The organism is Lederbergia ruris, from assembly GCF_018332955.1.
GTDB classification, from domain to species: Bacteria; Bacillota; Bacilli; order Bacillales; family Bacillaceae_C; genus Lederbergia; species Lederbergia ruris.
In genome coordinates, this window is sequence record NZ_BORB01000001.1 from 1 (window position 1) to 57,671 (window position 57,671).

The window sequence follows — 57,671 nt, forward strand, 5'->3', positions numbered from 1 at the left end:
GAGTTACTTTGTCACAGGGCTTCAACCTTAGGATTTCTCCACCAGTTGCCTGTCAGCTACTGAGCGTCTTGGCACTTACTCAGGTTGGACTTCCACCAACTAGCAATTAACGGCTTGCTGGGCACGCAGACATAAAAAAAACTGCTGATATATCAACAGTTTTTTGTCGTCTATTCTGTTTGCTCTTTAAAGGATGAAAAAAATAAATCCGCTTCATCTTCCTCAGCAGGGCTATCATTCGAGATTTCCTCAAGTTCAGGTAATTCTTGAAGGTCCTTTAGTCCAAAATAATCTAGAAACTCACTGGTTGTTCCGTATAATTTAGCCCTTCCTGTTCCTTCTGCTCTCCCCACTTCCTTTATCAGTCCCTTAGAAACTAACGTTTGAATTGGCCTTTCCGTTTTCACTCCGCGAATCACTTCGATTTCAACCCTTGTAATAGGTTGTTTATAGGCAATGATCGCCAATGTTTCAAGACCTGCTTGAGAGAGAGAAGAGCTACTAGGACTTTCAACAAGTTTTTTTAGGTAATCAGAGAACTCCTTTTTGGTCGCGAGTTGGTATGTTTCTGCAAAGGCAACAATGGTCACTCCTCTTGCCACATCTTCCTCATACCTATTCTTAAGAATTTCCAATAATTGGAGAGCCTTTTCCTCTGATATCCCCATGGCTTCCCCAATCTGTTTGACCGACAATCCTTCATCCCCCGCGGCAAACAACAGGCTTTCTATGATTCCCAACTGTTTATCTTCCTCCACTAGCGACAAGCTCCTTTCGCAAGGATAGAAAAATATCACCGAACATATTTGTTTGTTCCACAATAATTTCATTGCGCTTCATTAATTCCAACATGGCCAGGAAAGTAATCACCACATGCTCTTTATCTTCATATGGGAAAAACTCGTAAAAACTAATGCGATTCGCTTGCGTTGATAATTGTTGTAAAACTTCAGTCATTCTATCCTCAATCGATATTTCCTGATAACTAATTTTCGTTTGCAGTGGCTTTTGCAATTTTTTTCTACGTATCAATTTATGATACGCACCAAGCATATCTGCTAAAGTCACATCCCCCAGGATCGGTTCTGTACCTACCTCACCCGTATATTCCGATAAGTCACAAGGTGGCTTTGTATACATAAGGCTTCGATCAGCTTCCTTGTTTTTTAATGTAACAGATGCCTCTTTAAACTTCTTATATTCGATTAGCTGTTCCACTAATTCATCACGTGGGTCTTCATCTTCGTATATGTAATCTTCTTCAGGTTGATCATGATTGGGCAAAAGCATATTACTCTTAATCGAAAGCATCGTTGCCGCCATCACTAAATACTCACTAGCGTCATCTAATTCCAATTCCTGCATAGTGTGTACATATGCTAGGTATTGTTCAGTAATTTCGGCCATAGGAATATCATAAATGTCTATTTCCAATCGATTAATTAAATGTAAAAGAAGGTCAAGCGGCCCCTCAAACTTCTCTAATTTTACTTGATACTCCATTCTATCACCAAATTTAGTCACATTTTTTCTTGATTTTCTTTCTTATCATATAACAGTGATAGTGGAAAAAACAAGATTCTCTACTTTTGTTTTTCTCCCAATGTTAAACTATATTTAAAAGCAATTATTCATTATTATTATAAAACACGTCATATAATCGAAAGGGGACGATCGTTTTGGACTTTCCTTTATCCTATATAAAATATCTGTACCATTTCCATGCAGATCGAGATTATTTTGAATGTCATGAAGTTCTAGAGGAGTACTGGAAGGATCACGGAATGGAGCGAAGTTCAATTTGGGTCGGCTTCATTCAGGTAGCTGTTAGTTATTACCATTATCGGTACGGGAATAGAAAGGGTGCTGTTAAATTAATGAATAAAGCCATCCGTTTATTAAAAGACAAACAAGTAGAGATCGACCAACTAGGCATTCACTATCCAGAGTTCATCAAAATATTAATTGAGAGCAATAAAATAATGAGTAAACAGTGTCCCTACAAGGCGATAAATTTCCCCATTAAAGATAAAAAATTATTTACTTTGTGCCAATCCTATTGCCGAAAACAGGGAATGAGCTGGGGAAATGCCGATATAAACACACCTGTACAAATTTTAAAGAAGCATAATTGGCGGAGATCTCGAAACAAAATAAAGGTAGATATAGTTTCTTTCTAAAAATATTCCTTTTAAGCAAAAATCAACGGCAGGGACATTTTCCCCTGACGTTGACAGTCGTATGGTAATTTAGTTTTTAGATAATACGCTTTTCGCGTTTCCTTCGGCTTTATCTTGCATCTCTCGAATAATTGTATTAATATCTTTTCCTTCAAAGATCCCCTCTCGATAATCGACTCCTTCCATAATCTCACTTTCATATTGAGAAATCCGCGGTAGAGGGGCGGGGTTTGCATCCGTAATGGCTGCTAAGTTTTTATCCTTTAATATATCTTCATAATGTTCATGCCCTTTCATGAATGCCTCACGTACCTCAGGTGTTACGACTGAGGGAAGATCCCCATTTTCAGACTTGATCATTTGATATTCATCACTTAATAAGTACTCTATTACACGGAAGGCTTCTCTAGGATGTTTTGAGGTTGTCGTTGCCACAATTCCATTCCCGGGTTCATTCGGTCCATAATCACCAAACTCTCCTCCCCAGCGCGGATACGTGACAAAGTCAAAATTCAATCCATTCTCGACAGCTGCCCCTACATAAGCACCTGCAAATGCTCGGTCTGCCGCCATGGCAAGTTGTCCTTTTCTCATTAGGTCCACGCCTCTAACATCTTTCATGTCTTCCACGGAATCAAAAGAATTACCTGGGATGCTATATATTTCTTCTAACCGTTGTAAATATATTTTGAATGCATCATTTTTATCAATAATCGGTTCATGAGTATCTGGATCCACTAGTTTTGGAGTTTCAGTTTGTCTCATCATAAAGTCAAAGTTACCTGGATGTAGTCCACGATAGTGCACGCCGCCCATATCCCCTGTTACTTTACGAGCAAGCTCAATTACCTCATCCCAAGTCATATCATTTGTTGGATAGTCAACCCCAAATAAATCAAATATATCAGGGTTATAAACAAGCGCATACTCTGGACGGATAAGTGGAAGCCCATTTAATTCTCCTTCATTTGATTGATCCTTTAAATAGTTTAAGATACTTGGTTCTAGTCGATCTAAATCAAAGTTGGTTTCTTCAATATATGGTGTAAGATCAAGTAATAAATCCATCTCTAGATATTCGGCACTTACACTCGTCATAATTAAATCAGGATAAAGCTGCTTAGCAAACACATTCTCCTCAATTTCATCCCAGCGTGATTGCACATGTTCTAATGTAATGTGATCAAATTTGGCCTCTACAGGTTCTTTAAAGTACGTCTCAAATTGCTCATCTCCCCAGTGTGTCATCATGAGTAGAATGACTGGTTCTAATTCGTCCGCTTTTTCTTCCTGTTGATCTTGTCCTTGATCACTACTAGTAGATTGGTCGGAAGGTACCGACTCTTTGCTGCTTCCTGAAGATGAACAACCAACAACTAAAAATAGAGAAAAAAGTATTGACAGCAAGATAAATCCATTTTTTGTCCAACTTTTCATTCATTGACCACCCCTTCATTCTCATAAAGCGCTTACAAACAGTATAATAAAAGGAGCTTCACATTGCTCCACATTATTTGTTCAAAATAAATCATTCAATAAATATTGCCCTTCTTTTTCTATTCCTTTGCTTTTTAACATTCTTTTAGAATTTATACTGAATGCAATATCAAAACTTCTGCTTTACTTAACTTAATATCCAAACAATTAGAATCTATCACTCTAATATTGGCATGGAGATTCTCGAAATTATACTGACAAAATTCAGGTAATACGATTCTTATTGCTGTTTCCCTTTGCGCCACTATCTTTCCCAAAAATTGTTTTGCCTCTACGTCCCAAGAGAATGATATTTTCCCCGTTGTAAAACAAAGATTCTCGACTTTACCTTGTTTCCATTTTGATGGAAGAGCGGGTAACAATTTTACGAGCGAAGAAGAAACATAAATGAGCATTTCCTGTACTGCATTAATCCATCCTAAATTCGCGTCCAATTGAACCGGAGCCGTTTGCGAGTTCATACAAATGCCCATATCTCGCCAATCATTATGCAAGGTAAAGAAATTATTCATTAGACAGGATTGTGCTAAAATATTTAAGCATTCAAGGGCTTTATCCCCATCTCCCATTCGTGCGTATATAGAGGACATATGGACAAGCGACCATCCTGTTTGCGCACCAATTAATCGCTGTTTAACAGCCGTTTCAAAAGCCGTAAACAAGGTAGGGTTATCCTCCCGCGTGAATTCTTGACCTGGAAAAATCGGATAAATATGAGACAAATGACGATGTTCATAACGATCAGCAAAATCTGGGTGCATCCATTCACGAATCGCTCCATCTTCATTTACTTGATAATCAGGAATTTTTGCTAACATTGCTTCCCACTGGTCAATTTTATCTAATGCTTTCCCGCCAACTATTCTACTCCCTTCAATGAGATGGGATAATAACTCCTTTATGATCGCAAAATCAGCAGTAGCATTAATCGTTGTTGGCATTGGATGTGCCAGTGGTTGACCGTCTTTTGGCATATGATTTTCCGGTGTGTTTTCTGGTGAAACTGATGGATAGATCTTATAAAATCCATCATCACCAAGCACAAGAAAATCCTCATAAAACAGGGCCGCTTCTCGCATAAAGGGCAAGGCCTTCTCTTTTAAAAAGACTTGGTCACCGCTAAATAAAAAATAGTCATAGAAATGCTTTGCTAGCCACCCCGCTGCACCTGTCCAATTCATAATAACGGGTACCACCTGATTGGGAACCCCAATACCGGGGGTCGTTCCAGCTGGAATAAAAATTCCACGGCAACCATATAAATGACGAGCATTTCTTCTAAAATCTTCCATCATCCGATCATAATAATCGAATAAAGCAGGTGTAAATTCGATTAAGCCACCAACATTACTGTGCCAGTACATCATTTGAATGTTTTCATTCGCCATATGATGGCCCCACATTAATCGGTAATCCCCAAACCACAGACCATATAAGCCAAATGGCTGACCTTTTGGTCTAGTTCCTGAAATAAATAAATATCTTCCATATGCCCACATTTTTTCAATTAAAGTAGTCGGCGCTTCCCCACTATAAGCTTCGAGAAGAAGCTCTTCATTTGATCGCGGATTATCATGAGCCGTTAATTCAATTTTTGCAGATTGGAATAGAGGACGATGAAGTTCTACATGTCGAGTAAGTAGTTTATGATAATTAGACTCGATATTAGCTAACTCCTCTGTCAATCTTTTCCAATCCTTTTGGCGCTCCCCTTTGACGAATACTTTTACCAAAATGAGAATTTTCCCTGTATTTATAAGTTGAAGGCAGCCTTGTCCTTCTTTCATTTGACCGTTAGTTGGAATGACACGCAGAACAGCCCCAAGATCAGTTCCGTCCTCATTTTTGGTTGCATAGTAATAATATGGAGCTTTTACTTTCCCCTCAGCACTCTCAACAAGTAATGGGACTCGGTCTGAAAGTTTCCCCCCCTCACTCTCATGAAGAGCTAAATAAACATCCGCCCGAATCGATGCGCGATTGGATGTAATTTCATAAGCAATGAGATCGTCTGCTCTGGAGACAAATAATTTTCTCTCATATATTTTCTGGCCATCCCTCCATTTGACCGATACCTCACCTGTTTCCATATTAAGTACTCTTCCGTAATTTTTAAAGGCATGTTCACATGGCATTGTTACCTTCAATGCGCCAAGTGGTAACCTAGAAGCTAAACGCGTCTTATACCCTTTTTCCTTTAAGGCATTCGTTAAATTCCAACTAGCAGTCATATACTTCCCCTGAGACATCCATTTTCTTGTTTCTGCAAGGGTATGTCTGACATCAGGAACTTCATCTTTTTTTCCTAAATGCCATAATTCCTCATGATTGATTAGGATCGTTTCGTCTTTAATTCCACCATAAACAGCTGCACCGATCTTACCGTTTCCAGAAGGCAGAGCCTCTCTCCACATATTTTTCCACCATGAAGCCGGATAGTTTAGTTTTAGCCTGTATTGATCCTTTCCTTCATTCATTATTTTCTATCACTTCCACTTTAGGTGGGTGGATAAAGTCTTGATAGCGATTAGCAACTAACGCTTCTTGTGTGTTTCCTTCATGAAAATAAATCCGGTAGTGATAAGTAAGTGATTCGCCTTTTCTTAATAGTTGACCACCTCGAAAATAGAGATTATTCGGGGCGATTAGCCCATAATTTCGGATATGCCAGTACGTAGGGAATTCAGTTGTTTGCGGGTCTTCAAACGTAGCAATTCCGAGAGTTTCTCCCCCCACTTTTCCATAATAATCACACCATGGTGCACTTTTTCCCCAACACTCTTCTTCATTTATAGAACCATAAGCATTGACAATCGTTCCACCATGATCAACACTCATCGTTTCAGCAACACGGATCCCAAGCGGTCCTGCTTCTTTTGTTGCTCCCAGTTCAACCCTTCCATAATCTGCACTAAGCGTAAACGATAGATCTATAATACGAGCGGAGGCTGGCGTATTGTAAATGGTAATTGTTCGATGGTCATGCATAAGGGAGCGTCCTTTAAAATTTGTCCATTCCACTTCGGTTGAGATTCTTGCAAAGACTGGCCCAGCATATTTTTCTTGGATATGATTAATCTTTTGCTTTCCATAGTCTGGTCGTTCATTCCAAGCATCTACGCCATTTACATCACCAATTCCAAGCCAGATCGACCGATGGTGCGGATGCTCAGTCGTCTCAAAGTCAAGCCGAGTATAACTCTGTCCGTTTGGTCCAATAACCGGACCAAGATAAGGTTTAGCAAGCTCCGGGTCCATGACATAAGAGGTTGCGAGCTCACTATCTATCAAAATATCAAACTGATTTTCCCTTTCGAATATTTCAACATTCTTTAACTGATCTTTTTGATTTCCCTCACTAAAATCAACGGTATAAATCATTGTTTCCTGTGCAGCCAATTCTTCGATTAACCAATATAATACAATGGAATCTTTTGTTTCCTCACACTGTACAGCAATTGCTTTACCACTCTTATCATACATTCGAACATTGGCCAAAATTAATTCGGATAATGGTAATGATGTTTTTAATAATTGAAACGAAACGGGACAATATTTTCTATCATGGTTTCCCGCTGTTACTTTTAATTCAATTTGATTGGACATTCGCTAGACCTCCCTCAACGCTCGACCAAGTATTTTTTACAAACTGCAAGGATAAGGCGCTTACATCTACGAGAGAAGCCGCATTACATTCTGCTGAAATCAAGCCTTTGTATTTTGCCTCTTGTAAAACACGAAAAAGCTTAGAAAAATCCATTGCTTCTTCCCCGTTTATTTCCCCCGGAAATCGCCTGTCCCGATCGGAAATATGGACATGAGCAAGCCATTCATCCTTTATCGCTTGCTTTAGAATAGTGAAGGATTCTTTCTCTAAATCCATATGATAACTATCCGCCAACACCTTGATATGTGGTAAGTTCACTTCTTCTGCTAATGACATGGCCTCTTTTACTGTATTGATGATATTACTTTCTGTTTTATTTAGTGGTTCAATCGCGACGGTAATCCCATATTTTGCGCTATATGTTTCACAGCGACATAAAAACTGTTTAATTTGTTCGTATGCCTGCGTTTGGGAAAAGCCGTCTGGAATGGTCCTTGCTCCCCCACTTCCAAAAATAATTTGTTCTCCCCCAATTTCATGGACTCGCCTCATTGCCAAATCTAGATAATCATCTAAATCTGTAATGGATACATTCGGGCCGACAATTTTTAATTGTGGAGGAATAAAACTATTACAGACAGGGATATTTAGAGATGTTTGCTGGATTACCTGTTTCGCCTCATGAAACTCCTCCTCTGACAGTTGTGTAAGAAATTGAACAGTCAATTCTGCAAAATCATATCCATTTTCCTTTAACAACTGAAGGCCATCGCGTAGTTGCTCCACTTTCCCCATCTCTACACTTTCCCCACTCGATTGTGGAACAAATGATCCAAGAATAAGACAGCATCCAAATTTCGTTTTCATCCATTCCTCTCTCCTTTACCTGCTTTTTTCTTATGAAACTCTCTCTCTTTATTAGCTTAAAAGCAATCCGACGTACTCTGCTCAACATATTTTGCCGGGTTATAAAAACCTCAACATATTTTGTTCTGGATATATGTAAACGCATTCACGATAAAATTATTTATTATGAATTTTACGATAATAGGAAGGGGTATAACGTGTATGGTTTTTAAACACTCTACCAAAATGAGTTAAACTATTAAAGCCTACTTTCCCTGCAATATCAATTACTTTCATATGGGATTCTCGCAATAATCTTTGTGCTTCTTGAATCCGTACATGATTTAAATACTCACTATAGGTGAAGCCTGTCGCCTTTTTAAAAATTCTACTTAAATAATAAGAACTGATAAAAAACTCATTTGCTACAGAGTCAAGTGTGAGGTCTGGAGTGTGGTAATGTTTATTAATATAGTGGATGATATCCGTCATTTTATGATAAACACTTCCTGTAAATTCTTGGGTATCGGCCGTATTTCTATTTAAATAACGAACTGAAGAGATCAGTAGTTGAATTAACAACGTTTTCAAAAAAAGGTCAAAACCAGTTTCTCCTTTTTGCATTTCATGAATCATTTTAAATAATATATATTCAATCTCCTGTTGTTCATGACGATTAAGCTGAATAATTAAGGTTTGATTGAAAACTGATTGTAAAAGAGAAGAACAGGTATCTTTTTCACTTTCAAATAATTGACCAGTAAAATTAATTAATAGTCTTTCATGTTCATAGTCATCAACATGGAAAGTCCTATGAAGCACTCCTTTATTAATAAATACTAGATTTCCCGGGTTTACATAATATGTTTTATCGTTAATAAAATATTTCCGTTTTCCATTTATTAGATAATATACTTCATAATGATCAACATGGGTATGATATTCAGGCATAGCGTTTTTTGTGTCTCGTTTACGATGACTAATATGTAACGGATCGTCAGGTTTTTGATAGGAGAAATTAATATCCACTTTAACCCCCCGTATAATGAAAAATAAATACTTAACATTTCTTTATTAGTTTTTTAAAAGCTCGGTTTAGGACATGTCCGAGCTTTCTTCATCCGTATTTTCACATTTTTCAAAAAAACTGGCAGTATAATCAGTAGGAATAATTTTCTTATCCTGATAAATTTGCTTTAGCGATTTCACCATATTTGTACCAATGCCTTCATGTCGATGGGAAGGATTAACGGAAATATGTTGAATTTCAACTACATCATCCATTTGAACTACGCCTACTAAGCCAGTAATATCCTCATCTTTCCATAAAAACAATTGCCAATTGTCTGCCGTTTCATATGTTTTCATTGTATTTTGGAGCTTTTTCAGATCCTTCTCATTCGGCATAAAGGAAAGAAGGCCCATCGCGATCTTTTCATAGGCTTTCTTGTATCGAATTAACATAACAGATCCCTCATTTTCTTATTTCCTGCTGGCAAACTGCACAAAGCATTATAACTGAATCGGGAAAGTTTGTTCACTTATCATTTGGTAATCCGAACATTTGGTGCAATAAAGACCCAATATAGGATACCCCATACGGCAGCTACAATTAAGATCAAAATAAATAAAGTGATATTCCTTTTGCGCAAAGAATGCACACCCCTTAATCCTTTAACTTTACATTATGTCTTTATAACATGGTTTCATTGTACTGGCTATGGTTCGTTTAAGCAAATGATTCTAATCTTGAACTGTTAAAATTAGGTAGCAAACACTGTATTTCCCGAATTCATATCTTTTATACTTATATAGACGAAAATTTGACAAAAAAGTTTCACTTTATCAAAAAATATGCAATAGCCTGTATAAAAATGTATGGCTAAAAACAAGGCATCCTGCTCCAGTAGCAAGCTCTGTCATCGCTTCCACACTTTATAATGATGGTTTCGGATTTTGGTGAGCCTCTGTCTTTAAAGCTACGGACTATGCGCGAGTACTAACTCCAAAAATTTATGCCACTTTAAGAAAACCCGCAATCTGCGGGTTTACATTCGTGACTTTGCAACATAAGACAAATCTAATCGTAATAAATCCTCATATGATTCTCTTTTTACGACTAGTTGACTTAACCCATTTTCGACAAAAACAACTGGTGGTCTTGGGATGCGATTATAGTTGTTCGCCATGGAATACCCATAAGCACCTGTACAAAATACAGCAAGAATATCATTGGGAGAAGCTTCAGGTAAAGGTAAATCCCAAATGAGCATATCTCCAGATTCACAGCATTTTCCGGCAATCGATACTTTTTCCTTCGATTCCTCGTTTGCACGATTAGCCAAGATGGCTTCATATTTAGCATCATAAAGAGCAGGCCTTAAATTATCTGTCATGCCTCCATCTACAGCTAAATATTTTCGGATGTTTGGTACATCCTTTTGCGAACCGACTGAATATAAAGTTGTTCCTGCATCTCCTACCATCGAGCGACCTGGCTCAATCCAAATTTCTGGTAAATCCAATCCAAGCCTATCTGTTTCAGCTTTCACTTCATCAATCATCTCAGTAACATACGATTCAGGAGCTAATGGGCTATCTTCCTCTGTATAACGAATTCCGAAGCCCCCTCCCAAATTTAATACCGTTGCTTTAAAACGAAATGAGGTGTTCCATTCGGCTAATTTTTCTAGAATTTTTCTCGCGGCTAATTTAAATCCTGTTGTTTCAAAAATTTGCGACCCAATATGACAATGCAACCCAAGTACATCCAAGTAATGATTTTCTATAGCATACGTAAGAGCTTCTTCAGCCTGCCCATTTTGTAGATCAAACCCAAATTTGGAGTCCTCTTGCCCAGTTAAGATGTAATCATGAGTATGTGCTTCAATACCTGGCGTCACACGCAGTAGAATTTTCACTTGCTGTTGCCGGTGTTCACAAAGTTGGGCAAGTAGATACAATTCATGAAAATTATCAACCACAATGCAACCAACGCGATAATCTAAGGCCATTTTTAATTCAGACTCACTTTTGTTATTTCCATGAAAATGAATTCTTTCACTAGGAAATTCTGCTCTGATGGCTGTAAATAATTCCCCACCAGAAACTACATCTAAAGATAACCCCTCTTCTTCAACAAGTTGGATCATCGCCACCGTAGAAAAAGCTTTGCTTGCATAAGCCACTTGTGCTTTGACTCCCATATTTTCAAATGTCTTTTTAAAAGCTCTTGCTCTATTTCTAATAAGAGCAACATCATATACATAAAGAGGTGTACCGTATTTTTCGGCAAGTGTTACGGTATCTACCCCACCAATTTCTAAATGCCCCAGTCGATTAATAACAGCTGTTCCGTATAAATGCATTTTTCCCCCACCTTAAAAATAACCATAACGGTTGTATAAACGACGATCGTTTTTTCCTGATAAGTAGAATTACTTTATCATAATCTAAATATTTATGCAATGGCCCCAGTCAAGGCTTTGGCGGTTGACGGAATCGATCTTGCGGCCGAACAACGCTTGGACGAAGCACGGCGCCGGGAACAGGTCTTCTAAGCAAAATATTAAATAAACCTTTCGGATTAAACGGTAATAACGGCCATAAATATGGAGCACCTAACGGTTTGCTTTGGGCTAAAAAGATGATATAAAGAGTACAGCCAATAATGAAACCTGGTGCTTTAAAAAGAGCGACACATATTAATAAAAGCATTCTAACCATTTTATTGGCTACGCTAAGTTCATAACTTGGTGTGGAGAATGTCCCAATGGCAACAATTGAAACATAGAGAATCACTTCTGCCTGAAATAAACCGACATTCACTGCAATTTCCCCAATTAATACAGCAGCAATCAATCCCATCGCCGTTGATAGTGGTGTCGGAGTGTGAATAGCGGCAATCCGCATAAACTCTACCCCAAGATCGGCAATCAGTAATTGCAGAAGTAATGGAATATGTGATTGTTCATTTGGTCCGATAAAATCTAATTGATCTGGCAAAAGGGTAGGGTCCATTACAAATAGAAACCATAGTGGCAAAAGGAAAATGGATGCCCAAATTCCCAAGAATCGAGTCCATCTCACAAAGGTTCCGACTGCAGGTGATTGACGATACTCCTCGGCATGTTGAACATGATGGAATAAAGTTGTCGGCGTGATCATAATACTAGGTGATGTATCAATATAGATTAAAACATGACCCTCCAGCAAGTGAATGGAACCTACATCCGCCCTTTCCGTATAGCGAACAAGTGGATAAGGGTTATAGCCTTGTTTCATTAAATATTCCTCGATCGTTTTATCAGCCATTGTGATTCCATCAATATCAATAGCTTTTAATTCTTTTCGAATGGTATGAACAAGTCTTGGATTAGCAACTCCTTTAATATAGCCAATGGCAATATCTGTTTTAGACCTTTCTCCGGTCTGCATGATTTCAAATCTTAATCGTTCATCACGAATTCTTCTTCGCGTTAAGGCTGTGTTGACTACAATATTTTCAACATAGCCATCCCTTGAACCACGCACTACTTTTTCCGTGTCTGGTTCTTCAGGCTGTCTACCGGGATAATTACGTACATCGACAATTAAAGCCCTGTCCGCTCCTTCGACAACAACAGCCATAAGGCCTGATAATACTTGGTCAACCATCTCATCCATTGTTTTTGCGGGCTGAACAGATGAATTGCTTATTCTATTTTCAATTAACTCATACAGCTTCGATGTCGTTTTTTCGGTATCGTTAAGTTTTTGTAGTTCCTTCAGAATTTGAGTAATGATTATGGAGTCGCAAAGACCATTCACAGTATATAAATGAACTTTTTTCTTTAAAATGACTAATTTTCTTACATCAAGATCAAAGCTCGTTCCAAGACCTACTCTATCTTCAAAATACTTTTCGATTACATCAGGATTCTTATCAATCTTCATCATCTTTTCTTGGCTAAGTTTGCTCAAAATGAGACCCTCCTTCAAACCCTTATCCTGCTTCTTACGGATTGCCGATGCTTCCCTTCTTTCTAGCTTTTAGTATGTGGTAAAATTCAACTTTCATACAAAGTAACGGTATTAAAAAAAGAACATATGGGTGCCCCATTTTAGGCATCCATATGTTCTTTCATTTGATCTAATATTTTCTTTTCTAGACGTGAAACTTGAACTTGAGATATCCCTAGACGTGAAGCCACTTCCGATTGTGTTTGGTCTTTATAATACCGGAGATAAACAATTAATCTTTCACGTTCATCCAGTCCTCTGATCGCTTCCTCTAATGCAATTTTATCAAACCACTTGTGATCATTTTCATCAGAAATCTGATCCATTAAGATAATGGGATCCCCATCGTTTTCATAAACAGTCTCATGAATAGAGGTTGGGGATCTTCCAGCATCCTGAGCCATTAATACTTCCTCTTGAGAAACATCTAAATAAGTAGCAATATCGGAAATCGTTGGTACTTTTCCATCTCTTTTCGCCAACTCATCCCTTGCCTTTCTAATCTTGTTTCCTAGTTCCTTAATAGATCGGCTTACTTTCACAGCTCCGTCATCCCGAATGAAGCGTTGAATTTCACCAATAATCATTGGAACGGCATAAGTTGAAAATTTCACATCATAAGAAAGGTCAAACTTATCAATGGATTTTAACAAACCAATGCTACCGATTTGAAATAAATCATCCGGATCATAGCCTCGATTCAAAAATCGTTGAACGACAGACCAGACAAGTCGAACATTTTTTTCAACAAGAATGTCTCTTGCGTGTTGATCGCCTTCTTGGCTTTTCTTAATGAAATCCTTAACTTCCGAATCGCTCAAAAAGCCCTTTCTTGCCTCTTTTTTTAATTGCACGTCCATAGGCACGGCTCCTTAATTGCATAACGCTTTGTTTTTCGTTACATATTTTGTTAGACGGACCGTGGTGCCTGAACCTGGTTGTGATTCTACTTCTATCTTGTCCATAAAGTTTTCCATAATGGTAAAGCCCATACCTGATCTTTCTAATTCAGGTTTGGTTGTAAAAAGAGGTTGTCTTGCTTCATCAACATTATCAATGCCAATCCCATTATCTCGGATAACGAGATCAATCATTTCATCTTCAATGGCAGCTGAAATATAGACAATTCCTGCCGGATTTTGTTCATAACCATGAATAATAGCATTCGTGACAGCTTCAGAAACAACGGTCTTAATTTCTGTTAATTCATCCATCGTCGGATCTAGTTGGGCAATGAAGGCGGCCACAGTGACCCTAGCAAATGATTCATTTTGACTTAATGCACTAAATTGTAGTTGCATTTCATTCCTCATTTTATGCAACCCCCAATCTTTCTAAAGCCAATTGTTCCGAGGTTTCCAGGTTCATAATTTTAAATATGCCCGACATTTCAAACAACCTCTTCACTGAAGGCGAAATGGCGCATACCACCATTTCACCATTCTTTAGCTTAATTTGCTTATACCTTCCCAGAATGACGCCCAGTCCAGAACTGTCCATAAAAGTGAGATTCGCCAAATTCAACACAATATGGTGAATGTCATAGGCTTCAATTGTTTCACTAACTTTTCCTCTTAAATCTTCTGCTGTATGATGATCTAGTTCTCCTGATAGCCGCACACATAGTACGTCTTGTCTAACATCCAATTCAATATTTAAACTCAATTGCCTAATCCTCCTCGCATATAGAAGTATAATGAGTCATTTCTACTCTTATCCCTCTAATTCCTTCTTAATGACAAAACTAGAAGAAATTCGGCAATTTATTTAAGAAAAGCGCAAGGCATCCGCCTATCGGCGACAAGAATGTTCTTTGACAAAGAAAGGCGTTCTAACCTTTGATTGGCCCAGGTTATAAGCAGAACATCGGCTAAATTCTCGGTGTGTTGGAGTAAAAAGATATCTTGTCACTAATCTATTTTTGTGAACAATCCAAATGCTCGTTTATACAGATGCCACCAAGAAGCTTTTTTTACGTTTTCCTTTGCAACTAAAGGCACCTCAACTAGCTCTTTCCCATCTTTCTTTACTTTCAAAACGCCAATCTTTTCTCCTTTTTTAAGGGGGGCTTTAATCTGCTCATTCAATTCTATTTCTTCCGTGAGCTTATCTAACTTTTCTCCTTTTTTCGTTAGAACCGAAGCGTTTTCCCCTGTTACTGCTTCTATATATTTTTTATTGCCCTTGCTCACTTTCACTTTTTCTAACGTTTTTCCCTTTTCATATAAGGGATGAGTGGCATATTGAGAAAAAGAATAATCGAGCATTTTGGTTATTTGTGCATTTCTACTTTTCGATGTTGGTGCACCAAAGACTACAGCAATCACACGCATCCCATCTTTTTTTGCTGTAGCAGTTAGACAATACTTCGCTTCACTTGTAAATCCAGTTTTTAAGCCATCCACACCAGGATAAAATTTTACTAGTTTATTGGTGTTCACTAGCCAAAATTTATTATCGCTATCCTCTCTTAAATAGGCTTCATAATTTTTGGTGAAGTCTGTAATTTCTTCATGCTTCAACAGCTCTTTTGCCATGATCGCCATGTCATAGGCTGTACTGTAATGATCTTCTATTGGTAAACCTGTCGTGTTTTTAAAATGAGTATTTTTTAAGCCTAACTCCTTTGTGCGCTCATTCATCATATCGACAAACGCTTCTTCACTTCCTGCGATTTTCTCAGCTAATGCGACAGAGGCATCATTAGCCGAGGCAATTGCCATAGCTAATAAAAGCTCTTTAACCGTCATCTCTTCGCCAGGTTCGAGAAAAATTTGTGAACCACCCATTGAGGCTGCATACTCACTTGTTGTGACCTTCTCATCCATCTTTATTTTCCCAGAATCGATGGCTTCCATAATTAATAACATGGTCATAATTTTTGTCATGGAAGCAGGAGAGTATTTTTCGTCCCTATTTTTCTCATATAAAATCGTCCCAGTATCTCTTTCAATTAGGATTGCTGATTTCGAATCTTCCGCAAGCTCCGTTTTCTTTTCTTCAGCAAATGCAGCTCCTGAATATAATGAAAGAATTAAACATAATGCAACAAACATGGTTACAACTTTTTTCATATCAATCCCTCCACCGGAAATGTTTTCCATAAATCCATTCTCTCCCAGCTTGGATGGATTTATACAAAGACAAAAAGAAAAAGCCCGAAAATAACTTTTCGAGCTTTTCCCAACTTGGCAGGGATTTGTATCAATGTTATTCTATGTTTTGTAAATCCTCTAAAAAACTTGTCCCCTTCCCTTTCCAATTCACTTTAAAGTTCCTTGCAATGGTTGCCCCTACATCCGCAAAAGTTTTTCGGATTGGAAGCTCTTTCCCGTGGGATAATTTCTTTGAGTAGGCTAACATGGGTACAAATTCTCTTGTATGATCTGTCCCATGATGGGTTGGATCATTTCCATGATCTGCTGTTATGATTAATAGATCCTCTTCACCCATTTGATCGATTATTTCAGGAACTCTTTGATCAAATTCTTCCAGTGCTTGCCCATAACCTTTGGGATTTCTGCGGTGACCAAATTTCGCATCAAAATCAACTAAATTGATAAAATTTAGACCTGTGAAATTTTTTCCCATTGTTTGCAAGAGCTTATCAACTCCGTCCATATTGGACTCTGTTCTAATCGATTCTGTTATCCCTTCTCCGTCATAAATATCATGAATTTTCCCAAGCGCTATTACATCAAATCCAGCATCTTTCAATTCATTCATCACTGTTCGTGCAAAAGGTTTTAAGGCATAATCATGACGATTGGCGGTACGTTGAAAATTACCCGGTTCACCAACAAAAGGACGAGCAATGACACGACCAACCTTAAATTCTTCCTTTAAGGTTAACTGTCTCGTTTTTTCACAAATCTGATATAACTCTTCTAATGGAACGATCTCTTCATGAGCCGCAATTTGTAAAACTGAATCAGCAGAAGTATACACAATCAAAGCTCCTGTTTCCATATGCTCTTTCCCAAGTCTTTCGATAATTTCCGTTCCACTTGCTGGGATGTTTCCAATCACAGATCGTCCTGAGGCTTTCTCCATTTCCGTAATTAGCAGCTCAGGAAAACCGTTTGGAAAGACTTTAAAAGGGTGACTTGTCACGAGCCCCATTAATTCCCAATGCCCTGTCATCGTATCCTTTCCATTTGATGCCTCTTGCATCTTTGTATAAAACGCGAGTGGTTTGTCTACAGGATCTACTCCTTTAATTTTTCTTATATTCGCTAAACCAAAGCTTTGTAGATTCGGTAATGTCAAACCATCCATTTTTTCGGCAATATGGCCTAATGTATCTGCCCCCTCATCGTTAAAAACAGCTGCATCAGGTGCTTCCCCTATTCCAACAGAATCGAGTACAATTAAATGAATCTTTTTAAATGTTGTATAGTCCATGCCTATTCCTCCTACAAAAGTACATTTATACTTTTAACATACCCTTTTAAATCCAAAGTAAAAACCGCCTAGGCGGTTTTTTATGCTATCGTTTCTTAAGCCCGTGGATGATATTTTGTATAAACATCTTTCAACCTTGTTTTTGTTACATGTGTATAGATTTGTGTAGTTGAAATATCAGCATGTCCCAACATTTCTTGTACTGCCCTTAAGTCAGCCCCATTTTCTAGCAAATGGGTAGCAAAGGAATGTCTCAAAGTATGAGGAGTAAGATCCTTTTCAATATGAGCATCAATCGCTAACTTTTTAATGATTTTCCAAAAGCCTTGGCGTGTCAGTCGATTTCCATGATGATTCAGAAACAGAGCTTCTGTTTTATATTTTGTTTTTCTGAGTCGAGGTCGAGATTCTCGTAAATAGTATTCAACAGCATCTGAAGCCATTTGACCGAGAGGAATAATTCGCTCCTTATCCCCTTTACCGATACAACGAACAAACCCCATTGTTAAATGGACATTATCCAAATCTAAATTGATTAGCTCACTTACCCTGATCCCAGTAGCATAAAGTAATTCCATCATAGCTTTATCCCTTATACCATAAGAAGTTGTGAGATCAGGCGTATTCAGCAAATTTTCAACTTCTTGGAAACTTAATACTTGAGGTAATTTCCTTTCCATCTTGGGTGTTTCCAAATGGACAGATGGATCATGATCAACTACTCTATCCCTTAATAGAAATTGATGAAAAGCTCGAATGGATGCAATATGTCGAGCTAATGTCTTCGAGGACTTTCCTTCTTTCTTTAAAAAAGCCAAAAATTGAATAATATGGATACGAGTCACATCATTCAATGCCTTTAATTGCTCTACCTGCTGTAAATATTCCAAATAGCGTTTTAAATCTCGTTTATACGAAACAATCGTATTTTGGGACAATCCTTTTTCTACTGTCATAAAGTGGATAAAATCCTGCATCTCATCTTGCACAACCATTACTCTCCATTCTGGTAAAAAAGGATTAGGCGCGAAAACCAGGCATCACTTCTTTGACTTTCTGGTTGAAAGGCCTTTACCGCACTTCCTTCCGGCTCATCATAACGCCGATAATTTTCATATTCTTGATTTATCCACATAATACCATAATAGAAGAGAATCGTGCATCCAATAAGCAAGGCGAGTAATCGTAATGTTCCAAAAAGTGTTTTTAAAGTATTTCTCATAATTTTCATCCTTAACTTTAAAGTTTGTACGCAGCTGAACAGGCGTGAGGGGCTCGAGGTCAAATATCCCTAAATCTTGGAAGGGAAAAAACACCCTTCCAAGATTTAGGAACATTTGCTTGTCGCCCCTGGCAAACGCCTCCGCTTTTCTTATTACCATCATATGCCAAGGTTGTTTTCATTTATTCATTAAACCCATGGATGAAAGCAATTTTTTCGGTGAGCCGATTGAGAAGGGAAATTAGTGTCACGGTCACTCTCTTTTTTTTAATACTAAAAAAACCTTTTCCTAGACTTGGAAAAGGTTTAATCTGTTTTTTTATTAATATCGGTTTTTTCTTGACACTTCCAACAAATTCCGTGAAAAATGAGGCGATGGTCTTTTATTTTAAAGCGCCAATCTCTTTCTACAATTTTTTCCACATCTTCTAGTAAATCGTCTTGAATCTCTTCCACGGCTCCACATTCAATACAAATAAGATGATGATGAAAATGAGCAGCTCCTTCTTTTCTAAGATCGAAGCGTGACACACCGTCACCAAAATTAATCTTGTCCACGACTTTTAATTCCGTTAACAACTCTAATGTTCTATATACTGTTGCAAGCCCGATTTCGGGTGACTTTTCTTTGACTAGCAGATAGACATCTTCTGCACTTAAATGATCTTCCTCATGTTCAAGCAATACCCGAACCGTGGCTTCACGCTGGGGAGTGAGCTTGTAGCTTGCGGAATGTAATTGTTTCTTTATCCGTTCTATGCGACTTTCCATACCTCAATATCCTCCCTCGCGATTCTCCACTATAATTATATCAGATTGATGCTCATATTCAAACTAAAATAATTATAATGTGCGAAGGGTTTAGCTGATTGATAGAATGACAGACTTCATTAAAGCAGGAGAAATATAAGCTTCAATGCTAGCTGCAACTGTAATAACAGCAATCGCTCCTACATAAGCCATTACATATTTAGCAAAAACCGGAACAAACTGAAAATGAAATGTTGGTCTTATAAAGACCTTTTTGATAATTTTCATAGACAGAGCAATCGAACTGACCGATATAAAGATCAACACTGGAATCATGAATAAATTTTGTGGCAAAAGAGAGACAAAAGAAAGTAATAATCCTTGCCAACCCATTTGGCTCACTAAAAAACCAATGGAAAAACCAACGACAATTCCCTTTAAAAAAATTAATAAAAAGATTAATGGGAAGCCAATAATCGAGATGCCTAGTACCCATATTAATCCAGCTATCTTCACATTATGGAAAAAGCTTAATTTTAATAACTCTTCAGGTGGCACCATTTGGCCTTCTCCTACTTGGCCGAAAAATTGATTTAAATAATAAAACAGGTCTTCTTTTTGATGGTCAGATAAACTATTCACCATCACTGCACCAAATATAACACCCATTAAAAATAAAACAGTCATAAAGGTATAAAGAGACGAATGTTCTTGAAAATGACGAGTTATAATGTTTGTTGAAAGTCGATAGCGCATTGCATATTTCCTCCTGTCCCACGATTGTTACATCATATGTGGGACAGGCCGTTAATATGACAGACGCTAAAAATAATAACGTAATAAGAACTTAAGATTTTTTTACTTTACCGTATTTTCCGCCTCCCCCGGCGGCAATTTGTAATTTGCCTTCACGCGCTTGGATGATCATTTCTGCAAGTTGAATGTTGACAAGTTCTTTCAAGTCTTTTTCTTTTACCCGATGTAAAATATTCATCTCTGTTCCAAAATGATCTAGTAATTGTTGCATCGTTTTTGGCCCCAAGCCCGGAATAAATTCCAATGGTACTTGATGAACATAAGGAGGTCGTTTAGGCTTATCCCCTGCATTAGCCAGCTCAGAAATGCGTTCGGATACCCCTTTAGTAAACTTTTCAGAACCACAATGGGAACAAATCGCTTCCTTCATTGGCTCGGAACAAACGGCACATGTCGTCCGATAATATTTACCCAAACGGGGATTTAAACCATAATTGGCTTTTACCCGATTCCCGCCTTGATTCTTTAAGGCTTGAGAAAGGGCCGTGAAAGTAGGTGTCTCTAAATCAAATTTTTGATATTCCCGTGCAATTTTTTGAGTGGAATGCGCATCAGAATTTGTTAAAAAAGTATAAGCATGCAATTCGGTTATTTGATCAGCCATTTCGGTATCTGAACTTAGTCCAAGTTCGACGGCATCAATAAGGCTAGGATTCAAAATTTCAATTAAGGAGTGAGTTACTCCTTTTCCATATAAACTTTTAAAAGGAGTGAAGACATGCGCGGGGATAAACAATCCTCCTAAGCTTTTCACCTTTTCTTGTAAAACTCGGGCGTTTTCATATATTCTTTGTGTGCTTAATTGGATATTGGTCACTCGAGCTGAAAGCCAACTTGAAAAATCTTTTAAAGTCGTTAATGTTGGAAAATAAGCTAAAACATGAATCGGACCATGACAGTTCTCATCATAGACTTCTATCTCAGTTCCAGGTATAAGAGTTACTTCATCTTCATAGCGGAACCCCCCCTCTTGCATCTCCACTAATTTTTCTTCATGAATCAATTGCTCAATCTCTATGATCACTTCTGGCGAATGACAATCAATGACCCCGACCATGTCCAGACCTTTCGGGTATTTGGCGGCCTTTAGAATATTAGATAGTGTAAGATTCCTACTGCCTGTTATTTTAACGGCTTTTCCTGTATAGGTTCTTCCAATGTGAATATGTAAATCAGCAAACACATCACTCATGTTGGTCCAACACCTTTTTCATTTGGAGATAAAGAACAGCATACACTGTTTTGGCATCGTAAATACGTTTCTCGTCTACAAAGGTAGCAGCCGATTCTAAATCTACCTCTAACAAGTCAACAAATTCATCTTCATCACCTGGAAGAGGATTCTCTACCTTTTCCAAATTGGTTGCGATGTAAAGGTGAATTACTTCATCTGAAAAACCAGGAGCTGTATAGAAGGAAGTTAAATAATTCATTTGATTTGCCCGAAATCCTGTCTCCTCCTCCAATTCCCTCGCGGCTGTTACTTGTGGTTCTTCACCTTGTTCAAGCTTCCCAGCAGGGATTTCCAGCAAAGATCGTTCCAGCGGTTTGCGAAATTGCTCCACCATTAAAATTTTTCCGTCTTGTGTGATTGGAATAATACCAACAGCGCCCGGGTGCTTGACGATTTCACGTTTGGCCATTTTTCCATTTGGAAGCTCGACATCATCTACCCGCAATTGAATAATCTTACCATTAAAAATTTCTTGGCTCTGAATTGTTTTTTCTTCAAATTTATTCAAATAAATCCGCTCCTTACTTCTAACTGTTATTATCATACCATAGCCAGTAGAGAACATTAATTTTGTTTTCTTTACCAACTTTTAGGTAGAATGGAAGAAAAGCAGAAGACGCTTGGAGCTGGACAACTTCTACACTTAGTCCGAAGTGATTCCGAGGAAAACTTTCTTCTGAAATAAAGACTTGAAAGGACGGGATAGTATGGAAAAGAGGCAATTAGGAAATTCAGACTTGTGGGTTTCGAAGATGGGACTTGGCTGTATGTCTTTAGGGACGAACAGTGATCATGCTGAAAAGATTATTCAAGCTGCTTTAGACCAGGGGATTAATTATTTTGATACCGCAGACTTATATGACTATGGGGTGAATGAGGAAATCATTGGAAAAGTATTATCTCCAATTCGAGACCAGGTGATCATTGCCACAAAAGTTGGAAATCGTTGGAATGATCAAAAGGATGGTTGGCATTGGGATCCTTCAAAAGCCTATATTAAAAATGCCGTTAAGAATAGTTTAAAACGACTGCAAACAGATTATATTGATTTATACCAATTGCATGGCGGCACAATCGATGATCCGTCAGAGGAAACGATTGAAGCTTTTGAAGAATTACAGCAAGAAGGACTAATTCGTTACTATGGCATTTCCTCCATTAGGCCAAATGTCATTAAATTATTTGCCGAGAAATCTTCTATTGTAAGCAATATGATGCAATATAGTCTTTTGGATCGACGTCCCGAAGAATTATTTCCTTTCTTGGAAGAAGAAAAAATTAGTGTTGTGACAAGAGGATCTGTTGCAAAAGGCTTGCTTAGCGATAAAGTGCTAGAAAGGCTGGATTCGGAAGAATTAGAAGGATATTTAAATTATACAGCTGCGGAAGTAAGGGAACTAATCAAAAGTATCCAAGCTAAATTATTCTCAACAGGCCGAACGATGAATGAAATTGCCCTTCAATATAATCTTGCTCATGAAGCGGTAGCAGCTGTTGTAACAGGGGCAAGCTCAGTAGAGCAAGTGAAAGATAATGCCCGTGCCGTGAAAGCCACCCCTCTACATAAAGAGGAAATAGAATATTTAAAATGGATTACAAAAGAAACTCGATATGATCATCATCGCTAGGTTAAACGAACGTTTTGTCGCCGATCCTTAACAAGGCATAACTGATCCATATATCCAAGAAGTAACCTGAACCTTATTGATCTTGTGGGTTCAGGTTATTCCATATTTTTAATCCTTCAGTAAAATTCCAGCAAATTCCCCTAACATTCAAGCTTTTTATTCATCATCGATCCTTATAAAATTAGGCCAACCTGCCTTTATTTACACACCTCTCCATTAAGCGACATAACTCCCTCTCACAACCTATTTCATAAAGATTTATCGACATCGACATTTTTTTCAGGTTTGTGACTTTAGTAACGTCTATACTATTTCCTAGAATGTAGTCCTATTATAGATAGAAAAAGGCAAATCTGACGAAAGTTAGAGACGCAAAACCTCAGACCTAAGGTTATGAAAAAATAACTATGGTAGCTGGGTTACCTGATCATTGTTGGGTAATTAGGGGGTATAAACATGGATAAATTAACAAATGAAGCATTGGATCATGAATGGAGAGATTTAATTTTGAAAGCATTAGAAGCAGGAATGTCCGCAGATTCAATCCGGGATTTTTTCCGTAATTATATAAGTCCAGAAACACAAGTATCTGTTGAGCGAAAAACAAATGTCAAAGATTCCACCAATATAAAGTAAATTCTTATTTGCAGATGTAAAAAAATGTCAAAAAAATTTGTTCTAAATACGAAACAAGCCTTCGTTATATGATATAATATGGAATGTAAGGAAGGTGAAGACATCCGTGATTGGCGAACGAATACGTGAATATCGAAAACAAAACAATATGTCTTTATCGGAGTTGGCTGAAAAAGCCGGGATTGCAAAATCATATTTGAGCTCGATTGAGCGAAACATTCAATCAAATCCCTCCATTCAATTCTTGGAAAAGATTTCCTCTGTCTTGAATGTCTCCGTACAATCATTATTGCACGAAAATGCTGAACAACCATCCGATGGTCATTTGGATGAAGATTGGGAAGCGCTTGTTCGAGAAGCGATGGCTTCCGGTGTTTCAAAACAAGAATTTCGTGAATTCCTTGAATTTAATAAGTGGAAAATGGAGCATAAGTAAAAACGTACAGAGGCAAATGGTCTCTGTACGTTTTGCATTGTGGTATCTTTATGTTCCTATTTCTGTAACACTTACATTCCCTATTTTATCCTGGATCAATTGGCAGTAAGACTCACTGATTGAAATTTTATGTCATTTTTTTATTTTAGAATGGAGTGCTTTTAAAAGTTCTGTTTTTTCCTTATAATAGAATGAAGCAGCTGAAACTTTTTAGCGTCAAAAACGTATGTACACATAGGGAAAAGAATGAGACAGGAGTCGATGTAGCCTTGAAACCTATTCTTTTATTTTTATTAGGGATGTTCTCCGCTGCCGAAACATTCATGTTATGGATTATATTGTTTTTAGGTTTTGACTTGCCTTACTGGAGTGCTTCTTTAAGCTCACTTCTCGCTGGTGGTCTCACCTTTTTCGGTGTGAAATTGTTTTTCGAGCATAAATTTTTGAAAAAAAATAAATTGACTAGAAAAGAATATGCCTACATTCAAAAAAATATGCAAGATGCAAAATCAAAAATGGCTAGGCTCCAAAAGGCTTTTTTATCCGTACGTTCAATGGGTGCCTTTAAGCAATTATACGAACTCAATAAATTAACAAAGCGCATGTATCAAATCGTTCATAAAGAGCCGCGGCGTTTTTATCAATCTGAGCGCTTCTTTTTCTATCATTTAGATTCAATTGTCGAGCTTTCTGAGCGATACGCGATGTTAGCCTCACAGCCAGTTAAAAATGAACAGATGTATATCTCACTTAAAGAAACACAAAGTACACTCGATGATTTAAGTAAATCCGTTAAAAAAGATATTTATCATGTCCTATCTCGAGATGTGGAAGATCTAAATTTTGAACTAGATGTCGCGAAGCATTCCCTAAAAAAACTTGAATATAATCCCACGGACACCGATGAAAGGAGTACCAAACAATGAGTGAACAAAATAAAGAAGCTGAATTAAAATTTGACAGTTTAGATGATCTTTTAGCAAACCCTTTTGGAGAAGAAGAATTAGTCAAACCCGAACAGAGTCCACAACTTCAAGAAGCGAAACCCGTTAGACTTGTAGATAGTCTCCCAGAGGAAAATAAAAAGCGTGCTCTCGAGCTCGCCAATCAAATCGATCCAACCAATCATCAAGCTGTTATTGCCTACGGCACCAATGCACAATCACAATTACTAAATTTCTCAAGTTCGATGCTTGAACATGTTCAAAACAAGGACATTGGACCAATAGGAGATATTTTGAGTGAACTAATGGGAAAACTAAAGGATGTTAATCCAGATGAACTTACTCCCGAAAAGAAAAATTTCTTCTCAAAAATGTTTGGAAAAGTGTCAAACTCGATTCAGGAAGTAATGTCTAAATATCAGAAAACAGGTGCACAGATTGATCGAATTACAGTAAAGCTTAATCAGTCCAAAGAAATTTTACTTACAGATGTGAAAACGTTAGAACAATTATACGAAAAAAATAAGGATTATTTTCGTGCTCTAAATATTTATATCGCGGCAGGAGAATTAAAAATCGAGGAATTACGAACCAAAACCATTCCTGAACTGAAGAAAAAGGCGGAAACAACGAATGATCAAATGATGTATCAAGAAGTGAATGATATGGTACAATTCACCGATCGACTTGAGAAACGATTGTATGATCTAAAACTAAGTAGACAAATTACGATCCAAAGCGCTCCACAAATTCGCATGATCCAAAATACGAATCAAGCCTTGGCGGAAAAAATTCAGACATCCATTATGACGGCGATCCCTCTTTGGAAAAATCAAATCGCCATCGCCTTAACCTTGATTCGCCAGCGTCAGGCCGTGGAAGCACAAAAACAAGTCTCGCAGACAACCAATGATTTGCTATTAAAAAATGCGGAAATGTTGAAATCCAATACGATTGAAACGGCTCGTGAGAATGAACGAGGCCTTGTTGATATCGAAACATTGAAAAAGACGCAATCTAATTTAATTTCTACCTTAGAAGAAACCATTAAAATTCAGCAAGAAGGACGAACAAAACGTGCCCAAGCTGAACAGGAACTTATAGCTATGGAAAATGATTTAAAGGAAAAGCTTTTGAAACTGACGTAAGCTAGATCTTCATCACGTAGTTAGGATTATTTTTTGATAGATCCTTTATATACTTGAAGTACAGCTATAATCAAAACCGGACATCATAAATGGTGTCCGGTTTTATCTATTTATATGGTTATTCTATTTGGCAACTCATTCGCCCATTTAATATTTCGCTTGGACTGCTAAGTTGAAAGGTTTGTTTCTCTGGTAAAAAGCCAATTTTCATTTCGTCATCGAAAAAAACTATTTTTGCTTTTTCTATATAGACATCCATTGCATTGGTTGCGATCCTCATATACTCCTCTTCATTTAAGTTTTTTTGATTAATTAACTCCAAAGTCGGTATACCACTAACCGCACAACCACAGCCCTCTGTTTCGTATTTTAATGTTACAATGGAATGATCCGTATTCATTTTTTGCTCTATTTGTTTCGCTGCTTCTGGTGTAATAGATAACTTCATAAACTCCCCTCACCTTTCGTACCACTTTCCTTTTATTTTAACATGAACTTTATATTCTCACAGAAATTTAGTTTACATTTCTCTGTCATATTTTCAAGATTTTCATTCCCATGATTCGTCTTCCCTTCGTGATTGATAACGTTCTCTTTAACAATACTTGCACTTTTTTCCATTTACTCCTACTATGATAGTGAAGATGAAGGGGGGAAATAAGATGAGCAATGAAAAAGTACAAATTAAAGTGAATGACAATGGCTCGTATCGCGTGATGGGGGATGTAGAACTAATTGACGCAGATGGAAATGTCTTTGAAACGAAAAAAGTATTTTCCCTATGTCGCTGTGGGCTATCTAGTCGCAAACCATTTTGTGATGGTACCCATAAAGGCCAATTTGATTCCTGTGTTCGGGCTGAAAAAGTATTAAAAGATGAATAATAGTGTGACACTGGGGTCTTCCATAACTATGTTGTTCTGGAAGGCCCCCTTCTCTTTCGCGAACAACTTCCTTTTTTTTACAGTATTAAAAGAACATACTTTCGTATATAATAAATGCGAAAACACGTTCTTTATTTTATAACATGAAGATAGTTCACTGTTTTGGGAAGGGGAAGAGATATGAAGAAAAAAGTAATTTTTCTCGTTGACATGCAATCCTTTTATGCATCAATAGAAAAAGCGGCTCATCCCGAACTTGCTCACCAACCCGTTATTATTTCTGGAGATCCCGAACGGCGTAGTGGTGTGGTTCTTGCCGCTTGCCCACTAGCAAAGAAGTATGGTGTACAAAATGCATCCCGATTATGGGAAGCCCAGAAACAATGCCCACAGGCGGTCGTTCTCCGACCGCGCATGCAACTTTATGTTGATTTCTCAGTCCAGATTACTAATATTTTAAATCAGTTTACAGACCTGGTAGAAGTTTACTCGATCGACGAGCAATTCCTGGATGTCACAGCTAGCCAACGTTTATTTGGAGACCCGTTGACAATCGCTAAAAAAATTCAATCCACTATTATGAATGATATGGGGATAAGAGCACGTGTCGGAATCGGTCCCAACAAAATATTAGCTAAAATGGCTTGTGATCAATTCGCAAAGAAGAACGAAAATGGGATATTTCAACTGGACTTTGACAATATAGAAGGGAATATGTGGAAGCTCCCCATTGAAAAATTGTTTGGGGTCGGCAGTAAGATGGAACACCATTTAAAACGGATGGGTATTCGCACGATCGGTCATTTGGCCAACTTTCCTTTACATATTTTAAAGAAAAGATGGGGGATTAATGGAGAGGTGCTTTGGCAAACAGCCAATGGAATCGATTATTCCCCTGTCACTGTCAAAACCCATGACCAACGAAAGGCGATTGGCCATCATATGACATTACCAAGGGATTATGATCGCCTACAAGATATCAAAGTAGTCCTGCTTGAACTAAGTGAAGAAGTTGCCCGGCGTGCCCGTTTTAAAAATTATATGGGAAGCACTGTATCACTGGGTGTTCGTGGGGCAAGCTTTGAAACTCCTACGGGGTTTCATCGGCAGCTGAAATTAACTTCCCCTACTCATTTCGATATCGATATCTTTCATGCCGCTTGTCAACTTTTTCAGAAATATTGGGATGGCTTGCCGGTGCGTAGTATTGGCATAACCCTTTCCCAATTACAAACTGTTCATCATTATCAATTAAATCTATTTGACTCTGAGCTAAAAAAGGAAAAAATCAATCAAGCTCTAGATTTTATTTATATAAAATATGGACCAACCGCTTTAATTCGTGCTTCCTCTTTAAGTGAAGCCGGGCAGGCCTTTGATAGGGCCGGAAAAATAGGTGGCCATTACAAGTGAGCTGTTTCTAAAGGATGAACAAAGGATAAACGGCTAAAAGGACAACGTCCGCATATCTTCGCAGTTTTGACCAACATCCTATTGGCCTCCGTCCTGGCGGCAGGCTCAAAACGCAACGTCCTGTTGCTTCGCCTGCACTAGTATGTCCCTGTACGTCGTAACACCGTTCTGATCCACATCTTGTGGGCCTATTTTTTATGAAAAGCTTTTTTTCCTACCTTTTCAACCACTCTCGGCATTAGCGTATGAAGAATGGCCGCCAAATTCATCCACCATGGCAAATTAATTTCTCTTTTCGGTGTAAGCATCGCCTTAATTATTTGCTCTGCCACATAGTGAGGCTCTAATACGACCTTCCCTAATTGATCCAGATACTCCCCACCCGGGTCTGTATGTTCAAAAAAGTTTGTACGAATGGGGCCTGGATTCACAGCAGTCACAAAAATACGAGCGGCCGCCAATTCCATTCGCAAACTATCCGTGTAACCAAGTACCGCATGCTTTGTAGCTGCATAGGCGCTTGATTTAGGGGTGGCCAATTTTCCTGCCTGTGAGGCAATATTGATAATATGGGCACACTTACTAGATCGCATCAATGGAATTGCTTCTTTTGTACAGGCGATCAGCCCTAAAACGTTCACGGCAAACATTTTTTCTACCTCTTCTATATTTGTCGTCTCAGCCTTTGCAAAAATCCCATAGCCTGCATTATTAACTAATATATCAATCTTTCCAGCTTGCTTAAGAATAAGGTGGAACACACGCTGTATTTCGTCCCTATCTGCTACATCTAATTTGATTGCCGTACACTGTACCTGATAGGTTTCTCGGAGCTGATGGGCAAGCTTTACTAGCTGCTTTTCTCGACGTGCGAGTAAGAAAAGATCTGCTCCATTTTGAGCACACTGCTCCGCAAGTGCTCTCCCTAAACCTCCTGAAGCTCCGGTAATCACAATTGTTTTTCCTTGTATTCGGTTATTTTTCTTCATGAATATCTCTCCATTATCCATTCCTCGTAAAGTTTATCATCTATTCAATAGTATAGATGAAATCTCACTAATCGAATAGGTTTTAAGTTTTTTCATTACTTTCCCTTGACAAGCGCAAGGATGATTTGCATAATCAAAGATAACTTCAAGTCAAAAGAGCTCTTTCATCCTAACTTGGATGGAAGTTTTTTATTTTCAAAAGAAAAGAGTGAATAAAATGAAAATAGTCTTTATTGGGGCAGGATCCATGTCTGAAGCTATTTTAAAAGGAATCCTAGACAAGGAAGTTTGTTCTCCCCATAATCTTTGGGTGACAAATCATCATTCCAAAGCAAGATTAGAAAGTTTGCAGAATCAATATGGTGTACAAACAACTTACGATGTTCAGGCACTATTACAAAGCGCAGATATGGTAATTTTAGCTGTAAAGCCGAAGAATGCGGAAGAGGTTTTACAGCAACTGTCCCCTTATCTCGGAAGACAAACTTTCATTGTTTCGGTGATGGCAGGAATAGCGCTTGAAACCATTTCTACAAATCTTAAAAGTGACTATGCAGTCGCGCGCGTCATGCCTAATACTTCAGCTAGTGTCGGGAAATCCGCAACAGCCATCACCTTTAATTCATTTGTTTCCCAAGACCAACAACAATTAGCTCAAACCATTTTTACGGCGATTGGACAAACTTTTATTGTGGAAGAAAATCAGCTTGATGCTATTACAGCTCTTTCTGGAAGTGGTCCCGCCTACTTTTATTATATTGTCGAGGCGATGGAAAAAACAGCCGAGCAAATGGGGATTGAAAAAAGTATGGCTCGGCAACTCGTTATTCAAACGATGGCTGGTGCCGTTCACATGTTGCAAGATACAGGCAAAGAAGCAACGGAATTACGAGAAAACGTCACGAGCCCTGGAGGAACAACAGAAGCTGGACTTCACATTCTCCAAAAACATAAGGTTGCACAATCTTTTACCGATTGTATTTTAGCAGCTGAAAAGCAATCTAAGAAATTAGCCGCTGCATTTTGCCCATCAGTTAAGTAACTTTCTGATTGTTCATGAGCTTACCACTACCCCTTCTTTTCAACCATTGCTATAATGGTACACAGTCATATTTTAAAGGAGTAAAGGGAGTGTCTACATTGTCAATAAAACTATTTGAATCTTATCAGATGAAAAATGTGACATTTAAAAATAGAATTGTGATGTCCCCGATGTGCATGTATTCCTGTGAACAGGAAGATGGGATGGTGAACGATTGGCACGACACGCATTATACAAGTCGGGCTGTCGGGCAGGTAGGTTTAATCATGATAGAAGCAACAGCTGTTGCTCCCGAGGGGAGAATTAGTCCTCAAGATTTGGGAATCTGGAGCGATGAACATATTACCGGCTTGAAAAACTTAACATCACGGATAAAGAAACATGGAACAACCACTGGTATACAACTTGCTCACGCCGGAAGAAAAGCTGTCTTGGAGGGAGAGATTCTAGCTCCAAGTGCGCTTCCGTTCGATGACAATATGAAAACACCTAAAGAAATGACGAAAGCGGAAATCGAGAAAACCATTCAGGCTTTCGCACATGCGGCAGAACGGGCAAAAAAAGCCGATTTTGATGTGATTGAGCTTCATGCTGCTCATGGATATTTAATCAATGAATTCCTTTCTCCACTTACGAATAAGCGCACAGATGATTATGGCGGCACGCAAGAAAATCGTTATCGATTTTTACGTGAAACGATTGATGCCGTTCAACAAGTTTGGGATGGGCCACTATTCGTGCGGATATCTGCAAATGAATATCAAAATGGGGGACTTCAGGCGGAGGATTATATCCAAATAGGACAATGGATGAAAGAGCAAGGTGTAGAACTGATTGATGTAAGCTCAGGTGGAGTTGTTCCTGTTTCTCCCAATGCCTATCCTGGTTATCAAGTTCCGTTTGCCGAAAAAATCCGCCATGCTGTTAAAATCCCAACTGGCGCTGTTGGATTAATTACAAGCGGGATCCAAGCAGAAGAAATTTTACAAAATAACCGGGCGGATCTAGTCTTTATCGGACGAGCTTTGTTACGAAACCCTTACTGGGCGAAAGAAGCGGCAGGGGAACTAAAATACGCTCTTCAAGCTCCAGAGCAATATCGGAGAGGCTGGAGTTAATAATAAAAGCGTAAGTGCCCTTTTAGCGGTGGACAAACTTAAGGTAATAAGGTTGAACGGCTAAAGACGCGCCGTCCTGGCGGCAGGCTCAAAACGCAACGTCCTGTTGCTTCGCCTGCACTAGTACGTCCCTGTACGTCGCAACGCCGTTCTGACCAACATCCTGTTGGCCTAAACGATTGCCCTTTTACGATTTATGTGGGGCAATCGTCATTTGCGAAAAGTCGTTGGATAATCGCGTGTGCGGGAAAATGGTTCTTGCTTCTTTCACGAGCTGATCCCAATCTGCTTTTAAATATCGGGAACTAATATGATTCAGGATCAACTCTTGAACACTTGCTTGTTTGGCTAAATTGGCTGCCTGTGTAGTAGTAGAATGAAAATACTCAGCCGCCATTTCTTCATTACCAGCAGCAAAGGTGGCTTCATGGACGAGCACATCGGCTCTTCGTGCCAAATGAAGGGCGTTTTCACATGGCCGTGTGTCTCCAAGAATCGTGATAATCCGCCCTTTTATATCGGGTCCTAAAAAGTCCAATCCCGACACCGTTTCACCATGATCAAGTTCGACGGTTTCCCCCATTTTCAATTTTTTGTAGATGGGTCCCGGGGGAATCCCCTTGGCCTTAAGTCGTTCGGAATCAAGAGTTCCAGGTCGATCACGCTCTGTAATTCTAAAACCGAAACTTGGAATACCATGATCTAAAAGAGCTGTTTCGACGAGAAATTGCTCATCTTCAAATATACGCCCTTCTTCTATTTCAACAATAGATAAAGGATAGCGTAGTCGCGTTTGACTAACACTAAGGGAGATCTCAATGAAATCACGAATCCCTTTTGGGCCATAGACGGTTAACTCAGTCGTTCCGCCTTGAAAGGAACGACTACCTAGTAGCCCAGGCAGGCCATATATATGATCTCCATGCAAATGTGAGATGAAAATCTTTTCAATCTTTCCTGGTTTTAAAGAGGTATGTAAAATTTGGTGTTGGGTTGCTTCTCCACAATCGAAAAGCCATACAGCATTTCGCTCCTGGAGCAACATCAATGCAAGTGATGAGACATTGCGTTGTTTAGCGGGAACCCCAGCTCCCGTACCTAAAAATAAAAGTTCCATTCCGAACCTCCAAATGATCGTTTTCATATATTTTACCATTATGAGCTGAGGCGAGGGAAATTTGCAAATTTTTGATCCAATAGTCGAGTTTTTTCAGTAAAATTGATAAAATAAAATATATAGGTACCTATAAAAAAGTGAGGTTGACGAAATGATTCAATCAGAAACACCTGCGTCTTTGATTACAATATTCGGAGCAACAGGCGATTTAGCGAAGAGAAAACTCTATCCTTCTCTTTATCACCTTTTTACAAAAGGACAACTAGCTGAACATTTTGCTGTAATTGGTGTCGGAAGACGACCTTGGAACAATGATACATTACGAGCTCATGTAAAAGACTCGGTACTTTCTTCTATTCCAGAAGCCAAAAATGTCGAAGAATTTATTTCTCGTTTTTATTATCAGGCAAATGATGTATCGGACTCTTCATCATACATACAATTGAAAGAGTTAGCGAAAGATTTGGACGAAAAATATTCCTTACAAGGAAACCGGATTTTCTACCTAGCCATGGCGCCCGAATTTTTTGGAACGATTGCCGAACATCTAAAACAAGATGGCTTAACAGATACAACTGGCTTCCACAGACTTGTCATTGAAAAGCCTTTTGGACATGATTTGGAATCGGCCAAAGAATTAAATAAGCGAATTCGTAATGTGTTTGATGAAAATGACATTTACCGTATTGATCATTATCTTGGAAAAGAAATGGTGCAAAATATTGAAGTCATTCGCTTTGCCAATGCCATTTTCGAACCTCTCTGGAATAATCGCTTTATTTCTAATATCCAAGTGACTTCAAGCGAAGTCTTAGGTGTCGAGGAACGTGGTGGGTATTACGAAAATAGTGGTGCCCTGCGGGATATGGTGCAAAATCATATGCTACAAATGGTGGCCTTATTAGCCATGGAGCCCCCTATTCGCTTGACACCTCAAGAAATTCGTAGTGAAAAAGTCAAGGTTCTAAGAGCTTTAAAGCCAATGAAAGATGAAGAGGTTGAAAACTATTTTGTTCGAGGTCAATATGGCCCAAGTAACAATCCAGAGAAACCCGCCCTTGGTTACCGTGAAGAAACAAATGTCCAACCTGAATCTAATACAGCTACTTTTGTCGCTGGGAAACTCATGATCGATAATTTCCGCTGGGCAGGTGTTCCTTTTTACATTCGAACAGGCAAACGAATGTCAACAAAATCGACAAAAATCATTATTCAATTTAAAGATGTGCCAATGAATTTATACTATAATTCTGATGAAAAATTGGCTCCTAATCTGCTTGTCATTCATATTCAACCCGAAGAGGGAATCACCTTGCATTTAAATGCAAAGAACACGGGACATTCTATGGAGACGAAACCTGTTAAATTAAATTTCTCTACAAATGATATTGCTGGTTATAATACGCCGGAGGCATATGAAAAACTGCTTCATGATTGCTTACGTGGAGATGCAACCAACTTTACACACTGGGATGAAGTTGCTCTTTCTTGGAACTTCGTTGATAAAATTAGTCGTGTATGGGAAGAAAACAAGGCAGAATTCCCGAATTACCCTGCCGGTACAATGGGACCAGTGGAAGCTGACCAATTATTAGAGAAAGACGGATTCCATTGGTGGTCTGTCACAAACGATGAAAACTGATTGTTAATGTTGGAGGGGCCGCGAATCCATGCCCCTCCTCTTTCTCATTAACAGTCAAACATCATTATGAATATAGTATCGCGGAGGTGTTTGCCGTGGATCGAGCAAATATAGATGATTATCTTGAAAAGGGTATGTATGGAGAAAAACAAATAAAACCTGAAGAACGCAAAAAATACCTTGGAACCTTGCGGGAAAGAATTGTTGTAGCCCTAACGAAAGGTCAGGTCATGGAACAAGGTACCTATCCGGAAGTAGTCCAATTAATGAAGGAAAATCCGCAAGCAACTTTATTACTTAATGGAGATCTAGATTATAGTTATTTATCCGATTATATCGTCATAGCGAGAAAAAACCAGATTGCCTTTTCCATTATTAATAATCATACATCTGTCACCAATATTGGATTAGTGCTAACTTATAACCATGCGATCGATAAAGAAGAAATCTTTGTTTCCAAAAAAAAGGAGCAGCTGATGCAGCCGCCCGCGAAAGAAAAAAAGGGGATTTTTTCTGGATTAAAAGATTTATTAAAGAAATCATGATAAGTATTTAATCAAGATCCTTCCCTTTCTTAAAGATAGTACGGCCATATTTATCTCGAAGTTGGTTGACCACTTGATGAAGCGGCTCTAGTTTCGCCGCTTTCTCAAATGTAAAAAGATTAAGCTGTTCATAGGCTTGGTCTTCGTCGATAAGATCCATTCCTGTAATACCTAAAAGACGAACCGGGTCCCCATTCCAATGCTCAATAAATAAACTTTTAGCCTCTAAAAAGATCTCTTCAGACTGAAGCAAAGGATTGCTTAATTTTCTTCCCCTTGTGATTGTCTTTCTATCTTTATAGCGAATGGTAATCACCACATTCATGGTTAAATACCCTTTTTTCTTCATTCTCTCTGAAACACTTTTGGCTAATTTCTCAAGAACAGAAAGTAACTCAGCCTGGATGGCTAAATCTCTTGGTAAGGTCACAGAATTCCCGACACTTTTATTTTCCGCTGCGGCTTCTGGGTCCACGGGGCGAATGTCTTCCCCATTTGCTCGCTCCTTCAATTTTAACCCTCGAATTCCTAATGAAGCACGAAGCTGCATGTCATTTGCTTTCGCCAAATCACCAATCGTATGAATGTGTATAGCCGCCAATTTTATAGCTGTTTTTTCGCCGACTCCATGCATTTCTACTACAGGCAAGGGCCACAAAATATGAGGAACATCTCGCTTTCGCAAAATCGTGATGCCGAGCGGTTTTTTCATATCCGAAGCCATTTTCGCCAAAAACTTATTAGGAGCAATGCCAATACTACAAGGCAAATCCAATTGATTCAGTAAAAGCTGTTGAATTCGATTGGCAATTTCTAAGGGGCTCCCAAGTTCTTGACATGCCGAAATGTCTATGTAACCCTCGTCTATCGAAACAGGTTCCACTAAATCAGAGAATGTTCGTAACAATTCAAACATTGCCTGGGAAGCCTGACGATAGCGCTCAAAGTTAGGTCTTTTCACGAGTAAATTTGGGCAAAGCTTTTTCGCTTCCCAAAGGGGCATAGGCGTCTTGATCCCAAACTTTCGCGCCTCATAACTGCATGTCACAACAATTCCCTTTCTTTGTTTCTCATCTCCTGCAATGGCCAAAGGTTTCCCCTTCAAGGTTGGATCATAAGCCATTTCTACAGAAGCAAAGAAACTGTTCATATCTACATGTAGAATAACTCGACCTTTTTTAGGATAGAACTGTTGCACGTTAAATCATCCTCAGAAAAAAATAAGGAAAAGCGATTAGGCTTCTTGTTGTAACTCAGCCATATAATTCTTTATTTCCTTTATACCCTCTAAAACATCTAGTAATTCTTCTGGATCGATCATCGTGATCAAGCGATCTTGTAAATTAGCGATAGCAGAAAAATACTTGGTTTTATGATAAGCGACAAGTCCAACTTGCTGTAGTGTCTCAGAAGGAATTTCCAGAATCTCTTTAGCCTCATGAACCACTAAACCATATGAAAAATCCTTCGTATGAATGACAAGTAAACGTGTCTCTATATTCATCGGAGTTGCGCTTTCATATAAAATAGTTGCTAGATCTAAGACAGGAATTAGTTCGCCCCGAGATTTTACAACTCCTTTTACATAAGAAGGTAGATGGGGGATTGGATTGATTTCCTCCATGTTTTCAATCGAAACGATATACTGTACAGGAATGGCATATTCTTCATTCCCAGCATTAAAAACAACGGATGTCACGGACAATTTTCCGCACGCTCCTTTCCAAAAAAGGGTTAAAGAAACAGGGATTTCCCTGGTTCTCTACCGGTATTTTATATGATAAGAAAGAAAATTTGGCTAATGCCGGATCTAGCTCCAGCGCCCAGCGACTAGCAAACTTTCGGTGCCTGCTTGCGTAAGTCAACATCGGTTCGTCCTTCAATGTCTAGCTGCAGGCGGTAGGGGCTCGAGGTCAAATAACCTGGAATCCTGGAAGGATAAGAACGCCCTTCCAGGATTCAAAAACATTTGCTTGTCGCCCCTGAACAACCGCCTTCTGCTTTTCTTATTGGTTGGAAACTTCTTCAATAATAGCGACCGTCATTTCCGCTAATTTACATAGTTCTTCAACCGGCATTTTTTCATTTGTGGTATGAATTTCCTCATACCCGACAGCTAGATTTACTGTGGGGATATTAAAGCCTGCGAAAACATTGGCATCACTACCTCCACCACTTTTTAACAGTTTTGGTTCCCGCCCAATTTTTTCGGCTGCTTTTTTTGCGATCTCAACAACAAGATCACCATCGGAATATTTAAACCCAGGATACATAATGTCAATAACTGTATCGGCAGATCCACCCATTTCTTTAGCTGTTTCTTCAAAAGCCTTCTTCATCGCTTCTACTTGTGCTTCCATTTTTTCAGCGACGAGAGAGCGTGCTTCCGCTAATACAAATACCTCATCTGCTACAATATTGGTTGCCTTCCCACCTTCAAAACGCCCAATATTCGCTGTCGTTTCTTCATCAATTCGGCCAAGCGGCATCTTAGCAACAGCTTTAGCCGCAATTGTAATCGCTGAAACACCTTTTTCAGGTGCTACACCAGCATGTGCAGTTTTACCGTATATATGGGTGGTAATTTTCGCTTGAGTTGGGGCCGCAACAATGATATTTCCTACTTTTTCATCACTATCAAGGGCAAATCCATATTTTGCGTGCAGTAATGTTGGATCCAATGCTTTTGCTCCGACTAAACCCGACTCTTCTCCAACCGTAATCACGAATTGGATATCACCATGCTCGATATTTTCTTCTTGAATCACGCGAATCGCCTCTAATAAGGCAGAAATTCCCGCTTTATCATCCGCTCCTAAAATCGTTGTTCCATCCGTTACAATGTAACCATCCTTGATTGTTGGTTTAATCCCATTTCCCGGAACCACTGTATCCATATGACAGGTGAAATAAATCGGATCTACACCTTGTTTATTGCCCTTTAAAGTGCAAATTAAGTTGCCAGCGCCATGTCCTGTTTGTTCCTTTGTGTCATCTTCATAGACTTCAAGACCAAGGGATGAGAATTTTTCCTTTAATGCTTTTGCAATATTGGCTTCTTGAGTCGTTTCAGAATCAATTTGTACTAACTCTAAAAATTCATTTACGATTCGCTCTTGATTAATCATATACGTAAAACCTCCAGAAATTGTCATTCATAAATATTATTTATCTTACAATTTTAACACGATTTAAGTAGAAAACAACGATTTGAAAACTTACCCGGGATCTTACTTGATTCGGGATAAAAATAATCGATCTTTTTTATCTTTATTTTTTGGGGAAAGATAGGAACAATTTAAAGAATAGGCTTGTATCCTTTTCCTTTTCCATCTAAAATGGATATAAAGGATATCATGATGAGGTGCTTCAAAATGTCTAATAAAAAAATGCAAAAAATCGTCATTTATCTTATGATCTTTTCCATGATTGCAACCACGATTATAACAGGGCTATCTTTTTTGTAGGAAATGGAAAGGTGAGGGGCATTGTCTCTCACCTTTTATAATACTCCTTGTAAATAAGCAAGTTCTTCAAAAGATAACGGAGAACTGGTGATTAATATTTTTGTATTTATTGGAATTTGGTCATATAAAAGTTCCAAAGGTTCTTTACCTAAGCGAATACATCCCTGTGAGATAAACTTTCCAATTGAATCAGGCTGATTCGTACCATGCAAACCATACGTACGGCCATCTGTCCCCTTCGCGTCAAAGCCAATCCATCTTGAACCAAGTGGATTATTTGCGGCTCCTCCGGGAATATTTAATTTTCGATAATAGGGATTCTTGGCTTTTACTGTAATTGTAAAGAATCCTTCAGGTGTCCAATCCTTCATTTTCCCCGTCGCGACCCTTGTCCTAATTTTTATTCTACCTTCGTCAATCCAAGCAAGCTCATTCGTCTGTTTATTCACAATAACAAGCGAATCTCCTGGTAATAATGCCGCATCCATTGGCCAGAATGGTGTAGAAATAAAGAAAAATATCATCAGCCATATTTTCACTGTAAACACCCTTTTTTATCTATAGTTTGCACTAGAGACTTCTTCTCATGCATTCATAGGCATGTGAAGCTAGCGCAACTCCATAGACGGGAGCCAGCTAAAGGTAGTAGCCAATTGTATATTATAGACGTCAAAAAAACCCTAACAATTGTTAGGGATTTTCATCAAACCTCTTCACAATATTCATCAAAATATTGTTGAAGCTTATTCACTACAGACATAGGATCGTGTCCTTCGATCTCATGTCGCTCAACCATTGTACAGATTTTGCCATCTTTTAACAAAGCAAAGGATGGAGATGATGGAGGATATTCGGTAAAAAAGCTACGTGCCTTTGCTGTGGCTTCTTTGTCTTGACCAGCAAATACTGTCACAAGATGGTCTGGTCGTTTATCATAATGGACAGCATGCGCAGCCGCAGGACGAGCAATTCCGCCAGCACATCCACATACTGAATTGATCATCACAAGCGTTGTTCCTTCTTGTGTTAACTTCTCTTCTACTTCCTCAGGGGTTGTAAGCTGTGTATAGCCTGCTCTTTCCATATCTTCACGTGCCTGAGTCACTACATCATTCATATAAAGATTAAAGTCCATACTCAATTCATTTACACTCCTTTGCACAAGCATTCTTCTTTCCTATCATACCAGTATCTTGACCTTTTAGGCAAATGATCCGTTTTAGAACAAAAGGGCTGGAGCGAAGTCCAGACACTAGAAAAATTCCTTTTAACCATTTTAATAAAAAAGGTTTAATTATCCAAGAAATGGATATTCTAATAATACATCTAGATCCATACCCCTAAACTCCCTAGATGTTTTGGACAGCAAAATGGCTGTCCTTTTTTTAATTTTGAACAGAGCAGGTGGTTTTTCTCCACCTGCTCTGTTTAAAAAAATATATTGGGACGGATCTCTGCTTGTTAATACACCGACGTATTTTCTTTTGGTATATTTTCAAGAATTTCTTTAATCCGCTGCATAAAATGTCCGGAGATAAGCCCGTCCAATATTCTATGGTCTAATGAAAGACAAAGATTTACCATATCACGGATGGCAATCCCTTCATTCAGAACCACAGGGCGCTTAATAATCGATTCTACTTGTAGGATTGCGGCTTGAGGATAGTTGATGATCCCGATCGACTGAACAGACCCGAACGAACCCGTATTATTAATCGTAAAGGTTCCACCCTCCATGTCCTCATTAGTTAACTTCCCTGCTCTAGCTTTTTTGGCAAGATCAGCGATATCTCTTGCTATCCCTTTAATCGATTTTTCATCAGCATGTTTAATCACAGGCACAAATAATTCATCCCCTGATGCAACAGCAATGGAAATATTAATATCCTTTTTTTGAATAATTTTGTCGCCTGCCCACATGGAGTTCATCATCGGATATTCCTTAAGTGCTTGGGCAACAGCTTTAATAAAGAAAGCAAAATAGGTTAAATTAAAGCCTTCTTTTTGTTTAAACTCCTCTTTCAAGGAATCGCGATATTGAACAAGCTTTGTGACATCCACTTCAATCATCATCCAAGCATGAGGGATTTCTTCCTTACTGCGAACCATTTTAGTCGCAATCGCTTTGCGAACATTTGAAACGGGAATTTCAATATCTCCCATTCCTGTTTGGACCTTCAGCTTTGGTGAAGCAGACTTTTTCTGTAGTTTTTGTGTTACATTTGGTTGAGCCGCGCGCTCCTCAACTTGATTAGATTCCTCTTTACCAGAAGATCCTACACCAGATTCAATAAGTCTCTGTACGTCTTTTCTCGTTATTCGCCCACCACGGCCTGTCCCGTCCACTTGTGACAAATCAATTTGATGTTCTTGAGAGAGTTTAAGTACAGTCGGCGAAAACCTTAATTTTTGCGATTCTTCATTTTGTTCCTGCATATGCACTCGTTCCTCCCGCTTCGCACTTGCTTTGGCGGTAGTATCTGGTTGGTCTTGTGCGTAATCTTGGTTCTCTACCTCAATTGTACAAATTTTATTTCCTACCTCTAAGGTAATTCCTTCTTCTGCAATCAATTCTTGGATAACGCCCTTAAAAGAAGAGGGAATTTCGGCACTGACTTTATCTGTCATGACTTCTGCAATTGGATCATATTTTTCAACATGATCTCCCGGCTGTACAAGCCAGCGGCTGATCGTTCCTTCCGTGACACTCTCTCCTAGCTTGGGCATGGTGATGTATTCTGTTGCCAAGATGTTACCTCCTTACCTGCATTAAAATTCAGCTAGCTCGCGCATTGATTTTTCGACTTTGTCGGGATTAATCAAGAAGCTCTTTTCCAACGTTGGAGCGAAAGATGTTGCGGGAACATCTGGCCCAGCCAATCTCATGATAGGCGCGTCCAGTTCAAACAAGCAGTGTTCGGCAATAATCGCTGCAACTTCACTTATCACACTACCTTCCTTATTATCTTCAGTGATAAGTAATACTTTACCTGTCTTAGATGCTGCATCGATAATAGCTTGTTGATCAAGCGGATAAACCGTCCTTAAGTCAAGAATATGCGCCTCTATTCCCTCGGCTGCTAAACGATCAGCAGCTTGTAGAGCAAAATGGACACATAATCCATAGGTGATAATCGTAATATCATCACCTTCCCTTTTCACATCCGCTTTTCCAATCGGCAATACATAATCCTCTGTTGGCACCTCACCTTTAATCATTCGATAGGCCCTTTTATGTTCTAAAAACAGCACAGGATCTTCGTCACGAATGGCTGCTTTTAACAATCCTTTTATATCATAAGGGGTAGAAGGCATAACAACTTTCAAACCTGGCTGATTGGCAAAAATCGCTTCGATCGATTGAGAATGGTACAAGCCACCACCGACGCCTCCCCCATAGGGTGCCCGAATCACCATTGGACAACTCCAATCATTATTAGAACGGTAGCGGATCTTAGCCGCTTCTGAAATAATTTGATTGACGGCTGGCATAATAAAATCAGCAAACTGCATTTCGGCAATTGGTTTATACCCATACATTGCCGCGCCAATCCCTACTCCTGCGATGGCAGATTCAGCCAGTGGCGTGTCAATGACTCTCTTTTCACCAAATTGTTGATATAGGCCTTGGGTTGCCTTAAAGACACCGCCCTTTTTACCGACATCCTCCCCAAGAATAAAGACTTTTTCGTCTCGCTCCATCTCTTCCTTCATAGCTAGAGTGACAGCTTCAATATAAGATAGGACCGCCATTTGTTTTATTCCCCCTGTTTTTCCGCTGCATAAACGAAATTTAGAATCGTATCCGGTTTCGGATCTGGTGCACTTTCCGCGTATTCCGTTGCCTCGTTTACTTGCCTCATTACACGATCATTTATTTCTTTCTCTTTATCCTCATTTAAAACGCCAACTTCTGTTAAATAACGACTGAACAAGGAAATTGGATCTTTCTCTTGGATTTGAGATAACTCTTCCTCTGGACGATAATGACGATGGTCATCATCTGATGAGTGTGGCGTATTCCGCTGTGTCATCGTTTCAATTAATGTGGGGCCTTCTCCCCGTTTTGCCCGTTCAACGGCAATTTTCACTACCTCATATACAGCAAGCGGATCTTGTCCATCTACAGTAAATCCAGGCATTCCATATCCTTGTGCACGATCTGCAACTTGCTTACAAGCCAATTGTTTCTCAGCGGGGACTGAAATGGCATATTGGTTATTTTCGCACATGAAGATAACCGGCAATTTATGAACCCCTGCAAAATTAGCCCCTTCATGGAAATCGCCTTGATTGGATGACCCTTCACCAAAGGTAACAAAGGAGACAATATCCTCTCCCGCCATGCGAGCAGCCAAGGCAATTCCAACGGCATGGGGAACTTGTGTTGTAACAGGAGAAGAGCCTGTTACAATCCTATTTTTTTTATCACCAAAATGGCCCGGCATTTGTCTCCCGCCCGAGTTAGGGTCTTCTGCTTTGGCAAAGCTTGATAGCATGATATCCTTTGCTGTCATACCAAATGAGAGAACGACTCCAAGATCTCGATAATAAGGTAAAATATAATCCTTTGCCCGGTCAAGTGCAAAAGCTGCCCCTACCTGTGCAGCTTCTTGACCTTGACAAGAAACAACAAAGGGGATTTTTCCGGCACGATTTAAAAGCCATGTTCGCTCATCTAATCGCCTTGCCATCAGCATTGTTTCATATATTTCTAAGACATTTTCATCACTAAGCCCAAGCTCAGCATGACGGGTTTTTACCATGTAAATCCCTCCCTAATTTGAATATATACGGCATTATATGTGGATTGCTGTACGGTCCACAGCTAGTGCCGCTTCACCTATTGTTTCGCTTAACGACGGATGTGGATGAATCATCGTTCCCACTTCCCATGGAGTCGCATCTAAAACAAGAGCTAACCCTGTTTCAGAAATTAAATCTGTCACATTTGGACCAATCATATGAATTCCCAATAGATCATTTGTTTCCTGATCTGCTATGATTTTAACAAACCCAGTTGAATCTCCAAAAACAAGTGCTTTTCCATTTGCTAAAAAAGGAAAATTGCCTATTTTAACTTGAAACCCATTATTTAAGGCTTCTTTTTCTGTCATACCAATACTTGCGACCTCCGGATGACTATAAACACATCTTGGTACATTTTGATACTGAATAGGGCTTGGATTCAGTCCGGCAATATGTTCAACGGCTTGAATCCCTTCATGTGATGCAACATGAGCAAGTTGTAATCCACCAATGACATCCCCAATTGCGTAAATATGCGATTCTTGGGTTTGCATATTATGATTGACTTGAATAAAGTCCTTTTCAAGTCGAATATCTGTATTTTGTAAGCCGATTTGTGAAATGTTCGCCTCTCTTCCGACAGAAACAAGAATTTTTTCTGCAGAAAAGCTCTTTATTTCATCATGTTTTTCTATTTGAATTGTCGCTTCCCCGTTATCAATCCTAATGGTTTCTGCCAATACTTTGGCATTCGGGATGATCTGGACACCCTTTTTCATTAATTCTTTCGTAAGTTCTTGGGAAATGTCTTGATCTTCATTAGGAAGGATTCGATCCGCATATTCTAGGACCGTCACTTCCACCCCAAAATCTGATAGCATGGAAGCCCACTCGATCCCAATCGCTCCTCCACCGATAATTAAGATAGACCTAGGCAGTTGATTTAGTTCTAAAGCATGTTCAGACGTCAATACAGTCTCCCCATCAATTTTTAATCCCGGTAAAGTTCGCGGATTAGATCCAGTTGCAATGATTAAATTTTTCGGAATTAACAGTTCATTATCATCTTCTAGTTCCACAGATACCGTTCCAGGTAACGGTGAGAAAATGGAAGGACCTAAAATGGTGCCTACTCCATTATAAACGTCAATCTTTCCTTTTTGAATGAGTTGCTGAACACCTTTATATAATTGGTTTACGATTTTATGTTTTCGTTCTTGGACTTTTTCAATTTGTAACTGTACTTTGTCTGTGACCACACCAAATTCAATACTTCTGTTTGCAAGAGAAAAAACTTCAGCACTGCGGAGCATTGCTTTACTTGGTATACACCCCTTATGCAGGCATGTACCACCGAGTTTATCACTTTCTACGATCGCTGTCTTTAAACCAAGCTGAGAGGCACGAATAGCAGCAACATATCCACCAGTTCCGCCTCCTAAAATGACCAAATCATACTCAACAGCCATTCTATTTCCTCCCATCTATTTTCTACAATTTTGTTTCCACAGCTTAAATTCTATTAGCCAAAATATGCTTATCATTAAGGAGGAATTGGCTACGAGATTTTCTCATTTGTTCGATTCTTTCTTCTGCCATACGGTCTGCAGCTAAATACGTTGGAATATGATCCCGTTTCGAAATTTCGATTACCTTTGCAACATTTTGGTAAATCGTCTCTACTCTTTTTAAGGCTCTTTCACGATTATAACCGTATAATTCATCAGCTACATTGATTACGCCCCCAGCGTTAATGACATAATCGGGAGCATAGACAATGCCCATCTCATGAATAAGATCGCCATGCTGAGGATCTTGCAATTGATTATTGGCTGACCCAGCAATTACTTTTGCCTTTAATTGCGGGATTGTTTGGTCATTAATAATCGCTCCCAAAGCACATGGAGAAAAAATGTCTGCATCTACACTATAAATATCATCTGGATCCACTGCTTTTGCGTCAAAAGCCGTAACTGCACGATTAACAGAGTCTCTATTGATATCTGTCACAATTAATGATGCGCCTTCCTCATGCAAATAACGACATAGTTCAAACGAGACGTTTCCGACACCTTGAACGGCCACTACTTTCCCTTCAAGTGAATCGGATCCAAAAGCTTCTTTTGCAGCAGCTTTCATTCCTACATAACAACCATAAGCTGTCACAGGAGAAGGGTTTCCTGATGATCCCGAAGCTTGAGAAATCCCCGTTACAAAATTGGTTTCTTCATAAATCAGATCCATATCTTCTACGGTAGTACCGACATCTTCAGCTGTAATATAACGACCATTTAACCCTTGGATAAACCGACCAAAAGCTCTAAACATTGCTTCATTTTTATCTTTTTTCGGATCACCAATAATAACTGTTTTTCCTCCACCTAAGTTAAGACCGGCTGCCGCATTTTTATATGTCATCCCTTTTGCCAATCGCAAGGCATCTTCAATAGCCGCTTCTTCCGAATGATAAGTCCACATCCTTGTACCACCTAAAGCCGGGCCAAGTGTTGTATCGTGAAGAGCGATAATGGCTTTTAGACCTGATGCTTCATCTTGACAAAATAAAAGTTGTTCATAATCATATTTCTCCATATAATCGAATATTTTCATTTTTGAGCGCCTCCCGGAAGTGTCTCTCTATTATGACCTAATATTGATACCTAATCCTAATTCTCTACTTTATTATTGTAACGAAAAGCCCGTTGCTTGACAAATCTTTAAGGTGTACTATGATTTTTTTATACAGAAAAAGACAAAAGCTTGCTTTATTGTTGCAAATGAGGCGATTTTGTTAGCAGCTTACATTGTCAGTAATTCAAAATTGAAGGAGTATATATATGGGTAGAATCGTGGCACTAATTTTATTAGTCATCCCCGGTATCTTGGCAGGATATGGGATCAAATTAATGCGGGATATGCTATTTGGCATTTTGCAAAAGCCTTTTCCATTTCTCTGGTTACAATTTTTAAGTGGTGCCGTTTTTTTTGTAATCGGATTAGGGTTTATCGCAGGTTTTGTCCTTCACCGTGACCGCAAAAGAAATAAAGTACAAAAGCGTTTTAATAACAATGGGGTAAAATAATATTGGGATAAACGGCTAAATCGGGACTAGTCCTAAATAAAGACTGACTGAACAATAAGAAAGACGCAAACTGAAAGACATAATTCAGTTGCGTCTTTTTTTATTGGCTTAAATGACCTTTACGTTCTAACACTTTTTTTAATTTCACCGCTTTTTCGGGAAAATCGGTAATAATGGCTGAACAATTTAGTTGAAAAAGTCTCTTCATGTCTCTTCTCTTATTAATGGTATAAGGACGTACATGAATGCCAAATTCCATTGTTGTTTTAATCAAATCATTTGTTATTATTTTTAATTTTGGGTGGATACCACTTGCCTGTAAAGTTGAGGCATATTCCCAAGGCTTATATAAATAATGATTATACAATGGGGCTGTTTCAACTGCTGGGCAAATTTCTATCATTTTCTGAAGGGAAAGGTGATTAAAGGACGAAATAATAATACGTTTCTCATAAGAATATTTATAAATTAGAGCAGCCACTTTTTCCTCAAGTTCTTCGTAAGAAAAAATATTGTTTTTCAATTCTATATTACAGAGGCATTCATTTCCTTGCATCCAATCAAATACTTCTATTAGGGTTGGAATTTTACACGCCTTTTTAAAATAATGCTTAAAGTGATGATTCGCTTTTAAGTTTTGCAATGAAGATCTTGTAAAGTCTTTAACCAGCCCACTACCATTCGTTGTTCGATCAACAGTGGTATCATGAATCACCACAATTTCTCCATCTGAGGTTAATTGAACGTCCAGCTCTATCCCATCTGCTCCAGCTCGTTCTGCCGCTATAAACGCCTCCATTGTATTTTCTGGTTTTGTTCCCGAAGCACCCCGATGTGCTAATACTATGGTCATTTTTTCACCACCGTTGTCTAAACCACTCTTATGATGCTTTATGCTCTAACCTCAATTTATCCGCCACCATCGCGATAAACTCGCTATTCGTAGGTTTTGCTTTAGACATACTCACTGTGTAACCAAATAAAGAAGATATAGAATCGACATTTCCTCTACTCCATGCTACTTCAATGGCATGTCTGATTGCTCGTTCAACACGACTAGCTGTTGTATTAAATTTCTTGGCAATATCCGGATATAAAACCTTTGTGATCGAACCGAGCAATTCGATATCCTTATAAACCATTGATATCGCTTCTCTTAAATACAAATAGCCTTTTATATGAGCCGGAACCCCAATTTCATGTATGACAGAAGTGATGCTTGCTTCTAGGTTTTTTTCCGGTTTCGTTTCTTGGGAGTGATGTTTCACTTGATTTGTATTCCTCTTCAATCCACTTGCCTTTCCACTAACTTGGCGGATATGTGTAACTAAATGCTCCATATCAAAAGGTTTTAAAATGAAATAAGAAGCTCCTAATTCAACCGCTTTTGTTGTGACATCTTCTTGCCCAAAGGCTGTTAACATGATGACATTCGGAACCCGTTTATTGAGATCCCGTAATTTACCTAATACTCCTAATCCATCTAAATGAGGCATAATAATATCTAAAACCAGAACATCTGGTTCAACATCGTCTAAGAGATCTAAACACTCTTGCCCATTATGCGCTGTTCCAATCACTTCGATATCTTCCTGCGCAGAAAGATACTCATCTAATAATCCCACTAATTCTCGATTATCGTCCACAACACACACTTTAATTTTCTTCAAATTTTTTCCTCCTTAAGCCGTTGATTCCTTATTTTGACACTAATAGATAAATACGCCAAAGAAATTAAAAATCCTTTAAATTTATCGTTTTTTTTATAAAATCTTACACATGCTATGTTTTTCTCTCGTTTTCGCCCTTATTCGACTTTCTTTTTTTATATTTGTCGAATTTTCTTTATAAAAAAAGAGGGGACGCAGTTGCGAACCCTCAGCTAGCTTTTTCCATCTCATCCTTATATATATTAATACCTGCTTGATTTAACATCCATTCAACATGAACTCCATAGCCTGAAGTTGGGTCATTTACGAAAACATGGGTGACAGCTCCAATCATCTTCCCGTCTTGGATTATGGGACTTCCGCTCATCCCCTGTACAATCCCCCCCGTTTTCTCTAACAATTTGGGATCTACGACCTTTAAGACCATTCCCTTAGTGGCAGGATATTTTTGCGGAATCGTACTGACGATTTCGATATCAAAGGCCTCGACCTTATCGCCATCTGTCACCGTTAAAATTTGAGCTGGCCCTTCTTTTACTTGATTCGCTAACGTAATGGGAAGGGGCTTATCCATAATTCCATTGGCAATAGGTTTCTTTAAATTTCCAAAGATCCCAAACGGACTATTTGTTGTGATATCACCTATCACTTCCCGATTCGCTGAAAATCGAGCTAATTTCTCTCCTGGTGCGCCATTTTTCCCCTTCTCAATTGCTGTAACAGTTGATTTTACAATTTGTCCATTATCCACGACAATTGGCTGTTTGGTGTCCATATCTGAAATAACATGTCCCAAGGCACCATATTTATGGGATTTTGGTTCATAAAATGTCATCGTCCCAATTCCTGCTGCAGAATCGCGGATATACAAGCCTAATTTAAAAGATTTTTCTTTATCATCTTTTACAGGTTGAAGAGTCGCATTTAATGTCTCTTTTCCTCTTTGTAAAGAAATGTCCAATTCTTTTTGATTTTTTCCTGCCTCATCTACAAATGGAGCTACATCAGCCATGTTATTAATTTTTTTTCCATTTATCTTTGTAATAATGTCTCCAAGCTGGATTCCTGCTTCTTCACCAGGGGATACTTTTTTTCCATCAGCTAATACTAAATGATGCCCTACAACTAAAACTCCAAGGGTATTTAGCTTTACTCCCACTGATTGTCCGCCGGGATACACTTTCATATCCTTTAAAACATTCACATCGACCTTTTTGACCGGAATACCCGAAAATTCTAAAACGAATTCATCTGTGCCAGGACTCTTCCCTTCTAAAGAAATGGCTTGCTGACTTTCTTCCAAATCAACCTTCTCGGAAGATAGCGTGGAAACCGTCACAGCACTAGCTTTCGTAATGGATTGTTCTTGGCCTTCAAATAAGGTGATGTTACTTGGTATTTGAATGAATTGTTGAACAGGTTTACTGAAACTTAACATTAAAAGTGAAACAAGGAGAATTCCACCTATTGCTTTTCTTATCCAATCATGCATGTACTTTTTCACTCTCCTCGCTTTCTAGCCCACATCTTTAATTTAGCCCGGTTGCCCCTTATTTATAAGTGGAAGAAAGTAAAAAAGCTGTCCAAAATAGGATAGCTTTTCAAGTATTTTTTAAAGTACTCGCAATTTCTAATAATTCCTTAGCATGTTCCCTCGTTAATTCTGTCATTTCCGCACCCGAAATCATTCTGGCAATTTCGTTAATCTTTTGCTTTTTTTGTAAAATGGTTAATTGAGTCTTTGTTCTGCCAGATTCTTCCTTTTTAGAAATTAAAAAATGAGTATCAGACATCGCCGCTACTTGAGGTAAATGGGTAATACAAAGCACTTGAGAATGACGAGCGATATTCGATATTTTTTCGGCAATCGCTTGGGCGACCCTTCCACTTACACCAGTATCAACTTCATCAAAAATAATCGAGGTAATTCCTTGGTGTTTAGAAAAAATCGTTTTTAGCGCTAACATAATCCTCGATAACTCTCCACCAGAGGCTATTTTGGATAGTGGCTTTAATGGTTCGCCAGGATTTGTGGAAATATAAAACACGACCTCATCTATGCCATCTTTCTTAAAATCCAAATGATCTTTTTCATCCAATATAAAGACAGGTTTAAAAACAGCTTTATCCATATAAAGTTCTTTTAGTTCACGATGAATGTATGTGGATAATCTTTCTGCACTTTGTTTTCTTAATTTACTTAAATATTTTCCTTCAACAGCTAAGTCCTTCTTAATGGAATCCATTTTTTGCTCCAGCTGATCAATTCGGGCTTCACGATTTGTTAAAGTTTCCATTTCTTCTTCAATTTTAGCCCCGTATTCGAGAATTTCTTCAATTGTTCCCCCATATTTTCTTTTTAATTGGTTGATTTCATGGATTCGACTTTCGATTTCGTTTAATCGGTCAGGATCAAATTCCATATTCTCTAAACCTTCTCTTATTTGTGCCGAAACATCCTCTAATAAATAGTAGCTATTTGCAGTGGCTTCATATGCTTCAGAGTATTGCTCATCTAATTCCGCAGCACTTTCTAAATGACCCATAGCATGTCCAATATAATCTAATCCAGCTTTCTCCCCCTGAATTCCGTCATAACTGGCTTTTAATGACTCATAAATCTTTTCAAAGTTCGATAATTGCTTTCTTTCCGTAAATAACTGTTCGTCCTCATTCAGTTTTAAATCAGCATTTTGAATATCTTTAGCTTGAAATTGCAAAAGATCTAATCTCTGAGCGATTTGTTGTTCATTTAACTTAAGATCATTTATTTGTTTAAGTGTTTTTACATATGTTGAATAAATTTCTCTGTAATTCATTAATGCATTTGTGATTTTCTCCCCACCAAATTGATCGAGCAAAGCTAAATGGCGTGACTCGTCCATTAACTCTTGATGCTCATGTTGACCATGAATATCAACAAGAGTACTCCCTATTTCGCGCAAAATCGAAATGGTGACCAATTTTCCGTTGATCCGACAGACACTTTTCCCATTGTGAGAAATTTCACGTCGTAAAACCAACATCCCTTCTTCAATCTCAATTCCGAATTCACTAGAACGTGAATAGCATGGATGATCTGGGGCTAAATCAAATAATCCTTCAATTTCTGCTTTCTTTTCACCATGGCGAACAAATTCAGATGAACCTCGACCACCCATTAGTAAATGTAATGCATCAATAATAATCGATTTACCTGCACCCGTTTCCCCCGTCAAAACCGTAAGGCCTTTTTCAAAAGAGACGTATATTTCATCGATGATCGCAAAGTTTTTAATCGATAATTCCTGTAACACAGCAAATTCCCCTTTTTCAAACACATTTTAGAGCATATCAATGAATTTCTGATTCACAGAAGTAGCATCTTCCGACGTTCTACAAATAATTAAGCATGTGTCATCTCCACAAATACTTCCCATAATTTCGTCCCAATCTAACTGATCAATCAAAGCTCCCACAGCTTGAGCGTTCCCTGGTAAAGTTTTCATGACAATTAAATTTTGTGAGTAATCAATCCCGACGAATGAATCTGTCAGGGACCGTCTTAATTTTTGTAGAGGATTAAAGCGTTGATCTGCTGGTAAACTATATTTATAACGCCCATCCGCTAAGGGAACTTTTACAAGATGCAGTTCTTTAATATCACGAGAGACAGTAGCTTGGGTGACATTAAACCCTGCGTTCTCCAATTCTTCAACCAGATCATCTTGTGTTTCAATTTCCTTCTTCCCAATCAATTCACGTATCTTAATATGTCGTTGTCCTTTTGTCATTCTCTTACCGCCTTAAATTTTTATATGGTATGGATCTGTATAATTATACTGTATTATACAACAAAAAACGAAACAAGCAAAAGAGGGGTATCCCATTGGACATCCCTCTTCTTACTTTTTAAATTGGTTATGGGCTTGTTCTACAACTTCTACTGTGGAAATAACAGAAAAATCCTTTCCAGTTTCATCATGATTGCCTAAACCAGACCATGAAAGGTGGATAAGAAATTCAATATTTCCTTCTCCTCCTGTAATCGGAGAAAACGATACATTTTGTATGTCATATCCTTGTTGTAAAGAAAATAGTTTAATTTTATCCACTACTTTTACATGAATATTTTTTTCTCTCACAATTCCCTTTTTCCCTACTTCTTCTCTTCCAGCCTCAAATTGAGGTTTTATTAAAGCTATAACATCACTTTCAGGTGATAATAATCCTTTTAATACAGGTAAAATCAACGTTAAAGAGATAAAGGATACATCAATTGTGGCAAAACTTGGCATTCCCTCATTTAAATTTTCGGGTTTTACATAACGAAAATTGGTTCTTTCCATCACGACAACACGCGGATCATTTCTCAATTTCCAAGCCAGTTGGTTATAGCCTACATCAAGGGCATAAACCATTTTTGCACCATTTTGTAAAGCACAATCAGTAAATCCTCCCGTTGATGCACCTATATCTAACATTACTTTATCTTTTACCGTCAATTGGAATTCCACTAAAGCTTTTTCTAATTTCAAACCGCCACGACTCACGTATGGCAAAGGATTCCCCTTTACTTGAATAGGAGTATCGATCGCTATCTTTTCCCCAGGCTTATCGAAGCGTGTTTCGTTTGAAAAGACAATCCCTGCCATAATCGCTCGCTTGGCTTTTTCACGTGTTTCTACTAAACCTTTTTCAACGAGTAAGACATCTAGTCTTTGTTTTTTTTCCTTCATATTGGTTACGCCCTTTTTTTCTTAGCAGGGAGCATAGAATTTATTTTGTTGATAATCTGATCAGAAGTCAAACCGATCTCGTTCCACAATTCTTTGACACTACCATGCTCAATAAAACGATCAGGAATTCCCATACGTTCAATCGTTGTATTAGAGTAACCATGATCATGAGCAAATTCTAAAACGGCACTTCCAAAGCCACCCTCAAGTACGGCTTCTTCTACCGTTAAAACTGGCCCACCCGTACTCAAAACTTTTTCAAGCATCCCTTCGTCTAACGGTTTAATAAAACGCGCATTAATAACTTGAACCGAGACCCCTTGTTTTTCTAACTGGTAGGCTGCTTCCATGGACATTGGGATCGTTGTTCCAAAGGTTAAAATCGTTGCTGTTGATCCTTCTTTCAGTAATTCCCAACTTCCGATCGGAATTTTTTTATATTTTTCATCCATTGGCACACCATAGCCATTACCACGAGGGAATCTCATGGCAATCGGTCCATCATCATATTGATTTGCTGTGTACACCATATGTTGCCCTTCATTCTCATCTTTCGGCATCATGATGACCATATTAGGTAAGGAGCGTAGAAAAGCAATATCAAATACACCTTGGTGAGTTTCTCCATCTGCTCCTACTAAACCAGCCCGATCGATTCCAATAAAAACATTTAAATTTTGCCGACAAATATCATGAAGAACTTGGTCATATGCTCTTTGTAAAAAGGTTGAATAGATAGCAAGAAAAGGTTTCATCCCTTGAGTTGCCAGTCCCGCAGCCATTGTTGTTGCATGTTGCTCAGCAATCCCCACATCAAACATTCGATCTGGAAATTCCTCCGCAAATTTCTCGAGTTTTGAACCAACTGGCATCGCAGGTGTTATGGCTACAATTCTCTGGTCCTCACGAGCGAGTTTACGCACGGTTTCACTTACTAGCGCACTCCAAGCCGGAGCTGTGTTAACCGGCTTAATAAGATCTCCGGTTTCCGTTTTATACGGCCCTGTACCATGCCATGTTCCAACTTTATCATCTTCCGCTGGACTAAATCCTTTTCCTTTTTTCGTAATGACATGGAGAAGAACGGGACCATCCATTTTTTTCGCATATTGAATATTTTCCAATAGCTCATCAAAATTATGCCCGTCAATCGGCCCTAAATAGGTGAAACCCAGTTCCTCAAAAAACATACCGGAAACGAGTAGATATTTTAAACTGTCTTTCACTCGTTCAGCTGTAGAAGCAAGTTTACCACCAACTGCCGGAATCTTCTTCAGTAAATATTCCAGTTCATCTTTTACCCACTGGTACTTTCCTGCTGTTCTTAATTTTCCAAGTACATTATTTAATGCCCCGACATTAGGCGCAATCGACATTTCATTATCATTTAGAATGACGGTCATGTTCGTTTGGCTATCGCCAATATGATTAAGGGCTTCTAATGCCATCCCACCTGTTAGAGCTCCGTCTCCTATAACCGGAATAACATGTGCGTCTTCTTTCTTTACATCTCGGGCAATCGCCATCCCCATTGCAGCAGACAAAGAAGTAGAGCTATGTCCCGTTTCCCAAACATCATGCTCGCTTTCTGACATTTTTGGAAAACCGCATAGTCCTTTGTATTGCCGTAAACTCTCAAATTGATCTGCGCGACCGGTTAAAATTTTATGCACATATGATTGATGACCAACATCCCAAATAATTTTATCTTTTGGACTATCAAAACATTTATGGAGGGCAATCGTTAACTCGACAACACCTAAATTAGGACCAATATGCCCGCCTGTCCATGATAATTTCTCTATTAAAAATGCGCGAACCTCTTCACTTAGTTGTTGGAGTTCCTCCTTGTTCATCGTTTTTAAAAAAGAAGGGTCTTTAATAGATAAAAGATCCAAATTGGATCACTCACTTTCGTTTCTTTGATTTTAACTTTGTTTTCTTTTTCTTATGATCTTTTATGATTGTAATGTGTATTTTTTCTTCAAGAAATTGCAATACTTTTCCTACCTGAAAAATAATATTTCTTGAATAGTCAATTGCAAATGTTTTTCCAAAAGCCTTACCACCTACAGTAATGGCAGCTATAAGGCTTGTTAAACCTACATTCAAACCATAATCAAGTGGAGAATTATTGGCGATATCATTGCTTTGTGCTAATTGGATAACAACTAATGTTGTTGCCGTACCACTGATGATTCCGGAGATATCCCCAATCACATCATTACAGAAATTAGCAAAACGATCAGCATTTCGAATAATGCGAATAGAATGCTTAGCTCCATAGATCTTTCTCGCTGCCATAGAATGAAAGGGAGTTTCATTTGCTGCTGTAGCTGCAATACCTATCATATCAAATATTATTCCAATTAGGACAATAAAAAGCACGATTAGCAGCCCAAAAGTCCATGACACTCCGTGCAAAGCCCCGTTGGAAGCGATTGAAAAAATAGCCGCTAACACAAATGTGATAACGGCTATGGTGATGCTCCATTTCAATGATTTATGTACGATATCTTTCATAATAATTAAATTCCATCTTTCCATTAGTGTGCCGGATGGTCATAATAAGAGTAAAAATTACGGCTTAGGTCCAGTAGGTTTTCCCAAACGAATACCGAATGTCACCATTTCGGCGGTTTCCCTTTAAATTCGCCTTGACAAAGTCACCTTATGTCAGACTGGATTGCCACTTAGTCCGCACTATAATCCCCTTATTATGTCTAAGAACAGTCTAGGAGATTTCCTCAACAACCTTGAACCTGGTTCCTAGCCTCTTTTGCAAAGTAGATTTCATATGGACGGAAGAAATAAGTACGATGGCCAACCGTGTCTTATTCCTTATAACCATAATCCCCTCTGACTTCACTCAAGGCAGGCTACGCTGCTAGTGATACCCTTTTGTCACATTGCAGGTCTATACTTCACTATTCATGCAGTGCGTTTTGCCAGCTGAATAAACGAAGCCTCCGCGGTAAAGGGTCTACGCCCACATGCCTTTGTGGATCGCCCTTATACCTTTACTCCCAGCTCCGACCCAAGGCTGGGCTCCTCAAGCCGAAACAAGGAACTTCATCGATATGCCCTTTAGTGAATTTTTAGGCCCACCTTCAGAACCGGTAGATTGACTAGAATACTGCACCATCCAACAATGTGGCCATATTATATCATATTTTCATTCTTTCTTCAATTCCTATCAGGAGTCTCTAACAGCAATGAGATCTGTTAATTCTAAAAGCAAAGCTGGATTTTGTTTTGTTTGATTTAAAGCCTTTTTTGCTTTATCGATATGGTAAGCTAATTGTTTCTTAGCTCCATCTAAAGTGAGCAGGGCAGGGTAAGTACTTTTTGATTTTCCATCATCACTTCCAACAGGCTTACCTATAATATTCTCATCCCCAATGACATCCAGAATATCATCACTGATTTGAAAAGCAAGTCCTAGGTGATGGGAAAATTCCGCAAACATTTCTAATTCTGCTTCATTCGCTCCTCCGATTTTAGCACCCGCTAGGACACTGAACGAAAGTAATTTTCCTGTCTTATGCTGGTGAATAAATTCTAATTCTTGTATAGTAGGCTCTTTATTTTCTGCCTCAATATCAGCAACTTGCCCCCCGACCATTCCTTCCGGTCCAGCGTTTTTCGCCAATAATTGAATCAGCCAAATTTTATCACTGTCAGTCAATCTTGCATCGTTAGCAATCAATTCAAAGCTATACGTTAAAAGGCCATCCCCTGCCAAAATAGCTAAAGCTTCTCCGAATACTTTATGATTAGTTGGTCTCCCACGCCTTAAATCATCGTCATCCATACTTGGTAAGTCATCATGGATAAGGGAGTATGTATGAATCATTTCTAATGCACAAGCTGTTGCCATTCCTACTTGAGGATCCTTCCCATACGCATGTATGGCAGCAAATAAAAAAAGCGGACGAATTCTTTTTCCACCAGCCGTTAAAGAATATTTCATCGCTTCTTTTAACGATTCCGGTGCTTGTAATTCTTCAATTGCCTTGATAACGTTCGTATCGAGTTGTCGTTTATAATCGTTAAGGTATTCTGTCTGATTTACGCTCACTCTTGCTCCTCCTCTTGGAGATGAAAATCCTCCTCTCCATGATCTGTTAAAACTTTTGTTAATTGCTCTTCTGCATTCTTGAGGCGGTCATGACAAAACTTGGAATATTCCATCCCTTTTTGATAGATACTCAAGGCTTCCTCTAGAGGGATATCTCCTGATTCTAAGCGTCCAACAATTTTTTCAAGCTCATTTATCGCTTGTTCAAATGTCATTTTTTCCTTCATTTCTTTCACCTTTCTCCGCATAATCAACCGTACAATAATAGTGTCCATCTATCACTCTGACAATCATTTTTTCACCGGGCCCTAAGGCTTCTGTATTTTTAATTAACTTTCCTTTTTCATTATACGCTACACTAAAACCCCTCTGTAAAATATTTAATGGACTTAAAGCATCTAATTTAGAAACTTTGTGCAAAAAATCGTGATTTTTTTGTTCAAAAACAAATTGAGTCTGCTTATTTAGACGTTCATGGAGATAGCGTAATTTCTCCTTATGCAGTTCGATTTTTGCAGCAGGATGGCGTGCCGCCAATGCGTGGTTCAATTTACGGAAACGCTCCGTCTCCTTTCGTAAAAATCGTTCAAGGGATGTGTGCAATCTTTCAGTCCATCGATCCACCGTTTCCCATTTTTGTTCATAAATTTTGTGGGGGTGACGATAGATATACGATTGCTGCAGGTAGTTTAATTGAGTTTGCTTTGAACGAATCGTTTCAACCATTTCTCGATTCAACTGATTTTGTAAATTTAATAGTCGCTCCATTAATTCTTCTACATGGGGGACGGCCAGTTCTGCTGC

The 57,671-nt window shown here is 38.7% G+C and carries 59 protein-coding genes and 1 riboswitch (1 of these 60 running past the window's edge); of the genes, 14 read left to right on the plus strand and 45 right to left on the minus strand.

The features are described from left to right. Positions 1-170: 170 nt before the first annotated feature. Entirely contained in the window at positions 171-758 is a 588-nt protein-coding gene (scpB, locus tag KI363_RS00005) for an SMC-Scp complex subunit ScpB (protein WP_191967520.1), read from the minus strand. Next, the gene (locus tag KI363_RS00010) at positions 745-1,503 is read right to left on the minus strand and encodes a segregation/condensation protein A (RefSeq protein WP_158323092.1); all 759 of its coding nucleotides are present in this window, start codon (positions 1,501-1,503) and stop codon (positions 745-747) included. Before KI363_RS00010 ends, scpB begins: the two co-directional genes overlap by 14 nt. A gap of 176 nt (positions 1,504-1,679) precedes the next feature. On the opposite strand from KI363_RS00010, the gene KI363_RS00015 reads away from it, so the two are divergent. Continuing rightward, on the plus strand, positions 1,680-2,180 hold the full coding sequence (locus KI363_RS00015; RefSeq protein WP_212964784.1) for a DUF309 domain-containing protein: 501 nt from the start codon (positions 1,680-1,682) through the stop codon (positions 2,178-2,180). A 69-nt stretch (positions 2,181-2,249) separates the two neighbouring features. Here the strand turns inward: KI363_RS00015 and KI363_RS00020 are convergent, their stop codons facing one another. From KI363_RS00020 to KI363_RS00110, 19 genes are all read right to left on the minus strand, one after another. Beyond that, entirely contained in the window at positions 2,250-3,617 is a 1,368-nt protein-coding gene (locus tag KI363_RS00020; protein ID WP_212964786.1) for an ABC transporter substrate-binding protein, read from the minus strand. Positions 3,618-3,769: 152 nt separating this feature from the next. Beyond that, a complete protein-coding gene (locus KI363_RS00025; RefSeq protein ID WP_212964788.1) occupies positions 3,770-6,154 on the minus strand; it encodes a glycosyl hydrolase family 95 catalytic domain-containing protein in 2,385 nt (794 codons plus the stop codon). Continuing rightward, entirely contained in the window at positions 6,147-7,283 is a 1,137-nt protein-coding gene (locus KI363_RS00030) for a DUF6807 domain-containing protein (protein ID WP_158323088.1), read from the minus strand. Before KI363_RS00030 ends, KI363_RS00025 begins: the two co-directional genes overlap by 8 nt. After that, positions 7,267-8,151 (minus strand): sugar phosphate isomerase/epimerase family protein, encoded by an 885-nt coding sequence (locus KI363_RS00035; protein ID WP_158323087.1) that lies wholly within the window; start codon positions 8,149-8,151, stop codon positions 7,267-7,269. Before KI363_RS00035 ends, KI363_RS00030 begins: the two co-directional genes overlap by 17 nt. 156 nt (positions 8,152-8,307) lie before the next feature. After that, positions 8,308-9,159 carry an AraC family transcriptional regulator gene (locus tag KI363_RS00040; protein ID WP_158323086.1) on the minus strand — a complete coding sequence of 284 codons (852 nt, stop codon included), beginning with the start codon at positions 9,157-9,159 and terminating at the stop codon, positions 8,308-8,310. 66 nt (positions 9,160-9,225) lie between these two features. Further along, on the minus strand, positions 9,226-9,594 hold the full coding sequence (locus KI363_RS00045; RefSeq protein ID WP_158323085.1) for a GNAT family N-acetyltransferase: 369 nt from the start codon (positions 9,592-9,594) through the stop codon (positions 9,226-9,228). A 584-nt stretch (positions 9,595-10,178) separates the two neighbouring features. Beyond that, positions 10,179-11,498, minus strand: a complete 1,320-nt coding sequence (gene lysA / locus KI363_RS00050) for a diaminopimelate decarboxylase (RefSeq protein WP_212964790.1) — start codon at positions 11,496-11,498, stop codon at positions 10,179-10,181. A gap of 109 nt (positions 11,499-11,607) precedes the next feature. Further along, the gene (locus KI363_RS00055) at positions 11,608-13,068 is read right to left on the minus strand and encodes a spore germination protein (RefSeq protein WP_212965049.1); all 1,461 of its coding nucleotides are present in this window, start codon (positions 13,066-13,068) and stop codon (positions 11,608-11,610) included. 164 nt (positions 13,069-13,232) lie between these two features. Then, a complete protein-coding gene (gene sigF / locus KI363_RS00060) occupies positions 13,233-13,991 on the minus strand; it encodes an RNA polymerase sporulation sigma factor SigF (protein ID WP_158323083.1) in 759 nt (252 codons plus the stop codon). 12 nt (positions 13,992-14,003) lie between these two features. Beyond that, a complete protein-coding gene (gene spoIIAB, locus KI363_RS00065; protein ID WP_158323082.1) occupies positions 14,004-14,444 on the minus strand; it encodes an anti-sigma F factor in 441 nt (146 codons plus the stop codon). Position 14,445: 1 nt separating this feature from the next. Continuing rightward, positions 14,446-14,796: an anti-sigma F factor antagonist gene (spoIIAA, locus tag KI363_RS00070; protein ID WP_158323081.1), complete on the minus strand. Its 351-nt coding sequence runs from the start codon at positions 14,794-14,796 to the stop codon at positions 14,446-14,448. A 245-nt stretch (positions 14,797-15,041) separates the two neighbouring features. After that, entirely contained in the window at positions 15,042-16,205 is a 1,164-nt protein-coding gene (locus KI363_RS00075) for a D-alanyl-D-alanine carboxypeptidase family protein (RefSeq protein ID WP_158323080.1), read from the minus strand. A 136-nt stretch (positions 16,206-16,341) separates the two neighbouring features. Beyond that, positions 16,342-17,535, minus strand: coding sequence for a phosphopentomutase (gene deoB / locus KI363_RS00080; protein ID WP_212964792.1), 1,194 nt, complete (start codon positions 17,533-17,535; stop codon positions 16,342-16,344). Positions 17,536-17,630: 95 nt separating this feature from the next. Beyond that, positions 17,631-18,530: a site-specific tyrosine recombinase XerD gene (xerD, locus tag KI363_RS00085; protein ID WP_373306688.1), complete on the minus strand. Its 900-nt coding sequence runs from the start codon at positions 18,528-18,530 to the stop codon at positions 17,631-17,633. Next, on the minus strand, positions 18,530-18,757 hold the full coding sequence (locus KI363_RS00090) for a YqzK family protein (protein WP_158323078.1): 228 nt from the start codon (positions 18,755-18,757) through the stop codon (positions 18,530-18,532). Before KI363_RS00090 ends, xerD begins: the two co-directional genes overlap by 1 nt. Before the next feature lie 306 nt (positions 18,758-19,063). Next, the gene (gene fur / locus KI363_RS00095; protein ID WP_158323077.1) at positions 19,064-19,528 is read right to left on the minus strand and encodes a ferric iron uptake transcriptional regulator; all 465 of its coding nucleotides are present in this window, start codon (positions 19,526-19,528) and stop codon (positions 19,064-19,066) included. A gap of 90 nt (positions 19,529-19,618) precedes the next feature. Next, entirely contained in the window at positions 19,619-20,263 is a 645-nt protein-coding gene (spoIIM, locus tag KI363_RS00100) for a stage II sporulation protein M (RefSeq protein ID WP_158323076.1), read from the minus strand. 91 nt (positions 20,264-20,354) lie between these two features. Next, a complete protein-coding gene (locus KI363_RS00105; RefSeq protein WP_212964794.1) occupies positions 20,355-21,515 on the minus strand; it encodes an endonuclease Q family protein in 1,161 nt (386 codons plus the stop codon). After that, positions 21,508-22,065: an NUDIX domain-containing protein gene (locus KI363_RS00110; RefSeq protein ID WP_212964799.1), complete on the minus strand. Its 558-nt coding sequence runs from the start codon at positions 22,063-22,065 to the stop codon at positions 21,508-21,510. The genes KI363_RS00105 and KI363_RS00110 overlap by 8 nt, the downstream gene beginning before the upstream one ends. Positions 22,066-22,264: 199 nt before the next feature. On the opposite strand from KI363_RS00110, the gene KI363_RS00115 reads away from it, so the two are divergent. The 5 genes from KI363_RS00115 (at position 22,265) to KI363_RS00135 (ending at position 26,349) form a co-directional block, all read left to right on the plus strand. Continuing rightward, the gene (locus tag KI363_RS00115) at positions 22,265-23,185 is read left to right on the plus strand and encodes an aldo/keto reductase (protein WP_212964801.1); all 921 of its coding nucleotides are present in this window, start codon (positions 22,265-22,267) and stop codon (positions 23,183-23,185) included. A 336-nt stretch (positions 23,186-23,521) separates the two neighbouring features. Next, a riboswitch (cyclic di-GMP riboswitch) is annotated at positions 23,522-23,612 on the plus strand. A 29-nt stretch (positions 23,613-23,641) separates the two neighbouring features. Next, complete coding sequence (gene sinI / locus KI363_RS22340; RefSeq protein WP_212964803.1) at positions 23,642-23,821, plus strand: DNA-binding anti-repressor SinI; 180 nt, start codon at positions 23,642-23,644, stop codon at positions 23,819-23,821. Positions 23,822-23,927: 106 nt separating this feature from the next. Next, complete coding sequence (locus KI363_RS00125; RefSeq protein WP_158323116.1) at positions 23,928-24,257, plus strand: helix-turn-helix domain-containing protein; 330 nt, start codon at positions 23,928-23,930, stop codon at positions 24,255-24,257. A 269-nt stretch (positions 24,258-24,526) separates the two neighbouring features. Then, positions 24,527-25,183, plus strand: coding sequence for a 5-bromo-4-chloroindolyl phosphate hydrolysis family protein (locus KI363_RS00130; protein ID WP_246516632.1), 657 nt, complete (start codon positions 24,527-24,529; stop codon positions 25,181-25,183). Continuing rightward, positions 25,180-26,349 carry a toxic anion resistance protein gene (locus KI363_RS00135; protein WP_212964807.1) on the plus strand — a complete coding sequence of 390 codons (1,170 nt, stop codon included), beginning with the start codon at positions 25,180-25,182 and terminating at the stop codon, positions 26,347-26,349. The genes KI363_RS00130 and KI363_RS00135 overlap by 4 nt, the downstream gene beginning before the upstream one ends. A gap of 118 nt (positions 26,350-26,467) precedes the next feature. Here the strand turns inward: KI363_RS00135 and KI363_RS00140 are convergent, their stop codons facing one another. Then, on the minus strand, positions 26,468-26,797 hold the full coding sequence (locus tag KI363_RS00140; RefSeq protein WP_212964809.1) for an iron-sulfur cluster biosynthesis family protein: 330 nt from the start codon (positions 26,795-26,797) through the stop codon (positions 26,468-26,470). Positions 26,798-27,011: 214 nt separating this feature from the next. Between KI363_RS00140 and KI363_RS00145 the strand changes: the two genes are divergently transcribed. Together KI363_RS00145 and KI363_RS00150 are read left to right on the plus strand one after the other, a co-directional pair. Then, positions 27,012-27,233: a CDGSH iron-sulfur domain-containing protein gene (locus KI363_RS00145; RefSeq protein WP_158323069.1), complete on the plus strand. Its 222-nt coding sequence runs from the start codon at positions 27,012-27,014 to the stop codon at positions 27,231-27,233. A 180-nt stretch (positions 27,234-27,413) separates the two neighbouring features. Then, positions 27,414-28,646, plus strand: a complete 1,233-nt coding sequence (locus tag KI363_RS00150) for a DNA polymerase IV (RefSeq protein ID WP_212964815.1) — start codon at positions 27,414-27,416, stop codon at positions 28,644-28,646. 188 nt (positions 28,647-28,834) lie between these two features. Here the strand turns inward: KI363_RS00150 and KI363_RS00155 are convergent, their stop codons facing one another. After that, complete coding sequence (locus KI363_RS00155) at positions 28,835-29,635, minus strand: SDR family NAD(P)-dependent oxidoreductase (RefSeq protein WP_212964817.1); 801 nt, start codon at positions 29,633-29,635, stop codon at positions 28,835-28,837. Positions 29,636-29,852: 217 nt separating this feature from the next. Here KI363_RS00155 and proC point away from each other — a divergent pair, with 217 nt between their 5' ends. Continuing rightward, positions 29,853-30,677 (plus strand): pyrroline-5-carboxylate reductase, encoded by an 825-nt coding sequence (proC, locus tag KI363_RS00160; RefSeq protein WP_158323066.1) that lies wholly within the window; start codon positions 29,853-29,855, stop codon positions 30,675-30,677. A 98-nt stretch (positions 30,678-30,775) separates the two neighbouring features. Continuing rightward, the gene (gene namA, locus KI363_RS00165; protein ID WP_246516664.1) at positions 30,776-31,795 is read left to right on the plus strand and encodes an NADPH dehydrogenase NamA; all 1,020 of its coding nucleotides are present in this window, start codon (positions 30,776-30,778) and stop codon (positions 31,793-31,795) included. A 187-nt stretch (positions 31,796-31,982) separates the two neighbouring features. Here namA and rnz read toward each other — a convergent pair whose 3' ends face one another. Then, a complete protein-coding gene (gene rnz / locus KI363_RS00170) occupies positions 31,983-32,912 on the minus strand; it encodes a ribonuclease Z (RefSeq protein ID WP_212964819.1) in 930 nt (309 codons plus the stop codon). Between the two features lie 151 nt (positions 32,913-33,063). Here rnz and zwf point away from each other — a divergent pair, with 151 nt between their 5' ends. Then, complete coding sequence (gene zwf / locus KI363_RS00175; RefSeq protein WP_158323064.1) at positions 33,064-34,554, plus strand: glucose-6-phosphate dehydrogenase; 1,491 nt, start codon at positions 33,064-33,066, stop codon at positions 34,552-34,554. 95 nt (positions 34,555-34,649) lie between these two features. Then, positions 34,650-35,099: a YueI family protein gene (locus tag KI363_RS00180; protein ID WP_158323063.1), complete on the plus strand. Its 450-nt coding sequence runs from the start codon at positions 34,650-34,652 to the stop codon at positions 35,097-35,099. A 7-nt stretch (positions 35,100-35,106) separates the two neighbouring features. Here KI363_RS00180 and KI363_RS00185 read toward each other — a convergent pair whose 3' ends face one another. The 3 genes from KI363_RS00185 to KI363_RS00195 all read right to left on the minus strand — a co-directional run bounded on the left by KI363_RS00185 (position 35,107) and on the right by KI363_RS00195 (position 38,227). Then, positions 35,107-36,297 (minus strand): DNA polymerase IV, encoded by a 1,191-nt coding sequence (locus KI363_RS00185; protein ID WP_158323062.1) that lies wholly within the window; start codon positions 36,295-36,297, stop codon positions 35,107-35,109. A gap of 36 nt (positions 36,298-36,333) precedes the next feature. Next, positions 36,334-36,798 (minus strand): chemotaxis protein CheW, encoded by a 465-nt coding sequence (locus KI363_RS00190; protein WP_212965053.1) that lies wholly within the window; start codon positions 36,796-36,798, stop codon positions 36,334-36,336. Between the two features lie 307 nt (positions 36,799-37,105). Then, entirely contained in the window at positions 37,106-38,227 is a 1,122-nt protein-coding gene (locus tag KI363_RS00195) for a M20/M25/M40 family metallo-hydrolase (RefSeq protein WP_158323061.1), read from the minus strand. 246 nt (positions 38,228-38,473) lie between these two features. Between KI363_RS00195 and prli42 the strand changes: the two genes are divergently transcribed. Then, positions 38,474-38,566 (plus strand): stressosome-associated protein Prli42, encoded by a 93-nt coding sequence (gene prli42 / locus KI363_RS00200; protein ID WP_158323060.1) that lies wholly within the window; start codon positions 38,474-38,476, stop codon positions 38,564-38,566. 35 nt (positions 38,567-38,601) lie between these two features. On the opposite strand, the gene KI363_RS00205 is transcribed toward prli42, so the two are convergent. From KI363_RS00205 to bcd, 7 genes are all read right to left on the minus strand, one after another. Beyond that, on the minus strand, positions 38,602-39,105 hold the full coding sequence (locus KI363_RS00205; RefSeq protein WP_373306691.1) for a L,D-transpeptidase: 504 nt from the start codon (positions 39,103-39,105) through the stop codon (positions 38,602-38,604). 164 nt (positions 39,106-39,269) lie between these two features. Beyond that, entirely contained in the window at positions 39,270-39,707 is a 438-nt protein-coding gene (locus KI363_RS00210; RefSeq protein ID WP_158322775.1) for a BrxA/BrxB family bacilliredoxin, read from the minus strand. 320 nt (positions 39,708-40,027) lie between these two features. Then, the gene (locus KI363_RS00215) at positions 40,028-41,314 is read right to left on the minus strand and encodes a dihydrolipoamide acetyltransferase family protein (protein ID WP_212964821.1); all 1,287 of its coding nucleotides are present in this window, start codon (positions 41,312-41,314) and stop codon (positions 40,028-40,030) included. A 21-nt stretch (positions 41,315-41,335) separates the two neighbouring features. Continuing rightward, positions 41,336-42,319: an alpha-ketoacid dehydrogenase subunit beta gene (locus KI363_RS00220; RefSeq protein WP_158322771.1), complete on the minus strand. Its 984-nt coding sequence runs from the start codon at positions 42,317-42,319 to the stop codon at positions 41,336-41,338. Positions 42,320-42,324: 5 nt separating this feature from the next. Beyond that, positions 42,325-43,332, minus strand: a complete 1,008-nt coding sequence (locus KI363_RS00225) for a thiamine pyrophosphate-dependent dehydrogenase E1 component subunit alpha (RefSeq protein WP_158322769.1) — start codon at positions 43,330-43,332, stop codon at positions 42,325-42,327. 33 nt (positions 43,333-43,365) lie between these two features. Next, on the minus strand, positions 43,366-44,784 hold the full coding sequence (lpdA, locus tag KI363_RS00230) for a dihydrolipoyl dehydrogenase (protein ID WP_158322767.1): 1,419 nt from the start codon (positions 44,782-44,784) through the stop codon (positions 43,366-43,368). Between the two features lie 43 nt (positions 44,785-44,827). Continuing rightward, the gene (gene bcd / locus KI363_RS00235) at positions 44,828-45,925 is read right to left on the minus strand and encodes a branched-chain amino acid dehydrogenase (RefSeq protein WP_158322765.1); all 1,098 of its coding nucleotides are present in this window, start codon (positions 45,923-45,925) and stop codon (positions 44,828-44,830) included. 227 nt (positions 45,926-46,152) lie between these two features. Here bcd and KI363_RS00240 point away from each other — a divergent pair, with 227 nt between their 5' ends. Next, positions 46,153-46,398: a DUF2627 domain-containing protein gene (locus KI363_RS00240; protein ID WP_158322763.1), complete on the plus strand. Its 246-nt coding sequence runs from the start codon at positions 46,153-46,155 to the stop codon at positions 46,396-46,398. Between the two features lie 100 nt (positions 46,399-46,498). Here the strand turns inward: KI363_RS00240 and KI363_RS00245 are convergent, their stop codons facing one another. The 11 genes from KI363_RS00245 to xseA all read right to left on the minus strand — a co-directional run. Beyond that, entirely contained in the window at positions 46,499-47,251 is a 753-nt protein-coding gene (locus tag KI363_RS00245) for a glycerophosphodiester phosphodiesterase (RefSeq protein ID WP_158322762.1), read from the minus strand. A 28-nt stretch (positions 47,252-47,279) separates the two neighbouring features. After that, complete coding sequence (gene spo0A, locus KI363_RS00250; protein WP_158322761.1) at positions 47,280-48,068, minus strand: sporulation transcription factor Spo0A; 789 nt, start codon at positions 48,066-48,068, stop codon at positions 47,280-47,282. Between the two features lie 208 nt (positions 48,069-48,276). Then, positions 48,277-49,560 carry a SpoIVB peptidase gene (gene spoIVB, locus KI363_RS00255; protein WP_158322760.1) on the minus strand — a complete coding sequence of 428 codons (1,284 nt, stop codon included), beginning with the start codon at positions 49,558-49,560 and terminating at the stop codon, positions 48,277-48,279. A 109-nt stretch (positions 49,561-49,669) separates the two neighbouring features. Continuing rightward, positions 49,670-51,364: a DNA repair protein RecN gene (recN, locus tag KI363_RS00260; protein ID WP_158322759.1), complete on the minus strand. Its 1,695-nt coding sequence runs from the start codon at positions 51,362-51,364 to the stop codon at positions 49,670-49,672. A 27-nt stretch (positions 51,365-51,391) separates the two neighbouring features. Further along, a complete protein-coding gene (ahrC, locus tag KI363_RS00265) occupies positions 51,392-51,841 on the minus strand; it encodes a transcriptional regulator AhrC/ArgR (RefSeq protein ID WP_158322758.1) in 450 nt (149 codons plus the stop codon). 111 nt (positions 51,842-51,952) lie between these two features. Further along, complete coding sequence (locus KI363_RS00270; RefSeq protein ID WP_158322757.1) at positions 51,953-52,786, minus strand: TlyA family RNA methyltransferase; 834 nt, start codon at positions 52,784-52,786, stop codon at positions 51,953-51,955. A gap of 5 nt (positions 52,787-52,791) precedes the next feature. After that, positions 52,792-54,684 (minus strand): 1-deoxy-D-xylulose-5-phosphate synthase, encoded by a 1,893-nt coding sequence (gene dxs / locus KI363_RS00275; protein WP_158322756.1) that lies wholly within the window; start codon positions 54,682-54,684, stop codon positions 52,792-52,794. A 10-nt stretch (positions 54,685-54,694) separates the two neighbouring features. Then, complete coding sequence (locus KI363_RS00280) at positions 54,695-55,309, minus strand: hypothetical protein (protein WP_158322754.1); 615 nt, start codon at positions 55,307-55,309, stop codon at positions 54,695-54,697. 673 nt (positions 55,310-55,982) lie between these two features. Continuing rightward, positions 55,983-56,867, minus strand: coding sequence for a polyprenyl synthetase family protein (locus KI363_RS00285; protein ID WP_191967505.1), 885 nt, complete (start codon positions 56,865-56,867; stop codon positions 55,983-55,985). Beyond that, the gene (xseB, locus tag KI363_RS00290; protein ID WP_158322751.1) at positions 56,864-57,094 is read right to left on the minus strand and encodes an exodeoxyribonuclease VII small subunit; all 231 of its coding nucleotides are present in this window, start codon (positions 57,092-57,094) and stop codon (positions 56,864-56,866) included. Before xseB ends, KI363_RS00285 begins: the two co-directional genes overlap by 4 nt. Then, positions 57,072-57,671 carry the end of an exodeoxyribonuclease VII large subunit gene (gene xseA / locus KI363_RS00295; RefSeq protein WP_306345133.1) on the minus strand. The gene runs 837 nt beyond the window's last position, so only the last 600 of its 1,437 coding nucleotides appear in the window; its start codon lies off the right edge, out of view; its stop codon occupies positions 57,072-57,074. Before xseA ends, xseB begins: the two co-directional genes overlap by 23 nt.

Excerpts from the sequence above, each read along its gene's own strand:
- KI363_RS00010 (WP_158323092.1), bottom strand. The coding sequence starts at position 1,503 with ATGGAGTATCAAGTAAAATTAGAGAAGTTTGAGGGGCCGCTTGACCTT.
- KI363_RS00020 (WP_212964786.1), bottom strand. The coding sequence starts at position 3,617 with ATGAAAAGTTGGACAAAAAATGGATTTATCTTGCTGTCAATACTTTTT.
- KI363_RS00025 (WP_212964788.1), bottom strand. The coding sequence starts at position 6,154 with ATGAATGAAGGAAAGGATCAATACAGGCTAAAACTAAACTATCCGGCT.
- KI363_RS00030 (WP_158323088.1), bottom strand. The coding sequence starts at position 7,283 with ATGTCCAATCAAATTGAATTAAAAGTAACAGCGGGAAACCATGATAGA.
- KI363_RS00035 (WP_158323087.1), bottom strand. The coding sequence starts at position 8,151 with ATGAAAACGAAATTTGGATGCTGTCTTATTCTTGGATCATTTGTTCCA.
- KI363_RS00045 (WP_158323085.1), bottom strand. The coding sequence starts at position 9,594 with ATGTTAATTCGATACAAGAAAGCCTATGAAAAGATCGCGATGGGCCTT.
- lysA (WP_212964790.1), bottom strand. The coding sequence starts at position 11,498 with ATGCATTTATACGGAACAGCTGTTATTAATCGACTGGGGCATTTAGAA.
- KI363_RS00055 (WP_212965049.1), bottom strand. The coding sequence starts at position 13,068 with ATGATGAAGATTGATAAGAATCCTGATGTAATCGAAAAGTATTTTGAA.
- sigF (WP_158323083.1), bottom strand. The coding sequence starts at position 13,991 with ATGGACGTGCAATTAAAAAAAGAGGCAAGAAAGGGCTTTTTGAGCGAT.
- spoIIAB (WP_158323082.1), bottom strand. The coding sequence starts at position 14,444 with ATGAGGAATGAAATGCAACTACAATTTAGTGCATTAAGTCAAAATGAA.
- KI363_RS00075 (WP_158323080.1), bottom strand. The coding sequence starts at position 16,205 with ATGAAAAAAGTTGTAACCATGTTTGTTGCATTATGTTTAATTCTTTCA.
- deoB (WP_212964792.1), bottom strand. The coding sequence starts at position 17,535 with ATGGACTATACAACATTTAAAAAGATTCATTTAATTGTACTCGATTCT.
- xerD (WP_373306688.1), bottom strand. The coding sequence starts at position 18,530 with ATGGTTGTGCAAGATGAGATGCAGGATTTTATCCACTTTATGACAGTA.
- KI363_RS00090 (WP_158323078.1), bottom strand. The coding sequence starts at position 18,757 with ATGAGAAATACTTTAAAAACACTTTTTGGAACATTACGATTACTCGCC.
- fur (WP_158323077.1), bottom strand. The coding sequence starts at position 19,528 with ATGGAAAGTCGCATAGAACGGATAAAGAAACAATTACATTCCGCAAGC.
- spoIIM (WP_158323076.1), bottom strand. The coding sequence starts at position 20,263 with ATGCGCTATCGACTTTCAACAAACATTATAACTCGTCATTTTCAAGAA.
- KI363_RS00105 (WP_212964794.1), bottom strand. The coding sequence starts at position 21,515 with ATGAGTGATGTGTTTGCTGATTTACATATTCACATTGGAAGAACCTAT.
- KI363_RS00115 (WP_212964801.1), top strand. The coding sequence starts at position 22,265 with ATGGAAAAGAGGCAATTAGGAAATTCAGACTTGTGGGTTTCGAAGATG.
- sinI (WP_212964803.1), top strand. The coding sequence starts at position 23,642 with ATGGATAAATTAACAAATGAAGCATTGGATCATGAATGGAGAGATTTA.
- KI363_RS00135 (WP_212964807.1), top strand. The coding sequence starts at position 25,180 with ATGAGTGAACAAAATAAAGAAGCTGAATTAAAATTTGACAGTTTAGAT.
- KI363_RS00140 (WP_212964809.1), bottom strand. The coding sequence starts at position 26,797 with ATGAAGTTATCTATTACACCAGAAGCAGCGAAACAAATAGAGCAAAAA.
- KI363_RS00145 (WP_158323069.1), top strand. The coding sequence starts at position 27,012 with ATGAGCAATGAAAAAGTACAAATTAAAGTGAATGACAATGGCTCGTAT.
- KI363_RS00150 (WP_212964815.1), top strand. The coding sequence starts at position 27,414 with ATGAAGAAAAAAGTAATTTTTCTCGTTGACATGCAATCCTTTTATGCA.
- KI363_RS00155 (WP_212964817.1), bottom strand. The coding sequence starts at position 29,635 with ATGAAGAAAAATAACCGAATACAAGGAAAAACAATTGTGATTACCGGA.
- proC (WP_158323066.1), top strand. The coding sequence starts at position 29,853 with ATGAAAATAGTCTTTATTGGGGCAGGATCCATGTCTGAAGCTATTTTA.
- rnz (WP_212964819.1), bottom strand. The coding sequence starts at position 32,912 with ATGGAACTTTTATTTTTAGGTACGGGAGCTGGGGTTCCCGCTAAACAA.
- zwf (WP_158323064.1), top strand. The coding sequence starts at position 33,064 with ATGATTCAATCAGAAACACCTGCGTCTTTGATTACAATATTCGGAGCA.
- KI363_RS00195 (WP_158323061.1), bottom strand. The coding sequence starts at position 38,227 with ATGATTAATCAAGAGCGAATCGTAAATGAATTTTTAGAGTTAGTACAA.
- prli42 (WP_158323060.1), top strand. The coding sequence starts at position 38,474 with ATGTCTAATAAAAAAATGCAAAAAATCGTCATTTATCTTATGATCTTT.
- KI363_RS00220 (WP_158322771.1), bottom strand. The coding sequence starts at position 42,319 with ATGGCGGTCCTATCTTATATTGAAGCTGTCACTCTAGCTATGAAGGAA.
- KI363_RS00225 (WP_158322769.1), bottom strand. The coding sequence starts at position 43,332 with ATGGTAAAAACCCGTCATGCTGAGCTTGGGCTTAGTGATGAAAATGTC.
- lpdA (WP_158322767.1), bottom strand. The coding sequence starts at position 44,784 with ATGGCTGTTGAGTATGATTTGGTCATTTTAGGAGGCGGAACTGGTGGA.
- bcd (WP_158322765.1), bottom strand. The coding sequence starts at position 45,925 with ATGAAAATATTCGATTATATGGAGAAATATGATTATGAACAACTTTTA.
- KI363_RS00240 (WP_158322763.1), top strand. The coding sequence starts at position 46,153 with ATGGGTAGAATCGTGGCACTAATTTTATTAGTCATCCCCGGTATCTTG.
- KI363_RS00245 (WP_158322762.1), bottom strand. The coding sequence starts at position 47,251 with ATGACCATAGTATTAGCACATCGGGGTGCTTCGGGAACAAAACCAGAA.
- spoIVB (WP_158322760.1), bottom strand. The coding sequence starts at position 49,560 with ATGCATGATTGGATAAGAAAAGCAATAGGTGGAATTCTCCTTGTTTCA.
- ahrC (WP_158322758.1), bottom strand. The coding sequence starts at position 51,841 with ATGACAAAAGGACAACGACATATTAAGATACGTGAATTGATTGGGAAG.
- KI363_RS00270 (WP_158322757.1), bottom strand. The coding sequence starts at position 52,786 with ATGAAGGAAAAAAAACAAAGACTAGATGTCTTACTCGTTGAAAAAGGT.
- KI363_RS00280 (WP_158322754.1), bottom strand. The coding sequence starts at position 55,309 with ATGAAAGATATCGTACATAAATCATTGAAATGGAGCATCACCATAGCC.
- xseB (WP_158322751.1), bottom strand. The coding sequence starts at position 57,094 with ATGAAGGAAAAAATGACATTTGAACAAGCGATAAATGAGCTTGAAAAA.